The organism is Kitasatospora sp. NPDC049285 (genome assembly GCF_040678815.1).
Classification (GTDB): Bacteria; Actinomycetota; Actinomycetes; order Streptomycetales; family Streptomycetaceae; genus Kitasatospora.
In genome coordinates, this window is sequence record NZ_JBFAQR010000007.1 from 115,344 (window position 1) to 171,224 (window position 55,881).

Annotated in this window: 51 protein-coding genes (2 of these 51 running past the window's edge); 27 read left to right on the forward strand and 24 right to left on the reverse strand. The window is 74.0% G+C overall.

Annotation, left to right across the window (positions count from 1 at the left end; all coding sequences use genetic code 11):
- The 6 genes from AB0K51_RS07515 to AB0K51_RS07540 form a co-directional block, all read left to right on the forward strand.
- On the forward strand, positions 1-502 hold the 3' portion of the coding sequence (locus tag AB0K51_RS07515) for an APC family permease (protein ID WP_363451749.1). It extends 1,460 nt beyond the left edge of the window; only the last 502 of its 1,962 coding nucleotides appear in the window; its start codon lies beyond the left edge, outside the window; it ends in the stop codon at positions 500-502.
- Between the two features lie 152 nt (positions 503-654).
- Positions 655-4,467: a Pls/PosA family non-ribosomal peptide synthetase gene (locus AB0K51_RS07520; RefSeq protein ID WP_363451590.1), complete on the forward strand. Its 3,813-nt coding sequence runs from the start codon at positions 655-657 to the stop codon at positions 4,465-4,467.
- Between the two features lie 37 nt (positions 4,468-4,504).
- Positions 4,505-5,830, forward strand: a complete 1,326-nt coding sequence (locus AB0K51_RS07525; protein ID WP_363451592.1) for a M1 family metallopeptidase — start codon at positions 4,505-4,507, stop codon at positions 5,828-5,830.
- A gap of 77 nt (positions 5,831-5,907) precedes the next feature.
- Complete coding sequence (locus AB0K51_RS07530) at positions 5,908-6,171, forward strand: dsRBD fold-containing protein (RefSeq protein ID WP_363451594.1); 264 nt, start codon at positions 5,908-5,910, stop codon at positions 6,169-6,171.
- A gap of 52 nt (positions 6,172-6,223) precedes the next feature.
- Positions 6,224-7,630: a dihydrolipoyl dehydrogenase gene (gene lpdA / locus AB0K51_RS07535; RefSeq protein ID WP_363451596.1), complete on the forward strand. Its 1,407-nt coding sequence runs from the start codon at positions 6,224-6,226 to the stop codon at positions 7,628-7,630.
- Between the two features lie 111 nt (positions 7,631-7,741).
- Positions 7,742-9,085, forward strand: coding sequence for a DUF2252 domain-containing protein (locus AB0K51_RS07540; RefSeq protein WP_363451598.1), 1,344 nt, complete (start codon positions 7,742-7,744; stop codon positions 9,083-9,085).
- Between the two features lie 69 nt (positions 9,086-9,154).
- Here AB0K51_RS07540 and AB0K51_RS07545 read toward each other — a convergent pair whose 3' ends face one another.
- On the reverse strand, positions 9,155-11,644 hold the full coding sequence (locus AB0K51_RS07545; protein ID WP_363451600.1) for an AAA family ATPase: 2,490 nt from the start codon (positions 11,642-11,644) through the stop codon (positions 9,155-9,157).
- A gap of 252 nt (positions 11,645-11,896) precedes the next feature.
- On the opposite strand from AB0K51_RS07545, the gene AB0K51_RS07550 reads away from it, so the two are divergent.
- Both AB0K51_RS07550 and AB0K51_RS07555 read left to right on the forward strand, forming a co-directional pair.
- The gene (locus AB0K51_RS07550) at positions 11,897-12,829 is read left to right on the forward strand and encodes a polysaccharide deacetylase family protein (RefSeq protein WP_363451602.1); all 933 of its coding nucleotides are present in this window, start codon (positions 11,897-11,899) and stop codon (positions 12,827-12,829) included.
- Positions 12,830-12,860: 31 nt separating this feature from the next.
- Positions 12,861-13,895 (forward strand): GNAT family N-acetyltransferase, encoded by a 1,035-nt coding sequence (locus tag AB0K51_RS07555; protein ID WP_363451604.1) that lies wholly within the window; start codon positions 12,861-12,863, stop codon positions 13,893-13,895.
- A gap of 12 nt (positions 13,896-13,907) precedes the next feature.
- On the opposite strand, the gene AB0K51_RS07560 is transcribed toward AB0K51_RS07555, so the two are convergent.
- On the reverse strand, positions 13,908-14,330 hold the full coding sequence (locus AB0K51_RS07560; protein WP_363451607.1) for a YchJ family metal-binding protein: 423 nt from the start codon (positions 14,328-14,330) through the stop codon (positions 13,908-13,910).
- A 159-nt stretch (positions 14,331-14,489) separates the two neighbouring features.
- Between AB0K51_RS07560 and AB0K51_RS07565 the strand changes: the two genes are divergently transcribed.
- Positions 14,490-14,981 carry a hypothetical protein gene (locus tag AB0K51_RS07565; protein ID WP_363451609.1) on the forward strand — a complete coding sequence of 164 codons (492 nt, stop codon included), beginning with the start codon at positions 14,490-14,492 and terminating at the stop codon, positions 14,979-14,981.
- A gap of 7 nt (positions 14,982-14,988) precedes the next feature.
- On the opposite strand, the gene AB0K51_RS07570 is transcribed toward AB0K51_RS07565, so the two are convergent.
- Positions 14,989-15,387 carry a S4 domain-containing protein gene (locus tag AB0K51_RS07570; RefSeq protein ID WP_363451611.1) on the reverse strand — a complete coding sequence of 133 codons (399 nt, stop codon included), beginning with the start codon at positions 15,385-15,387 and terminating at the stop codon, positions 14,989-14,991.
- 104 nt (positions 15,388-15,491) lie between these two features.
- Here AB0K51_RS07570 and AB0K51_RS07575 point away from each other — a divergent pair, with 104 nt between their 5' ends.
- Both AB0K51_RS07575 and AB0K51_RS07580 read left to right on the forward strand, forming a co-directional pair.
- Complete coding sequence (locus AB0K51_RS07575; RefSeq protein WP_363451613.1) at positions 15,492-17,504, forward strand: NADPH-dependent 2,4-dienoyl-CoA reductase; 2,013 nt, start codon at positions 15,492-15,494, stop codon at positions 17,502-17,504.
- A gap of 199 nt (positions 17,505-17,703) precedes the next feature.
- Entirely contained in the window at positions 17,704-18,273 is a 570-nt protein-coding gene (locus tag AB0K51_RS07580) for a hypothetical protein (RefSeq protein WP_363451615.1), read from the forward strand.
- Between the two features lie 79 nt (positions 18,274-18,352).
- Here the strand turns inward: AB0K51_RS07580 and AB0K51_RS07585 are convergent, their stop codons facing one another.
- On the reverse strand, positions 18,353-19,228 hold the full coding sequence (locus AB0K51_RS07585) for a S1 family peptidase (RefSeq protein WP_363451617.1): 876 nt from the start codon (positions 19,226-19,228) through the stop codon (positions 18,353-18,355).
- A 210-nt stretch (positions 19,229-19,438) separates the two neighbouring features.
- Here AB0K51_RS07585 and AB0K51_RS07590 point away from each other — a divergent pair, with 210 nt between their 5' ends.
- From AB0K51_RS07590 to AB0K51_RS07615, 6 genes are all read left to right on the forward strand, one after another.
- Complete coding sequence (locus AB0K51_RS07590) at positions 19,439-19,966, forward strand: PadR family transcriptional regulator (protein WP_363451619.1); 528 nt, start codon at positions 19,439-19,441, stop codon at positions 19,964-19,966.
- Between the two features lie 85 nt (positions 19,967-20,051).
- Positions 20,052-21,152 carry an LLM class flavin-dependent oxidoreductase gene (locus tag AB0K51_RS07595; RefSeq protein WP_363451621.1) on the forward strand — a complete coding sequence of 367 codons (1,101 nt, stop codon included), beginning with the start codon at positions 20,052-20,054 and terminating at the stop codon, positions 21,150-21,152.
- A complete protein-coding gene (locus AB0K51_RS07600; protein WP_363451623.1) occupies positions 21,149-21,766 on the forward strand; it encodes an FMN reductase in 618 nt (205 codons plus the stop codon). Before AB0K51_RS07595 ends, AB0K51_RS07600 begins: the two co-directional genes overlap by 4 nt.
- 48 nt (positions 21,767-21,814) lie before the next feature.
- Entirely contained in the window at positions 21,815-22,120 is a 306-nt protein-coding gene (locus tag AB0K51_RS07605; protein ID WP_363451625.1) for a GNAT family N-acetyltransferase, read from the forward strand.
- 94 nt (positions 22,121-22,214) lie between these two features.
- Positions 22,215-23,021, forward strand: coding sequence for a DUF1028 domain-containing protein (locus tag AB0K51_RS07610; protein ID WP_363451627.1), 807 nt, complete (start codon positions 22,215-22,217; stop codon positions 23,019-23,021).
- Positions 23,022-23,135: 114 nt separating this feature from the next.
- Complete coding sequence (locus tag AB0K51_RS07615) at positions 23,136-23,741, forward strand: hypothetical protein (RefSeq protein ID WP_363451629.1); 606 nt, start codon at positions 23,136-23,138, stop codon at positions 23,739-23,741.
- Positions 23,742-23,757: 16 nt separating this feature from the next.
- Here AB0K51_RS07615 and AB0K51_RS07620 read toward each other — a convergent pair whose 3' ends face one another.
- Positions 23,758-24,981, reverse strand: a complete 1,224-nt coding sequence (locus tag AB0K51_RS07620; protein ID WP_363451631.1) for an aminotransferase class I/II-fold pyridoxal phosphate-dependent enzyme — start codon at positions 24,979-24,981, stop codon at positions 23,758-23,760.
- Between the two features lie 112 nt (positions 24,982-25,093).
- On the opposite strand from AB0K51_RS07620, the gene AB0K51_RS07625 reads away from it, so the two are divergent.
- The gene (locus tag AB0K51_RS07625) at positions 25,094-25,573 is read left to right on the forward strand and encodes an Lrp/AsnC family transcriptional regulator (protein ID WP_363451633.1); all 480 of its coding nucleotides are present in this window, start codon (positions 25,094-25,096) and stop codon (positions 25,571-25,573) included.
- Positions 25,574-25,611: 38 nt separating this feature from the next.
- Here AB0K51_RS07625 and AB0K51_RS07630 read toward each other — a convergent pair whose 3' ends face one another.
- The gene (locus AB0K51_RS07630) at positions 25,612-26,574 is read right to left on the reverse strand and encodes a helix-turn-helix domain-containing protein (protein WP_363451635.1); all 963 of its coding nucleotides are present in this window, start codon (positions 26,572-26,574) and stop codon (positions 25,612-25,614) included.
- 200 nt (positions 26,575-26,774) lie between these two features.
- Here AB0K51_RS07630 and AB0K51_RS07635 point away from each other — a divergent pair, with 200 nt between their 5' ends.
- On the forward strand, positions 26,775-27,209 hold the full coding sequence (locus AB0K51_RS07635; RefSeq protein WP_363451637.1) for an ATP-binding protein: 435 nt from the start codon (positions 26,775-26,777) through the stop codon (positions 27,207-27,209).
- Between the two features lie 143 nt (positions 27,210-27,352).
- Here AB0K51_RS07635 and AB0K51_RS07640 read toward each other — a convergent pair whose 3' ends face one another.
- A complete protein-coding gene (locus AB0K51_RS07640) occupies positions 27,353-28,516 on the reverse strand; it encodes an alpha-hydroxy-acid oxidizing protein (RefSeq protein WP_363451639.1) in 1,164 nt (387 codons plus the stop codon).
- A gap of 130 nt (positions 28,517-28,646) precedes the next feature.
- Between AB0K51_RS07640 and AB0K51_RS07645 the strand changes: the two genes are divergently transcribed.
- Positions 28,647-29,558: an AraC family transcriptional regulator gene (locus AB0K51_RS07645; protein ID WP_363451641.1), complete on the forward strand. Its 912-nt coding sequence runs from the start codon at positions 28,647-28,649 to the stop codon at positions 29,556-29,558.
- A 29-nt stretch (positions 29,559-29,587) separates the two neighbouring features.
- Here AB0K51_RS07645 and AB0K51_RS07650 read toward each other — a convergent pair whose 3' ends face one another.
- From AB0K51_RS07650 to AB0K51_RS07660, 3 genes are all read right to left on the reverse strand, one after another.
- Positions 29,588-29,995: an HIT family protein gene (locus tag AB0K51_RS07650; RefSeq protein WP_363451643.1), complete on the reverse strand. Its 408-nt coding sequence runs from the start codon at positions 29,993-29,995 to the stop codon at positions 29,588-29,590.
- A 28-nt stretch (positions 29,996-30,023) separates the two neighbouring features.
- Positions 30,024-31,214, reverse strand: coding sequence for a hypothetical protein (locus AB0K51_RS07655; protein WP_363451645.1), 1,191 nt, complete (start codon positions 31,212-31,214; stop codon positions 30,024-30,026).
- Between the two features lie 67 nt (positions 31,215-31,281).
- Positions 31,282-31,806, reverse strand: a complete 525-nt coding sequence (locus AB0K51_RS07660) for a SigE family RNA polymerase sigma factor (protein ID WP_363451647.1) — start codon at positions 31,804-31,806, stop codon at positions 31,282-31,284.
- A gap of 110 nt (positions 31,807-31,916) precedes the next feature.
- Between AB0K51_RS07660 and AB0K51_RS07665 the strand changes: the two genes are divergently transcribed.
- Together AB0K51_RS07665 and AB0K51_RS07670 are read left to right on the forward strand one after the other, a co-directional pair.
- Complete coding sequence (locus tag AB0K51_RS07665; RefSeq protein WP_363451649.1) at positions 31,917-33,974, forward strand: MDR family MFS transporter; 2,058 nt, start codon at positions 31,917-31,919, stop codon at positions 33,972-33,974.
- A gap of 12 nt (positions 33,975-33,986) precedes the next feature.
- Positions 33,987-34,979: a YdcF family protein gene (locus AB0K51_RS07670; protein WP_363451651.1), complete on the forward strand. Its 993-nt coding sequence runs from the start codon at positions 33,987-33,989 to the stop codon at positions 34,977-34,979.
- 101 nt (positions 34,980-35,080) lie between these two features.
- On the opposite strand, the gene AB0K51_RS07675 is transcribed toward AB0K51_RS07670, so the two are convergent.
- The 4 genes from AB0K51_RS07675 to AB0K51_RS07690 all read right to left on the reverse strand — a co-directional run bounded on the left by AB0K51_RS07675 (position 35,081) and on the right by AB0K51_RS07690 (position 38,762).
- Positions 35,081-36,034: an ROK family protein gene (locus tag AB0K51_RS07675; RefSeq protein WP_363451653.1), complete on the reverse strand. Its 954-nt coding sequence runs from the start codon at positions 36,032-36,034 to the stop codon at positions 35,081-35,083.
- A 92-nt stretch (positions 36,035-36,126) separates the two neighbouring features.
- Positions 36,127-36,849, reverse strand: a complete 723-nt coding sequence (locus tag AB0K51_RS07680) for a sulfite exporter TauE/SafE family protein (protein ID WP_363451655.1) — start codon at positions 36,847-36,849, stop codon at positions 36,127-36,129.
- A gap of 67 nt (positions 36,850-36,916) precedes the next feature.
- Positions 36,917-37,828 (reverse strand): 1-phosphofructokinase family hexose kinase, encoded by a 912-nt coding sequence (locus AB0K51_RS07685; RefSeq protein WP_363451657.1) that lies wholly within the window; start codon positions 37,826-37,828, stop codon positions 36,917-36,919.
- A gap of 79 nt (positions 37,829-37,907) precedes the next feature.
- The gene (locus AB0K51_RS07690; protein ID WP_363451659.1) at positions 37,908-38,762 is read right to left on the reverse strand and encodes a DNA-formamidopyrimidine glycosylase family protein; all 855 of its coding nucleotides are present in this window, start codon (positions 38,760-38,762) and stop codon (positions 37,908-37,910) included.
- A gap of 190 nt (positions 38,763-38,952) precedes the next feature.
- Between AB0K51_RS07690 and AB0K51_RS07695 the strand changes: the two genes are divergently transcribed.
- Entirely contained in the window at positions 38,953-39,801 is an 849-nt protein-coding gene (locus AB0K51_RS07695; protein ID WP_363451661.1) for a DMT family transporter, read from the forward strand.
- Between the two features lie 6 nt (positions 39,802-39,807).
- Here AB0K51_RS07695 and AB0K51_RS07700 read toward each other — a convergent pair whose 3' ends face one another.
- The 3 genes from AB0K51_RS07700 to AB0K51_RS07710 all read right to left on the reverse strand — a co-directional run bounded on the left by AB0K51_RS07700 (position 39,808) and on the right by AB0K51_RS07710 (position 43,170).
- On the reverse strand, positions 39,808-40,320 hold the full coding sequence (locus tag AB0K51_RS07700; protein WP_363451663.1) for a hypothetical protein: 513 nt from the start codon (positions 40,318-40,320) through the stop codon (positions 39,808-39,810).
- A 4-nt stretch (positions 40,321-40,324) separates the two neighbouring features.
- Positions 40,325-41,662 carry an AAA family ATPase gene (locus AB0K51_RS07705; protein ID WP_363451665.1) on the reverse strand — a complete coding sequence of 446 codons (1,338 nt, stop codon included), beginning with the start codon at positions 41,660-41,662 and terminating at the stop codon, positions 40,325-40,327.
- A 92-nt stretch (positions 41,663-41,754) separates the two neighbouring features.
- On the reverse strand, positions 41,755-43,170 hold the full coding sequence (locus AB0K51_RS07710) for a PLP-dependent aminotransferase family protein (RefSeq protein ID WP_363451667.1): 1,416 nt from the start codon (positions 43,168-43,170) through the stop codon (positions 41,755-41,757).
- A gap of 44 nt (positions 43,171-43,214) precedes the next feature.
- Here AB0K51_RS07710 and AB0K51_RS07715 point away from each other — a divergent pair, with 44 nt between their 5' ends.
- Positions 43,215-44,222 carry a DMT family transporter gene (locus tag AB0K51_RS07715; protein ID WP_363451669.1) on the forward strand — a complete coding sequence of 336 codons (1,008 nt, stop codon included), beginning with the start codon at positions 43,215-43,217 and terminating at the stop codon, positions 44,220-44,222.
- Here AB0K51_RS07715 and AB0K51_RS07720 read toward each other — a convergent pair.
- From AB0K51_RS07720 to AB0K51_RS07730, 3 genes are all read right to left on the reverse strand, one after another.
- On the reverse strand, positions 44,201-44,686 hold the full coding sequence (locus tag AB0K51_RS07720) for a hypothetical protein (protein ID WP_363451671.1): 486 nt from the start codon (positions 44,684-44,686) through the stop codon (positions 44,201-44,203). The genes AB0K51_RS07715 and AB0K51_RS07720 overlap by 22 nt on opposite strands.
- A 547-nt stretch (positions 44,687-45,233) precedes the next feature.
- Positions 45,234-46,325: a substrate-binding domain-containing protein gene (locus AB0K51_RS07725; RefSeq protein WP_363451673.1), complete on the reverse strand. Its 1,092-nt coding sequence runs from the start codon at positions 46,323-46,325 to the stop codon at positions 45,234-45,236.
- A gap of 162 nt (positions 46,326-46,487) precedes the next feature.
- On the reverse strand, positions 46,488-47,444 hold the full coding sequence (locus AB0K51_RS07730) for an EamA family transporter (RefSeq protein ID WP_363451675.1): 957 nt from the start codon (positions 47,442-47,444) through the stop codon (positions 46,488-46,490).
- A 274-nt stretch (positions 47,445-47,718) separates the two neighbouring features.
- Between AB0K51_RS07730 and AB0K51_RS07735 the strand changes: the two genes are divergently transcribed.
- Positions 47,719-49,170: a lipase maturation factor family protein gene (locus tag AB0K51_RS07735; RefSeq protein WP_363451677.1), complete on the forward strand. Its 1,452-nt coding sequence runs from the start codon at positions 47,719-47,721 to the stop codon at positions 49,168-49,170.
- A 253-nt stretch (positions 49,171-49,423) separates the two neighbouring features.
- Entirely contained in the window at positions 49,424-51,520 is a 2,097-nt protein-coding gene (locus AB0K51_RS07740; protein ID WP_363451679.1) for a hypothetical protein, read from the forward strand.
- A gap of 74 nt (positions 51,521-51,594) precedes the next feature.
- On the opposite strand, the gene AB0K51_RS07745 is transcribed toward AB0K51_RS07740, so the two are convergent.
- Positions 51,595-52,116, reverse strand: coding sequence for a MarR family transcriptional regulator (locus AB0K51_RS07745; RefSeq protein WP_363451751.1), 522 nt, complete (start codon positions 52,114-52,116; stop codon positions 51,595-51,597).
- Positions 52,117-52,147: 31 nt separating this feature from the next.
- Here AB0K51_RS07745 and AB0K51_RS07750 point away from each other — a divergent pair, with 31 nt between their 5' ends.
- Entirely contained in the window at positions 52,148-53,068 is a 921-nt protein-coding gene (locus AB0K51_RS07750) for an EamA family transporter (RefSeq protein WP_363451681.1), read from the forward strand.
- On the opposite strand, the gene AB0K51_RS07755 is transcribed toward AB0K51_RS07750, so the two are convergent.
- The 3 genes from AB0K51_RS07755 to AB0K51_RS07765 form a co-directional block, all read right to left on the reverse strand.
- A complete protein-coding gene (locus tag AB0K51_RS07755; protein WP_363451683.1) occupies positions 53,025-53,765 on the reverse strand; it encodes an SDR family oxidoreductase in 741 nt (246 codons plus the stop codon). The genes AB0K51_RS07750 and AB0K51_RS07755 overlap by 44 nt on opposite strands.
- 122 nt (positions 53,766-53,887) lie before the next feature.
- On the reverse strand, positions 53,888-54,349 hold the full coding sequence (locus tag AB0K51_RS07760; RefSeq protein ID WP_363451685.1) for a nucleoside deaminase: 462 nt from the start codon (positions 54,347-54,349) through the stop codon (positions 53,888-53,890).
- A gap of 488 nt (positions 54,350-54,837) precedes the next feature.
- A protein-coding gene (locus tag AB0K51_RS07765) for a DUF5937 family protein (protein WP_363451687.1) crosses the window boundary here: on the reverse strand, positions 54,838-55,881 show its 3' portion. Its footprint extends 42 nt past the window's final position; only the last 1,044 of its 1,086 coding nucleotides appear in the window; the start codon falls outside the window, past its right edge — the gene reads right to left on this strand; it ends in the stop codon at positions 54,838-54,840.

Below are 55,881 nucleotides of genomic sequence, written 5' to 3' on the forward strand. Positions count from 1 at the left end.
CGCCGCCGACGCCTCCCGGCCGGAGCGGGTGCACGCCGTGGTGCTGGTCTCGAAGCTGCACAGGCCGACCCTGCGCGCGCTCGGCTACGCGGAGGCGTTCCGCCCCGACACCCTGGAGGCGGTCACCGTCGCCGTCGAGCCGGACGCCACCGAGGACCTGCGCGGCCAGTGGGCGGCCGGCGGGATCGGCGTGCCGCTGAAGGTGCTGGACTCGCCGTTCCGCGAGATCACCAAGCCGGTGGTGGCGTACGTCCGCGAGCTGAGGGCCGGTCACCCGGGCGACGCCGTCGCGGTGTTCATCCCCGAGTACGTGGTCGGCCACTGGTGGGAGAACCTGCTGCACAATCAGTCCGCGCTGTGGCTGAAGAGCCGACTGCTGTTCACCCCCGGCGTGATGGTGATCAGCGTCCCCTGGCAGCTCACCTCCGCCCCCCGGGCGGACCGCCCGGCCCGCCGTGCGCCGGGCGCGGTGCGCCGCGGAGAGCCCACCCGCACCCGGTAGCCGGGCCTGCGTAGACGGCCGCCTGACACCCCGTCAGGCGGCCCCGTTCCCGGGATTCGAACGGGACACCGGTAGACTTGCCCAGGTTGTCTTGCTTTTCGACGCCTTCGGTGCACCGCCGGGGAACCCAGGACGAGGACCGTGTGGCTCTGATGACCGCTTCCGACACCGCGCTCTACCGTGCCCGCCCGGCGGCCGATCCGCGCACCCTGGTCGACGTCCTGGCCGCCACCGCGGCAGCCCATCCGCACGAGCCCGCCCTCGACGACGGCCACGTCACGCTGAGTTACGGCGAGCTGGCCGCCGAGGTCGAGCGGGTCCGCCGCCACCTGGCGCGGGCCGGTGTCGGCCTCGGCGACCGGGTCGGCATCCGGGTCCCGTCCGGCAGCAACGAGCTGTACGTCGCGATCCTGGCCACCCTCGCCGCGGGCGCCGCGTACGTGCCGGTCGACTTCGAGGACCCGGACGAGCGCGCCGAGCTGGTCTTCGGCGAGGCCGACGTCAACGCGGTGATCGGCGCCGAGTACCGGCTGGACCGGCTCAAGCCGTCCGGGAACGAGGCGCAGCGCCCCACCCCCGAGCACGACGCCTGGATCATCTTCACCTCCGGCTCGACCGGCAAGCCCAAGGGCGTCGCCGTCAGCCACCGCAGTGCCGCCGCCTTCGTGGACGCCGAGGCGGCGATGTTCCTCCAGGACGAGCCGATCGGGCCCGGCGACCGCGTGATGGCCGGCCTGTCGGTCGCCTTCGACGCCTCCTGCGAGGAGATGTGGCTGGCCTGGCGGCACGGCGCCTGCCTGGTGCCGGTGCCGCGCTCCCAGGTGCGCAGCGGCGCCGACCTCGGGCCGTGGCTGGCCGAGCAGGAGATCACCGTGATCTCCACCGTGCCGACGCTGGCCGCGCTGTGGCCCGCCGAGGCGCTGATCGAGGTCCGGCTGCTGATCTTCGGCGGCGAGGCCTGCCCGCCCGAACTCGCCGAGCGGCTGGTCACCGAGGGCCGCGAGGTGTGGAACACCTACGGCCCGACCGAGGCCACCGTGGTCGCCTGCGGCGCGCTGATGACCGGTCAGGCCCCGATCCGGATCGGCCTGCCGCTGGACGGCTGGGAGCTCGCCGTCGTCGACGAGGCCGGCGAACCCGTACCGATGGGCGCCAGCGGCCAGCTGGTGATCGGCGGCGTCGGCCTGGCCCGCTACCTCGACCCCGAGAAGGACGCCGAGAAGTACGCGCCGCTGCCCTCGCTGGGCTGGGAGCGCGCCTACCGCAGCGGCGACCTGGTGCGCGCCGACGCCGAGGGCCTGGTCTTCCTCGGCCGCGCCGACGAGCAGATCAAGCTCGGCGGCCGCCGGATCGAACTCGGCGAGGTCGACGCCGCCCTGCAGGCGCTGCCCGCCGTCTCCGGCGCGGCCGCCGCGGTGCGCACCGCGCGCAGCGGCAACCAGCTGCTGGTCGGCTACCTGGTGGTGCAGGACGGCTTCGACCGGGACGCCGCGGTGACCCGGCTGCGCGCCGAGCTGCCCGCCGCCCTGGTGCCGCTGCTGGCCACCGTCGACCACCTGCCGACCCGCACCTCCGGCAAGGTCGACCGCAACGCGCTGCCCTGGCCGCTGCCCGAACTCGAACAGTCCGGGCCCGCGCAGGACCTGTACGGCACCGAGGCGTGGCTGGCCGAGCAGTGGGCCGAGATCCTCGGCACCCAGGTGCGCACCGCCGACGACGACTTCTTCGCGATCGGCGGCGGCTCGCTGGCCGCCGCCCAGCTCACCACCCTGCTGCGCGGCCGCTACCCGGCCGTCTCGGTGCTCGACATCTACCAGCAGTCCACGCTGCGCAAGCTGGCCCGGCTGCTGGAGAACTCCGCGCAGGCCGACGGCACCAACCGCACCGTCGAGCCGACCCCGTGGACCGCGCAGCTGGTGCAGGTGCTGACCATGCTGCCGCTGGCCGCGCTGACCGGACTGCGCTGGAGCCTGGCGCTGGTGACCCTGGGCACCGTGCTCCACCTGATCGGCGACTACCCGTGGGCGCCCACCGCGCCCTGGTGGCTGATCGCGGTCGGCGCGGTGCTGCTGTACTCGGCGCCCGGCCGCCTCGCCATCGCGGCGGGCGGCGCCCGGCTGCTGCTGCGCGGCGTCGGCCCCGGCCGCTACCCGCGCGGCGGCAGCGTCCACCTGCGGCTGTGGGCCGCCGAACGGCTCGCCGAGGCGTCCGGCGCGACCGAGCTCTCCGGCTCCTGGCTGAACCGCTACGCCCGCGCGCTCGGTTGCCGGGTCGCCCCCGACGTCGACCTGCACGCGCTGCCGCCGGTCACCGGCCTGCTGCGGCTCGGCAAGGGCTGCGCGATCGAGAACGAGGTCGACCTGTCCGGCTACTGGCTGGACGGCGACCGGCTGGAGATCGGCGCGCTGCGGCTCGGCGCGGGCGCGGTGGTCGGCACCCGCTCCACGCTGCTGCCCGGCGCCAAGATCGGCAAGCGCGCCGAGATCGCCCCCGGCTCCGGCGTCACCGGCGCCGTCCCGACCGGCCAGCGCTGGGCCGGCGCGCCCGCCGCGAAGACCGGCAAGGCCGAGCGCGGCTGGCCCAAGCAGCGCCCGCCGCACACCCGCACCTGGTCCGCCGTCTACGGCCTGACCGGCTTCGGGCTCTCCGCACTGCCGCTGCTCGCCGCCCTGCCGGGCCTGCTGATCGCCGGTCAGTTCGTGCACCCGGGTGACGGCCTGTCAGCCGCGCTGCGCGGCGCGCTGATCGCCCTGGTGCCCGCCACCCTGTCGTACGGCCTGACCTACGCGGCGCTGGTGCTGGCCGGGGTGCGCGTGCTGTCGCGCGGGCTGCGCACCGGCTACCACCCGCTGCACGGCCGGGTCGGCTGGCAGGCCTGGACGGTCAGCCAGCTGATGGACCTGGCCCGCGACACGCTCTTCCCGCTGTACGCCGGACTGATCACCCCGGTGTGGCTGCGACTGCTCGGCATGCGGATCGGCAAGGGCGTCGAGGCCTCGACCGTGCTGGCGCTGCCCAGCCTGACCAAGGTCGGCGACGGCGCGTTCCTCGCCGACGACACCCTGATCGCCCCGTACGAGCTGGGCGGCGGCTGGCTGCGGATCGGCCGGGCGGAGATCGGCAAGCGGGCGTTCCTCGGCAACTCGGGCATGACCGCGCCCGGCCGGGCGGTGCCGGACCGCGGCCTGGTCGGCGTGCTCTCCGCGACGCCGAAGAAGGCCAAGCGCGGCAGCTCCTACCTGGGCATGCCGCCGGTGAAGCTGCCGCGGGCCGCCGACACCGCCGACCTGTCGCTGACCTACGACCCGCCGACCCGGCTGCTGTGGGCCCGCGGCCTGACCGAGCTGGGCCGCATCGTGCCGGTGCTGGCCTCCGCGGCGCTCGCCGTGCTCAGCACCGCCGCGCTCTGCGCGCTGGACGCCCCGTGGCTGTCCGGCCTGGTGGTGCTGGGCGCCGGACTCGCCGCCTGCCTGGTCTCTGCGGCCGCGAAGTGGCTGCTGGTGGGCAGGTTCCGGGCCGTCGAGCACCCGCTGTGGAGCAGCTTCGTGTGGCGCAACGAGCTGGCCGACACCTTCACCGAGGTGCTGGCCGTGCCGTGGCTGATCGGCCGCGCCGCGGGCACCCCGGTGATGAACCTGTGGCTGCGCTCGATCGGCGCCCGGATCGGCCGCGGCGTGTGGTGCGAGAGCTACTGGCTGCCCGAGGCGGACCTGGTCACCCTGGGCGACGGGGTCAGCGTCAACCGCGGCTGCGTGCTGCAGACCCACCTCTTCCACGACCGGATCATGCGACTCGATACTGTGGAGCTCCGCGCGGGCGCCACCCTCGGCCCGGGCGGGATCGTGCTGCCCGGAAGCACCGTCGGCGAGCGCTCCACCCTCGGGCCGGCCTCGCTGGTGATGCGCGCCGAGACGGTGCCCGCCGACAGCCGTTGGCTGGGCAACCCGATCGAAGCCTGGCAGTAACCCGTTGACCAACCCCGTGTCCGGAGAGATGCCACCGGTGAGCCCCAAGCACGACACCGCCGCCGACCCGTACTTCCCGGCCAGCGGTGACCCGCGCTACCGCGCGCACCGCTACGAGCTCGCCCTGGACTACCGGCCCGGCCCGAACCGGCTGGCCGGCGCCGCCCGGATCAACGCGATAGCCGGCGGCGCCGCGCTGCGCGAGTTCGCCCTCGACCTCGCCGACTTCAAGATCGGCAAGGTGCTGGTGGACGGCCGCGCCGCCCACTACGCGCACCGCGCCGGCAAGCTGCGGATCAAGCCCGCCAAGGCGCCCGCCGCCGGGGCGCTGTTCACCTGCGAGGTGCACTGGTCCGGCAACCCCCGGCCGGTGCGCAGCCCCTGGGGCGGGATCGGCTTCGAGGAGCTGGAGGACGGCGCGCTGGCCGCCTCCCAGCCGACCGGCGCGCCGTCCTGGTTCCCCTGCAACGACCGCCCCGCCGACAAGGCCGCCTACCAGCTGACCGTCACCACCGCGTCCCCGTACAGCGTGATCACCGGCGGGCGGCTGCTCAGCCGCACCACCCGCTCCTCCGCCACCACCTGGGTGTACGAGCAGCCCGCGCCGACCGCCAGCTACCTGGTCGGCCTGGCCGTCGCCCAGCTGCGCGAGGTCCGGCTCGCCGAGCCGGGGCCCGGCGTGGTGGCGCAGACCGGCTGGGTGCCGCAGCCGCTGGTGGCGAACTTCGAGCACGACTTCGCCCGGCAGCCGCAGATGATGCGGCTGTTCGAGGAGCTGTTCGGCCCGTACCCGTTCGGCGAGTACACGGTGGCCGTGGTCGACGAGGAGCTGGACGTCCCGGTCGAGGCGCAGGGCATGGCCACCTTCGGCCGCAACCACGTCGACGGCGGCCGCGGCTGGGAGCGGCTGGTCGCCCACGAACTCGCCCACCAGTGGTTCGGAAACAGCGTCACCATCGCGGACTGGCGGCACATCTGGCTGAACGAGGGCCTGGCCAAGTACGCGGAGTGGCTGTGGTCCGAGCACACCGGCGGCCCCGCCGCGCAGCACAAGGCCGCCGACGCCCACCTGCAACTGCGCAACCTGCCGCAGGACCTGCGGATCGGCGACCCCGGCAAGCGGCACATGTTCGACGACCGGGTGTACGAGCGCGGCGGCCTGGTGGTGCACGCGCTGCGGGTCGCCCTCGGCGAGGCCGCGTTCTTCCGGCTGCTGCGCGACTGGGCCACCGCCTACCGCCACGCCACCGTCACCACCGCCGACTTCACCGCGCACGCGGCCCGCTACACCGACCGCCCGCTCGGCCCGCTCTTCGACGCCTGGCTGAACCACGGCCTGCTGCCGCCGCTGCCCGGCATCTGACCCGCCGCTCCCGTTTGCCGCCCCCGCCCCCGCCGCTCCAGGCTGGGACGGGGGCCGCACACACCGGGAGGTGCACCATGCACAAGCAGTGGGACGTCCGGCTCAGCTTCGACGAGGACGGCACGCACACCAGCTGCCAGGCCAGCCTGATCGGCCAGGGCGCGCCGGGACTCGCCGGACACGGGCAGGCCGAACGCAGCACCCAGGACCGGCCGGTGTCGCGGATCGGCGAGGAGCTCGCCGCCGCCCGCGCGCTGGGCGCCCTCGCCGAGCAACTGCGCGACCAGGCGGCGGGGGAGGTGGACCGGGAGAGTCACCGGGTCGGGTACCTGATGTACTGACCCCATGGCCGCGAGGCCATCGCCGTCCACCCTCACCGAAGGATCGGGGAACATGAGCACGCACTACGACGTGGTCGTCCTGGGCGCCGGCCCCGGCGGCTACACCGCCGCCGTCCGCTCCGCCCAGCTCGGCCTGCGCACCGCCGTCATCGAGGCCAAGTACTGGGGCGGCGTCTGCCTCAACGTCGGCTGCATCCCCTCGAAGGCGCTGCTGCGCAACGCCGAGCTGGCCCACACCGTCCTCAAGGAGGCCGACGTCTACGGCCTGAAGGTCGACGGCAGCGTCAGCTTCGACTACGGCAAGGCGTTCTCCCGCAGCCGCACCGTCGCCGACGGCCGGGTCAAGGGCGTGCACTACCTGATGAAGAAGAACGGCATCACCGAGTACGACGGCCGGGGCACCTTCGTCGACGACCACACCCTGCAGGTCGCGCTCACCGCCGGCGGCTACGAGATGGTCACCTTCGACCACTGCATCATCGCCGCCGGCGCCACCACCCGGCTGCTGCCCGGCACCGGGCTCAGCGACCGGGTGGTCACCTACGAGGAGCAGATCCTCACCGAGCAGCTCCCCGGGTCGATCATCATCGCGGGCGCCGGCGCGATCGGCGTCGAGTTCGCGTACGTGCTGCACAACTACGGCGTGCAGGTCACCATCGTCGAGTTCCTGGACCGGATGGTGCCGCTGGAGGACGCCGAGGTCTCGGCCGAACTCGCCAAGCAGTACCGGAAGCTGGGCATCCAGGTGCTCACCTCCACCCGGGTCGACGCGATCGACGACTCCGACCCGAACAAGCCGGTCCGGGTCACCGTCACCCGCGACGGCAAGCAGGAGGTGCTGGAGGCCGACAAGGTGCTCCAGGCGATCGGCTTCGTCCCCCGGGTCCACGGCTACGGCCTGGAGACCACCGGTGTGAAGCTCACCGAGCGCGGTGCCATCGCGGTCGACGGCCGCGGCCGCACCAACGTCGAGCACATCTTCGCGATCGGCGACGTCACCGCCAAGCTGATGCTGGCGCACGCCGCCGAGGCGATGGCGGTGATCGCCGCCGAGACCATCGGCAAGGCCGAGACCATGGAGATCGACTTCGTCATGGTCCCGCGCGCCACCTACTGCCAGCCGCAGATCGCCAGCTTCGGCTACACCGAGGCGCAGGCCCGGGACCTCGGGTACGCGGTCAAGGTCGCCAAGTTCCCGTTCACCGCCAACGGCAAGGCGCACGGCCTCGGCCACACCGCCGGCTTCGTCAAGGTGATCTGCGACGAGACCCACGGCGAGTTGCTCGGCGCGCACCTGATCGGCCCCGAGGTGACCGAGCTGCTGCCCGAGCTGACGCTGGCTCAGCAATGGGACCTCACCGTGCACGAGGTCGGCCGCAACGTGCACGCCCACCCGACCCTGGGCGAGGCGGTCAAGGAAGCGATCCACGGCCTCGCCGGGCACATGATCAACATGTGATGCCCCCGTCCGGGTGAGCCGGGGCCGCCCCGGCGCCCTCCCGCGGTACGGGAGGGCGCCGGGGCGGTACCACTTCCGTCCCGACCACGTGGACGCGAGGAGCTTCGCCCGATGGACACCCCCTACCTGACGGTCGCCGAACGGACCGAGATCGGCCGCGAGGCGCGCCGCCGGGCGCCCCGCTCCACCATCGGACACTGGCGTCCCGCCGCGGACCGCGCCGACCCGGTGGCGATCCTCCAGGAGCAGGCCGTCGACCGGGTCCCCGAGCTGGTGCCGATCCGCTACGGCCGGATGGCGGCCTCCGCCTTCGCCTTCCTGCGCGGCGCCGCCGCCGTGATGGCCGCCGACCTGGCCACCGGCTCGGACACCGGACTCACCGTCCAGCTCTGCGGCGACGCCCACCTGGTCAACTTCGGCGTCTTCGGCTCCCCGGAACGCATCCAGCTGTTCGACCTGAACGACTTCGACGAGACGCTGCCGGGCCCGTTCGAGTGGGACGTCCAGCGCCTCGCCGCCAGCCTCGCCGTCGCGGCCCAGGAGAACGGCGAGACCCCGGAGGCCGGGCACCAGGTCGTGCTGGCCGCCGTCCGCGCCTACCGCGAGCACATCCGCGAACTCGCCGGACTCGGCGAACTCGCCGTCTGGTACCAGCGGATCGACGCCACGGACCTGCTCGGCCAGCTCAAGGGCAAGCGCCGCCGCCGGGTCGAGAGCGGCCTGGCCGCCGCCCGCCGCCGCGACAGCCTGCAGGCCGCCGGAAAGCTCACCGAGGTGGTGGCCGGCCGCCGCCGGATCATCGAGCAGCCCCCGCTGATCCAGCACTTCGGCGTCGACGACGACGAGGTCATCGGCATGCTGCGCGACTACCGCGCCACCCTGCCCGAGGAGCGCGGCAACCTGCTCGACCGGTACGAGTACCGCGACGCCGCGATGAAGGTGGTCGGCGTCGGCAGCGTCGGCACCCGGTGCTTCATCGTGCTGCTCCAGGGCCGCGACCACCACGACCCGCTGATGCTCCAGGTCAAGGAGGCCCAGCAGTCCGTCCTGGAGCCCTACCTGACGGCCAGCCAGTACCCGCACGCCGGGCAGCGGGTGGTCGCCGGCCAGCGCCTCACGCAGGCCGCCGGGGACATCTTCCTCGGCTGGATGACCGGCCCCGGCGGACGCCACTTCTACTGGCGCCAGCTGCGCGACATGAAGGGCTCCGCGGAGGTCGGCGCGATGACCTCCGGCGGCCTGCGCGCCTACGCCCGGCTCTGCGGCACCGCCCTCGCCCGCGCCCACGCCCGCTCCGGCGACCGCATCGCGATCGCCTCCTACCTCGGCCGCGGCGACACCTTCGACCGCTCCGTCGCCGCCTTCGCCCACCACTACGCCAAGCTCAACACCAAGGACCACGAGCGCCTGACCCAGGCCATCGCCACCGGCGAGGTGCAGGCGGAGAACGTCTAGCGCAACACCCGGCGGCCGGACTCCGGGTACTCGAGGAGCCGGCCGCCGTAGCGTCGTCGAGGCGGGGGGTCAGGAGGCGGGAGGGCGGCCGATCGAGCAGACCAGGTCGCCGTTCTCGGCGTCGGCGACGATCGTGTCGCCCGGCCGGAGGTCGCCGGAGAGCAGCATCGAGGCGAGGCGGTTGTCGAGCTGGGTCTGGATGGTGCGGCGCAGCGGGCGGGCGCCGAACTCGGGCTGGTAGCCGCGGTCCACCAGCCAGCTGCGGGCCGCGTCGGTGACCTCCAGCTCCATGCCCTGGGCCTTCACCCGGCGCTCGGAGTTGGCGAGCATCAGGTCGACGATCCGCAGCAGGTCGTCCTCGGCGAGCGCGTCGAAGACGATGATGTCGTCGATCCGGTTGAGGAACTCGGGCAGGAACCGCCCGCGCAGCTCCTCCATCAGCCGGTCGCGGATCTCCTCGGTCTCGCCCCGGTGCGAGAGGATCAGCTGCGAGCCGATGTTGGAGGTCATGATGACCACGGTGTTGCGGAAGTCCACCGTCCGCCCCTGAGCGTCCGTCAGCCGCCCGTCGTCCAGCACCTGCAGCAGCGCGTTGAAGACGTCGGGGTGTGCCTTCTCCACCTCGTCGAAGAGCAGCACGCTGTACGGGCGGCGCCGGACCGCCTCGGTGAGCTGGCCGGCCTCCTCGTAGCCGACGTACCCGGGCGGCGCGCCGACCAGGCGGGAGACGGTGTGCTTCTCCTGGAACTCGCTCATGTCGAAGCGCACCAGCCGGTCCTCGTCGCCGAAGATCAGCTCGGCGAGCGCCTTGGCCAGTTCGGTCTTGCCGACGCCGGTGGGGCCGAGGAAGAGGAAGGAGCCGACCGGGCGGTTCGGGTCGGCCATCCCGGCCCGGCTGCGGCGGACGGCCTCGGAGACCGCGACGACCGCCCGGTCCTGGCCGATCACCCGGGCGTGCAGCTCGTCCTCCAGCTTGAGCAGCCGGGCTTTCTCGTCCTCGGTCAGCTGGGACACCGGGATGCCGGTCCGCCGGGACAGCACGTCGGCGACGTCGTCCACGGTCACCTCGACCACGCCTTCGCGGCGCTCCTCGACCTCGGCGACCTGGGCCTCCAGGTCGGCGATCCGGGCCTTCAGCTCGGAGGCGCGGGCGAAGTCCTCGGCGGCCACGGCCTCGTCCTTCTCGCGGCGCAGCTTGGCGAGCTCGTCCTCGCGGGAGACCGCCTCGGTGGAGCGGCCGACGCCGCGCAGCCGGACCCGGGCGCCGGCCTGGTCGATCAGGTCGATCGCCTTGTCGGGCAGGAAGCGGTCGCTGACGTACCGGTCGGACAGATCGGCGGCGGCGCGCAGCGCCTCGTCGGTGAAGCGGACCTGGTGGTGGGCCTCGTAGGAGTCGCGCAGGCCCTCCAGGATCTGCACGGTCTCCTCGACCGAGGGCTCGGGGATCAGCACGGGCTGGAAGCGGCGCTCCAGGGCGGGGTCCTTCTCGATGTGCTTGCGGTACTCGTCGATGGTGGTGGCGCCGATGACGTGCAGCTCGCCGCGGGCGAGGGCGGGCTTGAGCATGTTGCCGGCGTCCATCGCACCCTCGCCGCCGGCGCCCGCGCCGACCACGGTGTGCAGCTCGTCGATGAACAGGACGGTCGAGTCGGCGGCCTCGCGGACCTCGTCGATGACCTTCTTCAGCCGCTCCTCGAACTCGCCGCGGTACTTGGAGCCGGCCACCAGGCCGGCCAGGTCGAGCGAGACCACCCGGCGGTCCTTGAGGGTGCCGGGGACGTCGCCGGAGACGATCCGCTGGGCCAGGCCCTCGACGATGGCGGTCTTGCCGACGCCGGGCTCGCCGATCAGCACCGGGTTGTTCTTGGAGCGGCGGGAGAGGATCTCCACGGTCTGCTCGATCTCCTCGGCCCGGCCGACCACCGGGTCGAGCCGGCCGAGCTTGGCGTCCTCGGTGAGGTCGCGGCCGTACTCGTCGAGGGTGGGCGTCCGGCTCTCCTCCTTGACGGGGGTGCGGTCGCCGCGGGCGGCGGCCTCCACGCCGCGCTGCAGCCGGGACGGGTCGCCGCCCTGGGCGGCGAGGGCGCGGCCGGCGGCCGAGTCGGAGTCGTCGAGCAGCGCGGCGAGGATGTGCTCGGGCCCGATGTAGGAGACCCCGGCGGCCTGGGAGCGGGCGTGCGCGCCGATCAGGACGCGTTTGGCGGCGGGGGTGAGGCCGGGCGCGACGGACGGGTCGGCGCCGCCGGCCGGCAGCGAGCGCTCGAGTGCGGCGGCCAGCTTGTCGGGATCGACGCCGGCCTGGGCGAGCAGGGTGCGGGCGGGGTCGGTCCGGGTGGCGGCCCACAGCAGGTGCGGGGTGTCCAGGTCGGTGCTGCCGTCCTCCTGGGCGCGCAGCTCGGCGCGGCCGATCAGGTCGCGGGCCGACTCGGTGAGCAGCCGGCCGATCGGGACGCGCTGCACGGCGGGCGGCGAGGCTGCGGCGTTGAGACCGAAGAAGCGGTTGAGCAGTTCGGAGAAGGCGTCGTCGGAGCCGAGTGAGCCGAAGCCGGGCATGGTCATCTGGGGGCACTCCCACGGGGGACGGGCGGCGGTCCCTTGAACTATGTCAATCCGTCATATCCACCGCAAAAGCTGACGATCCGGACAGGTGTCGAGGCGTCAGGCCGACGGATCCGCCCCCGCGTTCCCAGCTACCTTTCAGGAACTTGGGACAGGCATTACCTCCGCATGGGAATGTGATGGCGGAACTTCCACGGGCACCCCGGGCCGGCGCGGTCCGGGGTGCCCGTGCGCGCCGTCCGAGGGGGAGCCATGCCGACCACCGACCCGGCCGCGCGGCGGCGCGGGATCGACGCACTGCTGCGGCGATCCCCCCTCCAGCCGGTCTTCCGGGCCCGGGCGGCCCGCCGGCTGGCGGTGCTCGCGTACCACGGCATCGAGGACGAGGCCGCGTTCGCCGCCCAGATGGAGCGGCTGGCCCGCACCGCCCACCCGGTCGGCCTGGACGAGGTCGCCCGGGCCGCCGAGCACCGCCGCCCGCTGCCCGCCCGCAGCGTGCTGGTCACCTTCGACGACGGCGACCGCACCGTCCTCACCCGCGGCCTGCCGGTGCTGGCCCGGCTCGGCATCCCCGCCGCCGCGTACGTGATCACCGACCTGGTCGGCGGCGACCAGCCGTACTGGTGGACCGAGGCCGCCCACCTGGTCGCCCACGGCGGTCGCACCGCACCCCTGCACGGGCTCGGCCCGGGCGCCGCGGTGCGCCGGCTAAAGACCCTGCCCGACGCCGAACGGCTCGACGCGCTGGCCGAGTTGCGCGCGACCGCGCGCCGACCGGCGCCCCGGCAGCGGCAGTTGAGCCGGGAGGACCTGCACCGGCTGGCCGACGGCGGCGTGGCGATCGGCAACCACACCGCCGGGCACCCCTGCCTGGACCGCTGCGCCGATGCCGAGACCGCCCGCCAACTCACCTGCGCGCACGATACGTTGACCCGGTGGATGGGCCGGGCCCCGACCTCCTTCGCCTACCCCAACGGCAACCTCGACCCGCGGGCCGAACGGCTGCTGCGCGAACTCGGCTACCGCACCGGCTTCCTGTTCGACCACCGGCACGACGACCTGGCCCCCGCCGACCGCCTGCGGATCAGCCGGCTCCGGGTCAACTCGCACACCGGCCGCGACCGCTTCGACACCATCCTGTCCGGTCTGCACCCGGCCGTGCACCGGCTGCGCGGCGGGCGCTGAGCACCAGCCGTACCCGTCCCGGGGGAGAGCCGTGAACCCAGAGATCCACCGCACGCCCGAGCTCGACGCCCGCCTGGTCGACGACTGGCGGGAGCTGGCCGCCGCCGACCCGGCCGGGTCGTACTTCGTCACGCCCGACTGGCAGCTCGCCTGGTGGCGCACCCTGGGTGCCTCCCGCCCCGGCGAACTGGCCGTGTGGCGCGGCGCCGACGGCCGCGTCGAGGCGGTGCTGCCGCTGCTGACCGTCCGCCAACGCCTGCACCACCGGCTGCCGGTGGCCCTCCCGGTGCTCACCCTGCTCGGCACCGGCCCGGGCGCCGCCGACCACTGCGGGCCCGCCGTCCGCCCCGAACGGCGCGCCGAGGTCCGCGACTGGCTGGCCCGCCGCGCCCGCACCGCCACAATCTGGCTGCCGAACCTCGACCCCGCCCACACCGACCTGCTGCCGCCCGGCGCCCGCCCGGTCACCCGCAGCGCCTGCCCGCGCGCCGACCTCACCGCCGGGCCCGACGCGCTCGGCTCCCGCGACTTCCGCGCCGCCAACCGCCGCGCCCACCGCCGCCTCGCCGCCGCCGGGGTCACCTTCCACTGGCGCGCACCCGGCACCGCCGAACCCGCCCTGCTCGACGAGCTGCTGCGCCTGCACCGGCTGCGCCGTCAGGCCGTCGCGGGCGGCGCCAGCAGCTTCGACGCCGGCCGCCTCGCCCTGCACCGCGCCCTGGCCGGGAGCGCCACCCCCGACCGCGGCCCGGCCTTCCAACTCGCCTACCACCGGGACGAACTGATCGGCGTCCTGTACGGCTTCCGCTGGCAGGACGGCTTCGCGTACTACCAGATCGGCTGGGACCCGCAGTGGGCCGCGCACTCGCTCGGCACCGCGCTGATCGACGCCGCCCTGCGCAGCTGCGCCGCCCAGGGGCTGCACACCTTCGACTTCCTGCGCGGCGACGAGGAGTACAAGTACCGCTTCGGCGCCGCCGACCGCACCGACACCGGCTGGCTGCTGCCGCACGGCGCGACCGGCGCGCTGCTCGGCCTCAAGCACCGCCTGCCCAGGGGCGGGTGACGCCGCGTCGGCTCAGGCCCGCACGGCCCCGTCCAGGTACACCCACTCGCCCTGGTGCCGCACGAAGCGGCTGTTCTCGTGCAGCTCCCCGGCGTGGTGGCCCTCGCGGTAGTGCGCCCGGAACTCCACCGTCCCCTCCTGGTGGAACGGCCCGCCCTCGGAGGCGCCGAGGATCTCCAGCCGCTCCCAGCGCAGCGCCGGGTCGAAGTCGACGGAGGCCGGCCGGGTGTCCGGGTGCCAGCTGCGCAGCAGGTACGGCTCGTCGTGCACGGCGAAGGCGCTGAACCGCGAGCGCATCAACTGCTCGGCGCTGCCCGCGGCGGCCTCGCCGCGGTGCAGCCGCCCGCAGCACTCCCGGTACGGGGCGCCGCTGCCGCACGGGCAGTCGACGGGCGGCGGGACGGCGGCGGGGCGGGGGGTGCGACGGCGTGCCATGGCACCCATTATCGCCGCTCGCGCGCCCCCTCCGGCGCGGCGCGGGCGACGGGCACCGGGGCTCGGGGCACGATGGGCGGGTGCCACGCCGCGGGCCACGGGAGGTGACCACCGCGCGGGCACGGGACGTGACGGCCGGTCGGCGACGAAGGGACCGCGATGAGCGACCACCACCACAACGTGCTGCTGCTCGGGTTCACCGACCAGGCGGCCTGCCGCGAGGCGTACGAGGACGCCATGCACCTGCCCGGCCTGCGCCAGGTCGCGGTGCTGGAGCGCGACGGCGACGGCATCGTCGACATCCCGGAGAGCCACGTCCGCGGCGCCGGCGTCCCGACCGTCGGCTCCGGCCTGGTCGGCGGGCTGGTCGGGCTGCTCGGCGGCCCGATCGGCGTGCTGCTCGGCTTCGCGGCCGGCGCGGCGATCGGCAGCGCGGCCGAGCAGACCGAGATGACCGACGGCGGCGCCGGCCTGATCGTGCTCTCCTCCCGGGTGGAGAACGGTGCGGCGCTGCTGGTGCTCGACCTGGTGGAGCGCGCCCCCGAGCCGGCCCACGACCTGGCGGCCAAGTACGGCGCCGTGGTGGAGCGGATCTCCGCGGAGGACTTCGCCGAGGAGGTCCGTGAGGCCAAGGAGAAGGCGGGGTCCTGACTGCCCGTCAGGCGGACCCGGGTCGGCCCGCGCCGCGCCCGAACAGCCGGTCCGTCTCCCGCCGGTCCCGCTTGGTCGGGCGTCCGGCGCCGCGGTCGCGGACGACGATCCCGATCCGCTCCTCGCGGGGCGGCGGCGGGGGGCTGTGGTCGACGTAGCAGGTCTCGGCGACCGGCGCGCCGACCCGCTTGGCGATCACCCGCACCACCTGGACGACCCGCTCCCGCCCCTCCACCCGCACCCGCACGTCGTCGCCCGGCTTGACGTGCTGCGCGGGCTTGGCGCTCGCCCCGTTGAGCTTCACGTGCCCGGCCCGGCAGGCCGCGCCGGCCGCCGACCGGGTCTTGATCAGCCGCACCGCCCAGATCCAGGCGTCGATCCGTGCGGTGGCTTCCTCCGTACCCATGCCACGACTCTATCCGGCCGTCTCGCAGCCTCTTTGTGCAACTAGTTGCACAGTGGCTCCACCGCACCCTACCGTTGGGTAACAAATCCTGACCGGAGGCGTCGATGACTGCTGCGTACCCCCACCTGCTGAGCCCGCTGGACCTCGGGTTCACCACCCTGCCGAACCGGGTGGTGATGGGCTCGATGCACGTCGGGCTGGAGGAGGCCGAGCACGGCTTCGAGCGGATGGCGGCGTTCTACGCGGAGCGCGCCCGCGGCGGCGTCGGCCTGATCGTCACCGGCGGCATCGCGCCCAACGAGGCCGGCCGCCCGTGGTCCGGCGGCGCCAAGCTGACCACCGAGGAGGAGGCCGCCGAGCACCGGGTGGTCACCGAGGCGGTGCACGCCGCGGGCGGCCGGATCGCCCTGCAGATCCTGCACTTCGGCCGCTACGCCTACCACCCCGACCTGGTCGCCCCGTCCGCCCTGCAGGCCCCGATCAGCCCGTTCGTCCCGAACGAGCTGACGGAGGAGCAGATCGAGCAGACCGTCGAGGACTTCGCCCGGTGCGCCGAGCTGGCCCGCTCGGCCGGCTACGACGGCGTCGAGATCATGGGCTCCGAGGGCTACCTGATCAACGAGTTCATCGCCCGGCAGACCAACCACCGCACCGACGGCTGGGGCGGCTCCTACGAGAACCGGATGCGCTTCCCGCTGGAGATCGTCCGCCGGGTGCGCGAGCGGGTCGGCGCGGACTTCATCCTGATCTACCGGCTCTCCATGCTCGACCTGGTGCCCGGCGGCTCGACCTTCGCCGAGGTGGTGCAGCTGGCCAAGGAGATCGAGGCCGCCGGCGCCACCATCATCAACACCGGCATCGGCTGGCACGAGGCGCGCATCCCGACCATCGCCACCTCCGTGCCGCGCGGCGCCTTCACCTGGGTCACCAAGAAGCTGATGGGCCAGGTCTCCGTCCCGCTGGTCACCTCCAACCGGATCAACACCCCCGAGCTCGCCGAGGAGCTGCTCGCCTCCGGCCACGCCGACCTGGTCTCGCTGGCCCGCCCGATGCTCGCCGACCCGGCGTTCGTCGCCAAGGCCGCCGCCGGCACCCCCGAGGCGATCAACACCTGCATCGGCTGCAACCAGGCCTGCCTGGACCACACCTTCAGCGCCAAGATCACCTCCTGCCTGGTCAACCCGCGGGCCTGCCACGAGACCGACCTGGTCCTCACCCCCACCCGGCTGCGCAAGCGGATCGCCGTGGTCGGCGCCGGCCCGGCCGGCCTGGCGTTCTCCGTCTCGGCGGCCGAGCGCGGCCACCAGGTCACCCTGTTCGACGCCGGCAGCGAGATCGGCGGGCAGCTGAACGTGGCCCGCAAGGTCCCCGGCAAGCAGGAGTTCGACGAGACCCTGCGCTACTACCGTCACCAGCTGGAGCGGCACGGCGTCGAGGTGCGGCTGAACACCCTCGCCGAGGCCGACCGGCTCACCGGCTACGACGAGGTGGTGCTCGCCACCGGCGTCACCCCGCGCGTCCCCGAGCTGCCCGGCATCGACCACCCGAAGGTGCTCGGCTACCTCGACGTGCTGCGCGACGCCGCCCCGGTCGGCGAGCGGGTCGCGGTGATCGGCGCCGGCGGCATCGGCTTCGACGTCGCCGAGTACCTCACCGACCCCGGCACCGACGGCGACCGCGCCGCGTTCCTCGCCCAGTGGGGCGTCGACGCCACCCACTCCACCCCCGGCGGCCTCGCCGACCCGGCCCGCCCCGCCGCCACCCGCAGCGTCCACCTGCTGCAGCGCAAGACCGGCAAGGTCGGCGCCGGCCTCGGCAAGACCACCGGCTGGATCCACCGCACCGAACTGCGCCACCGCGGCGTGGTGATGGTCCCCGGCGTCGAGTACCACCGGATCGACGACGACGGCCTGCACCTGACCGTCGGCGGCGAGCAGCAGGTCCTCCCGGTCGACACCGTGGTGCTGTGCGCCGGCCAGGAGCCCCGCCGCGACCTGGTCGACGCCCTCCGTGCCCTCGGCATCGAACCCCACCTGATCGGCGGCGCCGACGTGGCCGCCGAGCTCGACGCCAAGCGGGCCATCGACCAGGGCACCCGCCTCGCGGCCGCCCTCTGACCCACCGTCACACCCGCACCCGCCGGAGTCAGGGAACCCCCTGGCCCCGGCGGGCGGGCCTCGCGATGCCGTGGATCGTGGGCGCGCCCGGGTGTCGGAGGGGATGGATAGTCTGATCACCCGTCAGTGGCAGCACCGTGTGGCTGCCGGTCAGGGGGGTCCCATGCGTGCTCGTACTCGTGTCCGTGTTCTGACGCCGGTGGCGACCGTCGTCACCGCTCTGCTGCTCGCCGCCTGTTCCAGCACCGGCACCCCGTCGACCGGTGGCGCCACCGCGAGCGGGAGTCCCCGGCCGACTGATGCCGCGTCGAGCGCCGCCGCGTCACCCGTCACCGCGCCGTCGTCCGCCCAGCCCACACCGATCGACACCCAGGTCGTCCTCTGGTGCGGAACCGGAGGGATCGCCAAGCTCGGAGCCGTGATCAATTCCGCCGCGCGGGTCGAGGCGCAGCATGCCGGAGGCAGCGGGGTGATCGACCTGAGCCAGGTGTCCAAGGACATCTACGCGGCCCGGCAGTACAGGCCCCTACCCGACCCGGAGACCCAGGCCGCCTGGACGACCGCCTTGCAGCACCTCGCCAACGGCCTGGACAGCGTCCTGAGCGTCTCCGACCTCAAGCCCCACCCGTCCATCGCTCCGGAGCTGGCCAAGGAGAAGGAGGCCCAGGGGTGGGAGGAGTACGCCACGGGCGTCGCCGGGCTGAAGGACGTCGACTCGCGGATCCTGGCCTTCGGCTGCCTGCGCGACGGCGACCCCTGGCACGTGTAGTTCGCGCGGAGTGCGGTCGGACGGCCGGCCAGGCGCCCGGGGGAGCCTGGCCGGCCGAGGTGGTCCGCAGTGCCGACCGCTAGTAGAGCGACACCCCGTACGCCGCGGCCGCGGCCGGGACGGGCTGGAAGAAGGTGGTGCCGCCGCTCGTGCAGTCGCCGCTGCCGCCGGAGGTGAGGCCCAGCGCCTTGCTGCCGTCGTACATCGGGCCGCCGGAGTCGCCGGACTCCGCGCAGACGTTGGTCTGGATCAGCCCGCGGACGGTGCTGCCGTCGGAGTAGTGGACCGTGGCGTTCAGCGCGGTGACCGTTCCGCCGTGGGTGCCGGAGGTGGAGCCGGTGCGCTTGACCGACTCGCCGACGTACGCGTTGGCCGCGGTGTAGCCGCCCGGGTGGCTGAGCGAGGTGTTGTCGTAGCGGACCAGCGCGTAGTCGGAGCCGGGGAAGGTCGCGCCGACCGTGGCGCCGATCAGGGTGGTGTGGCCGGAGTTGGTGTACCAGGTGTTGGCCACCTTGCCGCAGTGGCCGGCGGTGAGGAAGTAGTAGACGCCGCCCTTGACCACGTTGAAGCCGAGCGAGCAGCGGTACTGGCCGCCGTAGATGGCGGCGCCGGCCGAGACCAGCGGCTTGAGGACGCCGGGGGTGCGCTCGATCTTCAGCGAGGCGGCGTCCTGGCCGGCCTCCTTGGCGATCCTCGCGATGGCGGTGGGGGTGACGGTGCTGTCGGCGAGCACGACGACGCGTCCGGTGCTCCGGTCGGTGTGCCAGGCGATGCCGCCCACGCCGGCGCGGTCCACGGCGTCGCCGGCCCGGGCCAGCGCGGCGGCGTCGGGCGTCGGGGCGGCGGAGGCGGTCGGTACGGCGGCGGCGGTGGCGGCCGCGAGGACGGCGGCGACGGCGAGCAGCCGGGTACGGCCGCGACGTCCGACGGTGGGGGTGGTACGCGTGGTCCTCACAGTTCTCCTCCTCGGAGTGGGGAACCCATGGGGTGATGGGCCGTGAGGCGCGGGCAGGAGGCGACCGGGGCCGCCCCCCGGCCCGGCTCCTGATCTGATCCTGACAAGCGCTGTCTGTGAGTGTCCGTCAGCTGACGGACCGGCACAAGCCTCCGCGTCGCACTTCCGGGCGGCTGCGGCCCGAGCGGCCCGGGCCCGTACGATCACCGCATGTCGCTGCCGCACGCCATCCTGACCGCCCTGCTGGAGAAGCCGTCGTCGGGGCTGGAGCTGACGCGGCGCTTCGACCGGTCGATCGGGTTCTTCTGGCAGGCGACCCACCAGCAGATCTACCGGGAGCTGGGGCGGCTGGAGCGTGACGGGCTGGTGCGCTCCTCCGCGCCGGGCGCGGGGCGGGGGCAGCGCAAGGAGTACGAGGTGCTGCCCGCCGGCCGGACCGAGCTGGTCGAGTGGGCGCGGGAGGAGCAGGACCCGAAGCCGATCCGCGACCCGCTGCTGCTGCGGCTGCGCGCGGCGGCGGTGCTGGGCCTGGACGGGTTGGGGGAGGAGCTGGCCCGGCACCGGGAGCTGCACCGGGAGCAGCTGGCGCAGTACCTGGAGATCGAGCGCCGGGACTTCCCGCCCGAGCGGGCGGCGGAGGAGAACCGGCTGCAGCACCTGGTCCTGCAGGCGGGCATCCAGCTGGAGTCGTTCTGGCTGGCCTGGCTGGACGAGGCGCTCGAACAGGCCCGCAGCTGACCGCTGCGACCTCGGGGAATACCCCCGGTTGCCGTGCCGTTCGGGCAAGTGGTTGAATGTTGAATAACCGAAGGAGTTGAGAGCGGTGCAGTTCGGCATCTTCAGCGTCGGCGACGTGACCACCGACCCGACCACGGGGCGCACGCCCACCGAGCACGAGCGGATCCAGGCCATGGTGGCGATCGCGCTCAAGGCGGAGGAGGTCGGACTCGACGTCTTCGCCACCGGCGAGCACCACAACCCGCCGTTCGTGCCGTCCTCGCCGACCACCATGCTCGGCTACATCGCGGCCCGCACCGAGCGTCTGATCCTCTCCACGTCCACCACGCTGATCACCACCAACGACCCGGTGAAGATCGCCGAGGACTTCGCGATGCTCCAGCACCTGGCCGAGGGCCGGGTGGACGTCATGATGGGCCGCGGCAACACCGGGCCGGTCTACCCGTGGTTCGGCCAGGACATCCGCCAGGGCATCCCGCTGGCGATCGAGAACTACGCGCTGCTGCACCAGCTGTGGCGCGAGGAGAACGTCGACTGGCAGGGCCGCTTCCGCACCCCGCTGCAGTCCTTCACCTCGACCCCGCGCCCGCTCGACGACACCCCGCCGTTCGTCTGGCACGGCTCGATCCGCAGCCCGGAGATCGCCGAGCAGGCCGCGTACTACGGCGACGGCTTCTTCGCGAACAACATCTTCTGGCCCAAGGAGCACTTCCAGAAGCTGATCGACCTCTACCGCGAGCGCTTCGCCCACTACGGGCACGGCACCCCCGAGCAGGCGGTCGTAGGCCTCGGCGGGCAGGTCTTCATGCGGAAGAACTCGCAGGACGCGGTCCGCGAGTTCCGCCCGTACTTCGACAACGCCCCGGTGTACGGCCACGGCCCCTCGCTGGAGGAGTTCACCGAGCAGACCCCGCTGACCGTCGGCAGCCCGCAGGAGGTCATCGAGAAGACCCTGGCCTTCCGCGAGACCTTCGGCGACTACCAGCGCCAACTGTTCCTGATGGACCACGCCGGACTGCCGCTGAAGACCGTGCTGGAGCAGCTCGACCTGCTCGGCGAGGAGGTCGTCCCGGTGCTCCGCAAGGAGTTCGCCAAGGGCCGCCCGGCCGAGGTCCCGGACGGGCCCACCCACGCCGCCCGGGTCGCCGCGCAGCAGGCCGAGAAGACCGAGGAGGTCGCCAAGTGAGCACCCTGAAGCTGGCGGTGGTGGCGGCGGGCCTGAGCGTGCCGTCCTCCACCCGGCTGCTGGCCGACCGGCTCGCCGAGGCGACCGCCCGCGACCTGCGGGACGCCGGGCGGCAGGTGGAGGTCACCGTGGTCGAACTGCGCGAGCTGGCCCGGGAGATCGCCGACAACCTGGTCACCGGCTTCCCGCCGCCCGCGCTGCGCGAGGCCGTCCGGGCGGTCGAGGAGGCGGACGCCCTGATCGCCGTCACGCCGATCTTCTCCGCCTCCTACAGCGGCCTGTTCAAGTCCTTCGTCGACGTGCTCGACCGGGACGCCCTGACCGGCAAGCCGGTGTTGATCGCCGCCACCGGCGGCACCGCCCGGCACAGCCTCGCCCTGGAGCACGCGATGCGCCCGCTCTTCGCCTACCTGCGCGCCGTCGTGGCCCCCACCGCCGTCTTCGCCGCCTCCGAGGACTGGGGCGCGACCGGCGCCGACGGCTCGCTGGCCGGCCGGATCGCCCGCGCCGCCGGGGAGTTGGCCGAACTGCTGGCCGGACGCCCGGCCGCCGCCAAGGTGGTCGAGCAGGTCGTCCCGTTCGAGCAGCAGCTGGCGGCGCTGCGCCGGAGCTGACGGCACCTCAGCGCTGATCCGTCCGCATGACAGAGGAGAGGCACCCCGATGGAACCCGAGGTCCGCGACAACCCCGAGCAGTCCCGGTTCGAGATCCACACCGACGCGGGCCCGGCCGGGTTCGCCGAGTACCAGCGCGACGGCGGCCGGGTGAAGTTCGTCCACACGGTGATCGACCCGGCCTTCGAGGGCCAGGGCCTCGGCGGCAAGCTGGCCCGCGCGGCGCTGGACACCGTCCGTGAGCGCGGCGGGAGCGTGCTGCCGTACTGCCCCTTCATCCGCGGTTGGATCGGGAAGCACCCGGAGTACACCGACCTGGTGCCGGCGGACGAGCGCGCCAAGTTCGGACTGTGAAATAAGAAGTGACGGTGTGTCAGATCGGCAGGAGTCGGACATCTCCGGCCGCTGACATGGACGGACCGCGCCGGCCGGACTATCGTCGGCCGGCGTGACGTTCTCCATCGTGGCCCGTTCCGGCAACGCCTTCGGCGTGGCCGTGGCGAGCAAGTTCCTCGCCGTCGGGGCCCTGGTGCCCGCCGCCGAGGCGGGCGTCGGCGCGCTCGCCAGCCAGGCGTGGGCCAATGTCGCCTACCGCCCCCAGGGCATCGCGATGCTGCGCTCCGGTGTCGGCCCGGCCGCGACCGTCGCGGCGCTGCTCGCCGCGGACGACGGCCGGCGGCACCGCCAGCTCGGCGTGGTCGGCCCCGGCGGCGTCGCCGCCACGCACACCGGCGAGGAGTGCCTGCCCTGGGCGGGCGGCGTGGCGGGCGACGGCTACGCGATCCAGGGCAACATCCTGACCGGGCCCGAGGTGGTCCGCGACATGGAGGCCGTCTGGCTGGCCTCCGCCGAACTCCCCTTCGCCGACCGGCTGGTGGCCGCCCTCGGGGCCGGCGACTCGGCCGGCGGCGACGCCCGCGGTCGGCAGAGCGCCGCGCTGTACGTCATCGAACCCGGCCGCGGCGTCGGAGGCTGGGGCGACACCGCCTACGACCTGCGGGTCGACGACCACCCGGACCCGGTGGCCGAGCTGCGCCGCCTGCTGGCCGTCCACGAAGTCCTGCACGGCACCCCCGACCCGGCCGACCTGCTCCCGCTCCACGGCGAACTCGCCACCGAGGTCGGCGAGTTGCTCGCGGCCCTGGGCTACGACTCGCTCGACCGCTGGGCCGGCGTGGAGAACCTCGAAGGCCGCCTGGTGACCGGCAAGATCGACCCGCTGGTGCTCACCCACCTGCGGGCGATGGCCGCTTAGTCCGTCGTTGCCCTGCCGTTGGCCCGCCGCTCTCCTCCGGGATCTACCGTGACCCGGTCCCGGCGCGTGCCGGGCCGAGCGAGCGGACCGGGGGCGGCGAGGGTGCGGAGCAGGGTGCTGGTGGTCGGAGCGGGGTTCCTGCTGGCAGCGCTGGTGAGCGGCTGCGCGTCACCGGGGGAGACCACGGCGGCGGCGAGCCCCTCGTCGGACGTACCGGCGGCGTCGGGCTCCGTACCGGTGCCGTCGGCCGAGTCCTCGTTGCCGCCGGCCGCGCCGTTGGGCTCCGCCGTCGGCGTAGCGCCGCAGTCCGCCCCGCCGCAGTCCGCCCCGGCGTCGGCTAGGAAGCCCGCGCCGACGCCGAGCAGCCCGCCGTCCTTCGCGGAGCCGCACGTCTCCGCCATCCGGGCCGAGGGCCCCTGCCGGCTGAACGACCACACCTACGAGGCCGACTTCGTCATCACCCTGGCCGGCGGCCAGGGCTGGCAGATCAGGCCGCAGTCCACCCAGCAGGTGCGGCCCGACGGGACGTCGCTGACCTACCGGTACGGCCTGATCTTCCCGGACCTGCCGCCCGCGCCCGAGTCGCTGGTCGACGGCAGGGTCCGGGTGACCTACCCGCTGGGCGACGACGGCATGCAGGTCATCGCGCTGGCGGACGGGTCGGTGCACGCCGTCGTGGTGCCCGCCGACCTCAAGGCCACCGCGACCTGCGCCCCGTAGCCACCTTGACGGACCGTCAGCTCCAGCCCAGCGCCTGCGCGAGGTCGGCCTCCAGGTCCGCCGCGTCCTCCAGACCGACCGACAGGCGCAGCACCGCCGGGTGCGGCTTGTGGGCGGCGGCGACCGGACGGTGGGTGAGCGAGGCGGGGTGCTGGATCAGGGTGTCGACGCCGCCGAGGGAGACGGCGTGGGTGATCAGCCGGCAGCGTTCGGCGATCCGCGCGGCGTGCTCGAAGCCGCCGGCCGCCTCGAAGGCCAGGACCGTTCCGCCGCCCAGGAGTTGACGGCCCAGCAGTGGGGAGGGGCGGCGGCCGGGGTAGTGCACGGCGGCGACCTCGGGTCGCTCGGCCAGCCAGTCGGCGAGCCGGGCGGCGGTCGCGGAGGCGGCGCGGACCCGCAGCGGGAGGGTCTGCAGGCCGCGGTGGAGCAGGTAGCCGGCCAGCGGGTGCAGGATCGCGCCGGTGACGGCGCGGATCCGGCGCAGCCGGGCCGCCCACTCGGCGCTGCAGGCGACCGCGCCGGCCAGCACGTCGCCGTGCCCGCCGATCGCCTTGGTGGCGCTGTGCAGGACCAGCGCGGCGCCGAAGTCGGCGGGGCGCTGCAGGACCGGGGTGGCGAAGGTGTTGTCGACGACCAGCGCGGCCGGGCCGCACTGCGCGGCGACGGCGGCCAGGTCGACCAGGTCCAGGGTGGGGTTGCCGGGGGTCTCCACCAGCACCAGGCCGGTGTCCGGGCGGAGGGCCGCGGCGACGGTGTCGGCGGTGGCCCAGCTGACCTCGGTGCCGAGCAGGCCGGAGTCCAGCAGGTGGTCGGAGCCGCCGTACAGCGGGCGCACCGCGACCACGTGCCGCTTGCCCTCCGCGGCGGAGGCCAGCAGGCAGGCGGAGAGCGCCGCCATCCCGGAGGAGAAGGCCACCGCCTCGGCGCAGCCCTCGAGTTCGGCGAGCGCCTGCTCGAAGCGGGCGACGGTGGGGTTCCACAGCCGCTGGTAGACCAGTCCGCCCTCGCCGGGCGGCCGACCGCCCTCGGCCAGCGCCTGGTAGGCGTCGCCGCCGGCGGCGAGCGCGGGGACGGGGTAGGTGGTCGACAGGTCCAGCGGCGGGACGTGCGTGCCGAGGGCGGCGAGGTCCTCGCGGCCGGCGTGCACGGCCCGGGTGCCGATGCCGGGTGCGGCGTCGGGTCTGCGGGTGGCGGCGGGGGCGGGGAGGGTTTCGCCGAGGGTGAGCGAAGGTGCGTTCATGGCGGTGATCGTGAAGTTCGACGCGGCGAAAGGCCAGTGGGGCGGTCGAAGATTCGGTGCGGCCGGGGTACGGTCTTGCGGATGTTCGGCACGGGCCGCCACGCTGGTCGGCGTGCCGAACATTCCACGGGCCCGCACGGCGCTGGACGAGACCGACCGGGCGATCGTCCGGGCGCTGGTGGCGAACGCCCGGATGCCCAACAGCGCGCTGGCCGAGCAGCTCGGCATCGCCCCGTCGACCTGCCTGGCCCGGGTCCGGGCGCTGCGCGAGCGCGGGGTGATCAACGGCTACCACGCGGAGGTGGACCTGGCCGCGGCCGGACTGCCGCTGCAGGCGATGATCTCGGTGCGGCTGCGGTCGCACACCAGGGAGCAGAACGGCAGCTTCCGCGCCGCCGCGCCGCAGCTGCCCGGGGTGCTGGCGGTCTTCCACATGGCGGGCAGCGAGGACTACCTGCTGCACGTGGCGGTGGCCGACCCGGAGGCGCTGCGCTGCTTCGTGGTGGAGCACCTGACCACCCACCCGGCGGTGGCGCAGACCCGCACCAACCTGGTCTTCGAACGGATCGCGGGGACGTCGCCGATGCTCTGACGGGGCGCCGGGCAGCTGCTGGCGGGGCGCCGGCCGGACTACAGCCAGCCACGCCTGGCGGCCTGCAGCCCGGCCTGGAAGCGGGTCTGGGCGTTCAGCTCGTCGAGCAGGTGGGAGATCCGGCGGGTCATGGTGCGCTGGGTGATGCCGAGGCTGCGGACGATCGCGGCGTCCTTCATCCCGGCGGCCATCATGGTCAGCAACTCCCGGTCGCGGTCGTCGAGCCCGCCGCCCGGCCGGTCGGCGGCCAGCGGCGTGGCGCGCTCCCAGAGCAGGTCGAAGCAGGTCACCAGGGCGGTGAGCAGCGGCGAGTGGCGCACCCACAGCGCGGCGGTGGACTCGGTGGACTCGAAGCTCAGCGGGATCATCGCGCAACGGCGGTCGGCGACCAGCATCTTCATCCGCACCGAGGGCAGGCTGCGGGCCTGCTCGCCGGCCTGGATGCAGTGCAGCAGGAAATCCATCCGGGCGGCGCTCTCCAGCCCGGGCGCGTCGTACAGCGCCCGGTAGGCGACGCCGCGGGACAGCAGCTGGAGTTCGACCGGGTTGGCCACCGGGTCGTCGAAGTACGGCGGACAGTCGATGATCAACACCTCCTCCTGGGCGCCGAGTTGGAGCTGTTCGGCGCGGTGCCGCATGGCGTCCTGGCCCTCCACCAGCTCCACCAGCTCGGCGGACTTCGACGGGCCGAGCGCCTCGTACTGCCGCGCCAACTCCCTGACCCGGGTGCGCAGTCGGTCGAGCTCCTGCTGCCGCTGGGCGGCCAGCGCGTCGACCGCGACCTCCGGCGGGGCGGCGGTGTACCTGGTCGGGCTGCCGGCCAGCCGGGTCACCAGGCCGGAGGCGACCAGGCGGTGCAGGGCGGCGCGCAGCGCGGAGGGGAGGGCGTCCACCGCGTCGGCGAGCTGGGCGGCGGTCGACCGGGGCGCGGCCAGGACCCGGAGGTAGAGTGCGCTCTCCAGGGCGCCGAGCCCGACGGGCTCCAGCAGGTCGTCCGACATGCCGCCCAGGATAGGCGCGGGATGGCGACTTATGGCCATTGTCCACCATTCGCCGCCGCAGATCCGGCCATTCGGCCTTACGGTACTTGTCATCGGTAATCTGTCCGGTCCCCGGACGGGGCAGGCCCGAGCCCCTATGCGGCTGCACGACGGCGCCCCACCGCCGGCCCATGGCCGCCCCCGTTGTGAAGGGACCGACCATGGCTGTCGCGGACCCACCCCAGACCGTGCGGTACGGCCTGAGCCTGGCGACCGTGCCCGCATCCGTACCCGAGGCGCGTCGCCGGGTACGTACCGAACTCGCCGCGCAGGGCTTCGACGCGGAGCATCCGCTGACCGACACGGTGCTGCTGGTGGTCAGCGAGCTGGTGACCAACGCGGTGCGCCACGCGGCCCCCCGCTCGCCCCGGACGACCGTCGAACTCGTCTTCAGCGTCGACGAGTTGACCGTCAGCGTGCACGACAGGCATCCGCACTGCCCGCGCCGCCCCGAGGTCCCGCACCAGGACGGCAGCGGCGGCTGGGGACTCGGCCTGGTGCACGAGCTGGCCGCACTGGCCGGTGGCGGGACCGACACCCTCGCGGACGACGACGGCGGCGGGAAGACCATGGTGGTCCGGCTGCCGCTCGGCTGAGCGCGCGGTCGATGAGGGGCGGGGCCGGCGCCGCGTCCCGGCGGACACCGGTTGGGAAGACGATCGTCGGACGACCCCGCGGCACCACTCTGCTGCATGCACTCCGTTATTGCAAGTAACTCGCAATAAGCCCGGCGACCCGCTCAGCAGCGGCGCAGCGCCCCCGGCGCGCGCAGCGCGGCGATCGACGGGTAGCCGTCCACCGCCATCAGCAGGTCCGCCTCGGCCAGCAGCGAGCGCAGCACGTGCACCGCGCCGTCCTCGCCGCCCAGCGCCAGCCCGTAGACGTACGGCCGGCCCACGCCGACCGCAGTCGCGCCGAGGGCCAGGGCCTTCACCGCGTCCGCGCCCGAGCGCACGCCCGAGTCGAAGAGCACCGGCAGGCCGTCGGCCGCCGCCACCACCTCGGCCAGCGAGTCCAGCGCGGGCAGCCCGCCGTTCGCCTGCCGGCCGCCGTGGTTGGAGCAGTACACGCCGTCGATCCCGGCGTCCTTGGCGCGGCGGACGTCCTCCGGGTGGCACAGGCCCTTGAGGATCAGCGGCAGGTCGGTCAGCGACCGCAGCCAGGGCAGGTCGTCCCAGGTCAGCGGGTTGCCGAAGATCTGCACCCAGTCCATCACCGCACCGCGCGGGTCCCCGTCCGGGTCCTTCAGCCGGGCCCGGAACACCGGGTCGGAGGTGTAGTTCGCCAGGCAGTGGCCGCGCAGCTGCGGAAAGTTGCCGCTGCCCAGGTCGCGCGGGCGCCAGCCGGTCACCCAGGTGTCCAGGGTGACCACGATGCCCTTGAACCCGGCCTGCTCGGCCCGGTGCACAAGGCTCTCCGCCAGCGTCCGGTCGGTCGGCGTGTACAGCTGGAAGAAGCCCGGGGTGTCGCCCAGCTCGGCCGCCACCCGCTCCAGCGGGTCCACCGACAGCGTCGACGCCACCATCGGCACCCCCGTGCGGGCCGCCGCCCGGGCCGTCGCCAGGTCGCCGTGCCCGTCCGGCGCGCACAGGCCGACCACCCCGACCGGCGCCAGGAACAGCGGCGAGGGCAGCGTCAGCCCGAACAGCTCCACCGTCAGGTCCCGCTCCTTGGCGCCCACCAGCATCCGCGGCACCAGGCCCCACCGCGAGAACGCCGCCGCGTTGGCCCGCTGGGTGTGCTCGTCCCCCGCCCCGCCCGCCACGTACGACCACAGGCCCGGTGCCATCGCCTGCTCCGCCCGGCCCGCCAACTCCGGATACGCCATCGGGTACGTCGGCAGCACGCCGAACAGGCCCTCGAAGTAGATCTCGTTCTGGTAGTCGCCGAACTGCGGGGCCATGCGCGCTCCTCGGGGGGTGGGGGATGCCCACATTCCACCGGTCGGCGACGAGTGGTCAAGGGAGGGCCGTACCGCCCGCACTCCCGGCGGAAGATCCACCGGAGGTAGCCTGACTGCGGATGTGGTGACGATGCGAGGAACCGAACCCAAGGCGTCCGGGACGGCGATCCCCGAGGTCCCGTTCGCCGCGCCGCCCGGCGGCCCCGCCGGCGTGGAGGTGATGTCGCTCGCCGAACTGCGCGCCCGCCGCGCGAGCGCCCGGACCGCCGGCGACTTCCACCGCCCGCAGCGACCCGCCTTCCACCACCTGCTCACGCTGGAGCGCGGCGACCTCCGGCACACCGTCGACTTCACCGAGTACGCGCTGCGGCCCGGGAGTTGGCTGTGGGTCAGGCCCGGGCAGGTCCAGCAGTGGGGCCCGCTCGGGGACGCCGACGGGACGCTGGTGCTGTTCGAGCCCGGCTTCCCCGACCCGGCGACGGTGGCCTCCGCCCGGCTCGACGACCCCTTCGCCCCCGCCGTCCGGCAGCCCGCCGGCCCCGACCGGGAGGCCCTCGACCACGCGGTGCGGCACCTGCACCGCGAGTACGCCGACGCGGGCCGGCTCCCCGCCGACGTGCACCTCGCACTGGTCCGCCACCTGCTGGCCGCGCTGCTGCTGCGCCTCGCCCACCAGAGCGGCCCGCACGGCGGCGCGGGCGCCGAGGCCGGCGAGACCTACTGCCGGTTCCGGCAGGCCGTCGAACGCGACTTCACCCGCACCCGCCGGGTCGAGGACTACGCGCGGGCGCTCGGCTACTCCCCGCGCACGCTCTCCCGCGCCACCCTCGCCGCGACCGGTGTCGGCGCCAAGGAGTTCGTCGACCGCCGCGTCGTCCTCGAGGCCAAGCGCCTGCTCGCCCACAGCGACCGCTCCGCCGCCCGCATCGCCGACCACCTCGGCTTCGCCGACGCCGCCAACTTCGCCAAGTTCTTCCACCAGCGCACCGGCACCACCCCCATCGCGTTCCGCACCACCGTCCGCGGCGCGGAGGACAACTGACGGATCGTCAGGAGACCCGAGGTGCGCCGTCAGAGCGCCGCGCGGATCAGCTCCGCCGTCTGCGCCGCGTGGGCGGCGTCGCGGTAGCGGGTGCGGGGCCAGAAGAAGCCGCGCAGGCCGTCCTTGGGGTTGCGGGGGACGACGTGGGTGTGGAGGTGGGGGACGGACTGGCTGATGCGGTTGTTGGCGGCGACGAAGCTGCCCGCGGCGGACATGCCGCGCTCGACGGCGGCGGTCAGCAGGCGGACGCGCGAGTAGTAGGGGCCGGTCTCCTCCTCGGTGAGGTCGGTGAGGGTGGGCACGTGCCGGCGCGGGATCACCAGCACGTGGCCGGGGAAGAGCGGGCGGTGGTCGAGGAAGGCGAGGACGAGGTCGTCGGCGAAGACGGTGTCGACGGCGACCTCGCCCGCGGCGACCCGGCAGAACAGGCAGTCCATCGGGCCATCATCGCCCCGCCGCGGCCGGTCAGGCGTGCGACCAGGCCGGGGCGGTGACCACGGCGAGCAGCTGGGCGGAGGTGAGGGCGCCGGGCTCGGCCGAGTACGTGAAGCCGGGGCCGTAGGTCCACAGCTGGGCGGAGACCAGGGTGCCGTCGGGGAGCAGGGCCGCCGCGTGCCAGCTCCTGCCGGTGGCGCCGTCGGGGCCCAGGACCGTCCGCTCGCCGACCGCCGTCCTGGTGCCGTCCCCGGTGACCGCCAGGGTCGAGCCGTAGCCCAGCTGCTCGAAGGCGGTGCGCGGGTCGTCGGGGAAGCCGCGGTGCCAACCGTGCTCGACCGACACCACCAGCTGGCTGGTGCGCCCGGCCGCGGTCACCGCGCCGTGCACGCGGCCCGGCGTGTCCTGGACGCCCGTCCCGGCGTCGAAGGAGGCTCCGGCGGGCAGCGCGCCGCGGAGCGTCGCCAGCACCGCGGCCGGGGGCGCCGCCGCCGGCTGCGCGGACACCGCGGGCATCCCGACGAAGGCCGGCCGCCAGGCGTCCGAGGACACCACGTCGAGGAGCTGGGCCTCGGTCAGTGCAGGCTGCTCCCGAAGGGCCCGGGCCGGGGTGGTCTCGTCCACCCGGACCTGCCGCCCGTCGGGCGCCGTGTGGACCACCGTCCAGGAGCGGTCGTCGCCGGTCCAGCGGGGCTGCTTGACGAGGGTGAGGACACGCGAGCCGTCCGGCCGGGTCTCCCGGCGGCAGCTGGTGGTCGGCTCGGAGAGGCTGTCCGGGCACTGCACGCCCGTGGAGCCGTCGGTCAGCGGGACGGCCACCCGGTTGACGGTCAGCAGGACCGTCACCGGTCCCCGGCCGTCGTCGTAGTCGAGCCAGGCCAGCGGGTGGCCGCCGGGCAGCTGGTCGTCGGCGGTCTGGCCGTTCACGTCGGTGACCAGGCCGTCGGCGGGCAGCAGCGAGCGCAGCGTCACGGTCATGAACTGGGCGCTGACCGGCGGCGCGGCCGGTGCGGGCCGCGGGGCGGGGCGGTCCGGCAGCACGGCCAGGGCGAGTGCGGCGGCGGCGACCACGCCGACGGCCGAGGCGGCGGCGGTCCGGCGGCGGCGCACGCGGGTGCGGCCGCGGCGCTCGGCGGCCAGCGCGAACAGCTCGACGGCGGGCTCCGGGGCCAGGTCGGCGGAGGCCCGCAGGGCGCGGGCGAAGTCCTCTTCGGGAAGCATCGGGCAGACTCCAGGGGGCGGAGGGCGGAACGCTGGGAGGTGACGCCGGGTCAGCGGGCCGCGGGCGTCACGGGCGGGCGAGGTCGTCGAGCTGGTCGCCGAGGCTCGCGCGCAGCCGGGTCAGTGCGCGGGAGGCGCGGGAGCGGACGGCGCTGGGCGTCAGGCGCAGGGCGGCGGCGGTCTCCTCGACACCGAGGTCCTCCCAGTAGCGCAGGATGAGCACCGCCCGGTCCTGCTGAGGGAGTTCGCCGAGCGCGTGCAGCAGGGTGAGCCGCAGCGCCGGGTCCGCGCCGGGCGCGGGGCGGTCGGCGAAGGTGTCGGTCACGTGCTCGCCGCTGCTGCGCCGCCGGCGGTGCGTCAGGAAGGTGTTGACGAGCACGGTGCGGGCGTAGCCGGCCGGGTTGGCCATCCGGGAGACCCGCCGCCAGTTGCCGTACAGGCGGCTGAGGGCCTCCTGGGCGAGGTCCTCCGCGAGGTGGGCGTCGCCGCCGGTCAGCAGGTACGCCGTGCGGACCAGGTGGCGGGCGCGGGCGGCCGCGAAGTCCCGGAAGTCCAGGGGCTCGTCCGCCCCGGTGGTCGTCGTGCTGTCCATGCCCTTCTAACGCGGTCGGACGGTGTTCCTGTCGCACCGTCGGCTGATCATCCGTCAATCACACGGGGTGTCGGACCGGACGGAACCGGACAAGGTGTGACGATGCGCTCGTGACCACCACCAGCGAGCTCAGCCCGGCGGCGCCGCCCGTCCTCGACCGGCGGCAGCGCAACGTCGTGTTCGGCACCATCATGCTGGGCATGCTGCTGGCCGCCCTCGACCAGACCATCGTCGGCACCGCGCTGCCCACCATCGTGGCGGACCTCGGCGGCGCCGCGCACATGTCGTGGGTGGTGACGTCCTACCTGCTCGCGGAGACCGTCACGACCGCGCTGGTCGGCAAGTTCGGCGACCTGTTCGGCCGCAAGGTGGTCTTCCAGGTCTCGGCGATCGTCTTCATCACGGGCTCCTTCCTGTGCGGCCTGTCCACCAACATGACGCTGCTGATCGCCTGGCGGGCGGTCCAGGGCGTCGGCGCCGGCGGCCTGATGGTCACCTCGATGGCGCTGATCGCCGACGTCATCCCGCTGCGCGAGCGCGGCAAGTACCAGGGCGCGATCGGCGCGGTGTTCGGCGTCGCCACGGTGATCGGCCCGCTGCTCGGCGGACTCTTCACCGACCACCTGACCTGGCGCTGGGCCTTCTACGTCAACGTGCCGATCGCGATCCTGGTGGTGATCGCCGCCGCCCGGAACATCCCGGTGGTCCGCTCCGCCACCCGCCCGGTCATCGACTACCTGGGCATCGCACTGGTCGCGATCGGCGCCAGCTCACTGATCCTGGCCACCAGTTGGGGCGGCAACGAGTACGCCTGGGGCTCGCCGGTGATCATCGGCCTGTTCTGCGGCGGCGTGATCGCCCTCACCCTGTTCTGCCTGGTGGAGACCAAAGCCGCCGAACCCACCCTGCCGATGCGGCTGTTCCGCAACCCGGTCTTCACGGTCTGCTCGATCCTCAGCTTCATCGTCGGCTTCGCCATGCTCGGCGCGATGACCTTCCTGCCGACCTTCCTGCAGTACGTCGACGGCGACTCGGCGACGGTCTCCGGCGTGCGCACCCTGCCGATGGTGCTCGGCCTGCTGATCGCCTCGGTCTTCAGCGGCAACGTGGTCTCCAAGACCGGCCAGTACCGGATCTTCCCGATCGTCGGCTCGCTGGTCATGGCCGTCGGCCTGTACCTGCTCTCGCTGCTCGACGCGGAGACCAGCGCCTGGCTGGCCAGCCTCTACATGTTCGTGCTCGGCACCGGCATCGGCCTGTGCATGCAGGTGCTCACCATCGCCGTGCAGAACACCGTCGACTACGCCGACCTCGGCACCGCCACCTCCGGCGTCACCTTCTTCCGCACCCTCGGCTCCTCGTTCGGCACCGCCGTCTTCGGCACCATTTACGCCAACACCCTGAAGACCAACCTCGCCGAGGGCATCGCCAAGGCCGCCGCCGCCACCGGAGCCGACCCCCGGCAGATCGCCGGCGCCGCGCAGAACCCGCACGGCGTGCACGACCTTCCGGCCGACCAGTCCGGACCCGTCATCCAGGCGTACGCCGACTCGCTGCACACCGTCTTCCTGTGGACCGTCCCGGTCGCCGTCCTCGGCTTCGTGGTCGCGCTCTTCCTCAAGCAGGTCAAACTCCGCGACTCCGCCCGGGCCACCTCCACCGACATGGGCGAGGGCTTCGCCCAGCCGTCCTCCGGCGACTCCACCAAGCTGCTGGAACTCGCCGTCGCCAAACTCCTGCGCACCGCCGGCCTGGAGACCGCCCGACAGGTCGTCAACTCCTCAGGTACCCGCCTCGACATGGGCGGCGCCTGGGCCGTCATGCAGGTCGAGCTGTTCACCCGCACCGTCGGCCACGCCAGCCTGCACCTGATCGCCGCCCGCCGCCGGATCCCCCCGGAGGTCCTCGAACCGGTCTTCGACCGGATGGTCGCCGAAGGCTTCCTCCAGGCCGACAACGGCTTCTTCGACCACACCGAGGCCGGTGAACACGAGGCCGCCGTCATCACCCACGCCTGGGCCGACTGGCTGAACCACCGCCTCGAAGAGGACCGCGGCCGCCCCCGCAGCGCCGAACTGCGCGCCGCCGCCGACGCGATCGCCAAGCGGATGATCGCCGAGGACCTCGCCGAGGGACTCCCCGAAGCGGTCCGCAGCGGCACCCGCTGACTCCCCGCCGGGATGCTGCTCTACGCCCCCGCGGCGCTGTTCCTGCTGCTGTTCGGCATCGGCGTCCTGCGCGACCGGCGCCGCTTCGGCAACGCCGTCCAACTCGGCCTCGCCGTCACCTTCCTGGCCCTCGCGCTGCTGGTCACCCTCGGCCGGGCCGACTCGGTCGCCGCCGAGACCGTCCTGATCGCCGTCGTCCTCGCCCCCGCGGTCGGCTCCCTGGTCCTCGCCTTCCTGCTGATCGCCAACGGCCTCAAGATGCTCCGCACGGAGGGCCGCCGCCCCGCCAACCTGCTCGCCCTGCTCGCCGGAGCCGGCATCCTGCTGGTCTTCGGCCTGCTGCTGGCCGCCACCCGGACCTCCTCCCCGGAGGTGGCCACCCTCGCCCGCACCGTCTTCGTGGTCGCCTCCTACCTCTCCTTCCTCTTCGTCTGCTTCGTCGGCTACGCCTACCTCTACGGGCGCCTGACCCCGCGTCAGGACGTCGACTACGTGGTCGTCCTCGGCTCCGGCCTGCTCGACGGCGTGCGGGTCCCCCCGCTGCTCGCCAGCCGCCTCGAGCGCGGCCGCGCCCTGTACGACGCGCAGGCCCGGCGCGGCCGCGCCCCGCTCCTCATCACCTCCGGCGGCCAGGGGCCCGACGAACGGCGCCCCGAATCCCACGCGATGGCCGACTACCTCACCGACCGCGGCTTCCCCGCGGAGCGGCTCCTGCGCGAGGACCGCTCCCGCACCACCGAGGAGAACCTCCGCTACAGCCGCGAGCTGATGACCGCCGCGGACCCCGGCTACCGCTGCGTCATCGTCACCAACAACTTCCACGCCTTCCGCACCGCGATCCTCGCCCGCCGCGAGAACGTCAACGGCCAGGTCGCCGGCGCCCCGACCGCCGCCTACTTCTGGCCCACCGCCACCATCCGCGAGTTCGCCGCCGTCTTCGTCCAGTACGGCCGCACCAACTTCGCCGTCTGCACCCTCCTGATCGCCGCCTCCCTCCTGGCCTAGCCCCACCCGCCCACCGGGCGCTGCGGCTGCGCCGCCGGTGAGCCCGCAATGCTGTCCTGTTCGGAGGGTGGGTCCCGTCGTCGCCTCGCCCGCCCGGAGGGCTAGGTGGCTTCGGGGCCGGCCCGGAGGGCGGTGGCGGCGGCGCCGATGAGGCCGGCGTCGGGGCCGAAGTGGGCGGGGTGGAGGTGGAGGCCGCGGGTGAAGGGGAGGCCGGCGTAGTGGGTGAGGTGGCGGGCGAGGGGGTCGAAGAGGAGGGGGCCGGCCTGGGCGACGCCGCCGCCGATGACGACGGCCTGGATCTCGACCAGCGCGGCCGTCCCGGCGATCGCCGCCGCCAACGCCCGCGCCGCCAGGTCGAACGCGGCGAGCGCCGCACCGTCCCCCGCGTGGGCGGAGTCGGCGACGGTTCGGGCGGTCGCGCTGCAGGCGTCCGGCGGACGCCACCCCGCGGTGCGGGCGTGCCGGACGATCGCCGGCCCGCTGGCCAGGCCCTCCAGGCAGCCGCGTCCGCCGCACGGGCAGGGATCGCCGTCCCACTGCACCGAGACGTGCCCGATGTGCCCGGCGTTGCCGGTCGGACCGGGGTGCACCCGCCCGTCCAGGACCAGCCCGCCGCCGACTCCGGTGGAGACCACCATGCACAGCGCGTTGCGGTACTCCGCGGCGGCGCCGAGCCAGTGCTCGGCCTCGGCGACCGCCACCCCGTCGCCGAGCAGTCGCACCGGCAGCCCCGTCCGGTGGGCGATCCGCCCGGCCAGCGGGAAGTCGCGCCACGCCGGGATGTTGACCGGGCTGACCGTCCCCTGCACGGTGTCCACCGGACCGGCGCTGCCCACCCCCACGGCCCGCACCCGGACCCACTCCGGGTGTCCGGTCAGCTCGTCGAGCACCTCGGCGACCCCCGCGAACACCGCGGACGACTCGCCCTCCGCCGCGGTCGGGCGTTCGGCTCTGGCCAGCAGCTCGCCGCTCGCGGTGACGATCGCGGCGGCGGTCTTGGTGCCGCCGAGGTCGACGGCGGCCACCAGCCGCTCCGGGGGCGGGACGGCGTTCACGGTGCGCCTCCTGACATGTCCGATTCTGGTGCGACTTGTCGGACTGGCCACGCTACCCGAGGACCCGCACCCCGCGGCCGTCTGACGCGGGGTCAGAGCGCCGCCGTCAGTCCCTTGCCGAGCGTGACCAGCCCGCCGGCGAGGGCCAGCGTCAGCACCAGGGTCCGCGCCTGCCGCTCCGGCACCCGCCCGGCCAGCAGGAACCCGGCCGCCGTCCCCACCCCGACGGCCGCTCCGGCCAGCGACCACTGCGCCCCGGAGAGCGTCGGCAGCCCGCGCGCGGTCAGTGACACCGCGTTGACGACCACGCCGTAGAACTGCGCGTTGGGCCGGAACTCGCGCGCCGACCAGCCGCTGTTCACCGCGTACAGCGAGATCGCCGGGCCGCCCACCCCGGCCGCCGCGTTCAGCAGCCCGCTGGTGGCGCCCGCCGCGACCGCGCCCGGCACCCCGCGTAGGGCCGCCGCCCCGACCCCGCGGATGACCAGCGTCGCCGCGACGGTGACGGCCGCCCCGATCCCGATCAGCAGCGTCGGCTCCGGCACGGCCCTGGTCAGCCACGCCCCCGCCGGCACGGTGACGATCGCCGCCAGCACCAGCGGCACCATCCGCCGCGGCTGTACGCCGCGCCACTCCGAGGCCAGCCCGGCGAGGCTGATCATCCCGCTCGCGCAGTTGGCCAACCCGACCCCGTCCGCCGGACCGAGCACCAGCACCAGCACGGGCGCCGCGACCAGGGCGAACCCCATGCCGGAGAGCCGCTGGACGGCGGACGCGACCAGGACGAACAGCACGAGCAGACAACCGACGATCACAGCCGCACACCCTCGCACGCCTGAGGTCCGCGGCGCAGCGCCCCCGGGCGGCGCCGGCCGGCCCGGGTCACTGCACGGGGTGCGCGGTCAGGCTGTTGCGCAGGCGGTGGTAGGTCGGGACGTCGAAGCGGCCGGCCCGGGGAGCGGCGACCGTCGCGGCGGAGAGGGCCACCGCGTCGGGGAGGATCGCAGGCCAGCCGGCGTTCGCGGCGAGGCCGGCGGCGAGGGCGGCGACCACCGAGTCGCCGGCGCCGGTGGGATTGCCGACGACGGCGGTGGCCGGCGCGCAGCGCCAGGCGGCGCGGCCGTCGACGGCGAGCAGGCCCTCGGGCCCGAGGGAGGCGAGGACGGACTCGGCGCCGAGCCGGCGGAGGGCGTCCGCCGCGGCGCGCGGGTCGGCGAGGCCGGTGGCGGCGGTGAGTTCGGCGGCGTTGGGCTTGATCACGGTGGGGCGGGCGGGCAGCGCGGCGAGCAGTGCGGGGCCGTCCGCGTCCAGGACCACGGGGACGTCGAACTTCCGGCCGAGGTCGACGAGTCGGGCGTACGCGTCGGCGGGGAGCCCGGGCGGGAGGCTGCCGGAGAGGACCAGGACGGTGGCCTGCGGGAGGTGGCGTTCGATCTCGGCGCACAGGGCGGACCAGTCGGCGGGCCCGAGTTCGGGGCCGGGCTCGTTGAGCATGGTGGCGTCGGCGGCGTCCACCACGGCCACGGTGCGCCGGGTCTCACCGGATATCGGGACGACCGCGTGGTCGAGTCCGGCGGCGGCGAGGTCGGCACGGACGGCCTCGCCGGTGGGGCCGCCGAGCGGCAGGACGCAGCGGACGGGTCGGCCCAGCGTGGTGAGCACCCGCGCGACGTTGACGCCCTTGCCGCCGGCCTGGGCGGCGACCTCGGCGACCCGGTGGCTGGTGTGCGGGCGGAATCCCGGGACGGTGTAGGTGACGTCCAGCGCCGGGTTGGGAGTGACAGTGAGGATCACGGTGGACGGCCCCCCGAGGGTTGGTGATTGAATCTGCGCGATTGTACTGAACTTCAAGCAGCTTCGATCACCAGCGGGCCTATTTCAAGAGCCGGGACAGCCTCCGGTCGGCCAGTACCCGTCCGCCGGTCTGGCAGGTCGGGCAGTACTGCAGCGAGGAGTCCGCGAAGTTCACCGAGCGGACGGTGTCCCCGCAGACCGGGCAGGCCTCGCCCGCCCTGCCGTGCACCGCCAGATTGGCCTTCTTCTCCGACTTCAGCCCGCCGGGCGGCGCGGCCCGCAGCAGCTCCAGCGCGGCGGTCAGCTCGTGCCGGATCGCCGCGTGCAGCCGCCCGAGCTGCTCCTCGTCGAGCGAGGCGGCCAGCGCGTAGGGGGAGAGCTTCGCGGTGTGCAGGATCTCGTCGGAGTAGGCGTTGCCGATGCCGGCCAGCAGGGTCTGGTCGGTGAGGAAGGTCTTCAGCCGGCGGCTCGCGCCCGCGGCCATGGCGGCGAGCTGTTCGGGGGTGGCGGCGAGGGCGTCGACGCCGAGTCTGGCGATGCCGGGGACCTGCTGAGGGTCCGTCACCACGTGGGCGGCGAGCCGCTTGGTGGTGCCCTGCTCGGTCAGGTCGAAGCCGCTGCCGTCGTCCAGCACCAGGCGCAGCGCCAGCGGTCCGCGGCGGCTCGGCGGCTTGGCGGGGAACGAGGCGCGCTGGTGCACCCAGCCGGCCCGGGCCAGGTGCACCACCAGGTGCGGACCGCCGTCGGTGGCCAGGTCCAGGAACTTGCCGTGCCGCCCGACGCCGCTGACGGGCCGTCCGGCGAGCGCCTGGACCGGCGGGTCGAAGGTCTTCAGCACCTGGATCGACAGCACCTCGACGCGCTCCAGCGTGCGTCCGGCGCAGGCGGCGGTCATCCGCTCGGCGAGCGCCTGTACTTCGGGGAGTTCGGGCACCCGTCCAGTCTCGCCCGCGGGCGGGGCGCGGGCCACCCGGCGGACGGCGGGTCCCGGCAGGCGTGCCGTTCGTGGCGGAACGGTGTCCTGACGGCGTGTCGGATGTCGGGGGCCGGATGCTCGGCGTTCACCCGAGGGGGCTAAGTTGGCTATACATGTTTGCCGAGTGTCCCGGTTTCGAGGGGGAAGCGTGAGTCCTGTCGCCGTCCCGGTCGTGGTGCTGGCCGCGGCCCTGCTGCACGCCGTGTGGAACGCCCTGGTGCACGGGGTGCGCGACCGGCTGGCCGGCGTCGCCCTGATGAACGGCGTCTTCGTGGTCTGCGGGCTGGCGATGGCGCCGTTCTTCCCGCTGCCCGGGTCGGCCGTGCTCCCGTACATGCTGGGCTCGGCCGCCCTCCAGGTCGGCTACCAGCTGCTGCTGGCCCGGGCGTACGAGCTCGGCGACTTCGGGCAGATGTACCCGATCGCCCGCGGCACCTCCCCGGCGGTGGTCGCGCTGCTCGCCGTCACCGTCCTGCACCACACGATGCCGCCCGGCAAGCTCGTCGCCGTCGCCGTCATCTCGCTCGGCCTCGCCGGGCTCACCCTGGTCGGCGGCGTCCCCGGCCGCGCCCAGCTCCCGGCGCTGGCCGCCGCGTTCGGCAACGGCGTGCTGATCGCCGGATACACCGTGGTCGACGCCGGCGGGGTCCGGGCCGCCTCCAGCGCGGGCGGCTACATCTCCTGGATGTTCGTGGTCCAGGGCCTCGCCGTGCTCGCCGCGGTCACCGCCGTCCGCGGCCGCACCCTGCTGCCCGCGCTGCGCGAGGGCCGCGCCGTCGGCGTGGTCGGCGGCCTGATGTCGCTCACCGCCTACGGCCTGGTGGTCTGGGCGCAGACCGTCGGCGACCTCGCCACCATCGCCGCGCTGCGCGAGACCAGCATCGTGATCGCCGCCCTGATCGGCACCCTCGTCCTGCGCGAACGCCTCGGCACCCTCCGGCTCGCCGCCAGCGCCACCGTCCTGACCGGCATCGCCCTGCTGGAGCTGGCGCACTGAGGGCGGTCAGGGCCTGGGCAGTTCCGCCCATGTGCCCATCGTCGTCTCCAGGGTCCAGATCCTGACGTCGGCCTGTACCCGGGAGGCGAACAGGTCGCGTTCCGCCACGATGGCCAGGTCGCCGGTGCCGAGTTGCTGTCGCACCGCGTGCTCCAGCAGGTCCATACCGGTGCTGCCGCCGTCGCAGAGGGCGCGGAGGAAGGTCCGGTCCCAGGTCCGCTCGTGGAAGACCCAGGGGGCCTCACCGTCGGCGGTGCGGCGGAGGACGGTCATGAACTGCTTGGCCCGGTCGCGGCGCGCCGCTCCGTCCTTGATCTGGAAGATGTGGTTGCCCGTCTCGACCACGGTCGTCGTCGGCAGAACGAACCGCACTCCGGCCCCGTTTCGGGCAGTCATCTCCGCTACGACCGCGTCGTGGTGAGCATTGAGGTGCGGAACGTTCAGGATCTCCACGAACACCGAGGTGTCCAGGAAGTCGACGACGGGCAGTCGGAGGCCAGGCGCGCGCTTGGGAGTCACGGGCTCACAGGCTCCTCAGGAAATCCTTGACACCTTCGGACGGGACACGGGGCTGGAGGGCGTCCGGGAGCCGGTTCTTGGTCACGGCGTCGCCCAGGTCCCCGGCGGCCAGCAGGTCGATGTAGCCGGGTAGGTCTGTCAGTCGGGTGAGGACGCTCTCGCCGGACTCGGGATCGCGGGTACACACCACGACGCCCGAATGGTCCTGGGCATCAAGGGAGTTGAGCAACGCTGGACTGTGTGTGGTGAACAGCACGTCGATGCTGCGCTGCTTCGACTCCTCCTTCATCAGTTGCAGCACCCGGGCCGCCTGCGTCGGGTGCAGGCCGTTCTCGATCTCCTCGATCACCAGGTGCCGCTGCGCCGCCTCCGGGTCGTCCGTCGAGACGGGGGCACTGAGCAGGGCGGTGCCGAAGGCCAGGAAACGAAGCATGCCATCGCTGAGCAGCCGCGCGGGCACGTCGTGCTCGCTGCCGTGGTAGCCGGCCTCGCGGAGGACGAGCTGGACGTCGCCGAGGGTGGTGTCGACGCTGCTGATGCCGCGGACCGGGTATTCGGGCATTCCGGCCACCAACTCGGTGAGCCGGTCGAAGGCGGTCGGATCGGCCTGTCGCAGGTGGACCGCAACAGCGCTCAAGTTGTCGGCGCTGCGGCGGAGTTCCGTATCCCTGGCGTTGACGTAACGCCTCATCAGATGGGGGACCGGGTCGAGCAGGAACACCTCGCGCAGGACTGCCAGGACGTCCTGTGCCGACTGGTGAACGACCTTTGCCGCTTCGGTGGTCACCGGCAGCCGTACAGGGATCTGACTGGTCAGCAGCCGGTCGGATGTGAAGGGGATACCGGGGTCCAGGCCGTCGCCGCGTCTGCCGGCAAACCAACGGACGTTGAAATCGCTGCGACGGGGGTCGAGTGGGTCGCTCGTCAGCAGGGCCCGACCGGCGGCGAGTCGGCGGTTGCCGTAGCGCACGCCTTCGACTGCGACCAGTTCCTCCCGGACGATGCGGACCTCGGGGCGGACCGCGATCTCCACGTCCAAGTCGTAGACCGCCTGTCCGGCCCGGACCCGGCAGCCAAGCCGGAAGCCGTCCTGTCCCAGCGGGGCGCAACCTTCGGCGCCGCCGCGGATCGGTTCCTCGCCGCCGGCGCGGGGGGCATCCAGGACGTCACGCACGGGCTCTCCGGTGGCCAGGCGGGAGAGCACCAGGAGCGCGTCCAGGGCGTTGGACTTGCCGCTGCCGTTGCGTCCGATCAGCACGGTGAGGTCCTGGAGCGGCAACCGCTGATCGGTGAAGCTCTTGAAGGAGGTCAGCCGGACCTCCTCCAGGCGGGGAGTCTCCACCGCGCACCTCTTTCGTCCGTTCAACACCGAGCGACGTCCTCGGCCCAGCTAAGCAGTCGATCTTGCGCTCCGTCCAATACCGGGCCGCCGGGTCAGCTCAGGGACTCCACGGCGGTGGCGAGGCGGTGGGCGGCTTCGGTGAGTTGGGGGCGGGTCTCGGCGTAGCCGAGGCTGAGGCGGATGCGGGGGGTGGGCTCGGCGGTGAAGTAGGCCGGGCCGGGGGAGACGGCGAGGCCGTGGCGGAGCGCGGCGGCGGTGAGGGCGTGCGGGTCGAGGTGGGACGGGAGGGGGAGCCAGAGGTGGAAGCCGCCGTAGGGGAGGCGGGCCGGCAGCAGGCTCGGGGCCCGGTGTTCGAGCGCGGTGGCGAGCAGGTGCCGCCGGTCCGCCAACTCGCGTGCCACGAACCGCAGATGGCGCGGCCAGTCGGGCGAGGTGACCAGCTCGAGCGCGGCCTCCTGGAGCGGACGCGGGACGAAGAACGTGTCCACCGCCTGGACGGTGCGCAGCCGGGCGAGCGCGGGACCGCGGGCGGCCAGCGCGGCCACCCGCAGGCTCGGTGACGCGGGCTTGGTGAGCGAGCGGACGTGCACCACGACGCCGTCGGGGTCGTCCGCGGCCAGCGGCGGCGGCAGTTCGGGCGCGTCCGCGTGCACCAGCCGGCGGGCGTAGTCGTCCTCGACCACGAACGCCCCGGCCTGCTTGGCGGCGGCCAGCACCGCGCGCCGGCGCTCCGGCGGCAGGACGGTGCCGGTGGGGTTCTGGAACAGCGGCTGGCAGACGAAGAGGCGGGCCCCGCTGACCGCGAAGGCCTCGGCGAGGCGCTCGGGCCGCACGCCGTCCTCGTCGACCGGCACCGGGACCGGCCGCAGGCCCGCGGCGCGGGCGATCGCCAGCAGCCCGGGGTAGGTGGGGGACTCCACCAGGACCGGGGCGCCGGGCGGGGCGAGCGAGCGCAGCGCGGTGGACAGCGCGGACTGGCCGCCGGCCGCGATCAGCACCTCGGCCGCGGTGACGCCGCCGCCGATGTCACGGGCGAACCAGCCGCGCAGTTCCGGAAGCCCGTCCAGCGGCGGGCGGCCCCAGGCGCCGGGCCGGCGGGCGGCCCGGGCGAGGGCGGTGCCGAGCGCCTTCTCCGGCAGCAGCGAGGGGTGCAGGTAGCCGCTGTTGAGGTCGATCACCTCGGTCGGCGGCTGGGCCAGCGCAGCCAGTACCCCGGAGGCGTCCACCACCCGGGAGGGCGGGGCGCCGGCCTCCGCGCTGAGCGCCACCTCCTGCCAGGAGAAGTCGCCCTGCGGCGCGGGCGCCGGCCGCTGCTCGGCGCGGAAGACGCCGGTGCCCGGGCGGGAGACCAGCAGGCCCTCGGCGACCAGTTCGCGGATCGCCCGGGACACCGTCACCGGGCTCACCCGGTAGCGGTCCACCAGGTCCCTGCTACTCGGAATCCGGTCACCTGGCGAGTAGCGCACGACCAGCGCGCGGAGGGTTCCGGTCAGCTCCTGCACGCCCATTGACAGCCCTTTCGACAGACGGAGGGTAACTGTTATCGTCAGACATGTCAGCCCACAGTAGCGCTATCGCCCGTCAATCAGTAGCACTCACCGGCACCGCACAGGCCGCGCTCGGGGTGCTCTCCTTCTCGTTCTCCTTCCCCGCCACCGCCTGGGCCCTGCAGGGCTTCGGCCCGTGGACGGTCACCGGACTGCGCGGAGTGCTCGCCGCGCTGATCGCCGCGGTCTGCCTGGCCGCCTCCGGGGTCCGGATACCCCCGCGGGCCACCTGGCCCGGCCTCGCCGCCGTCGCCCTCGGGTGCGCCGTCGGCTTCCCGCTGCTCACCACCCTGGCCCTGAAGACCTCCTCCACCGCGCACTCCGCCGTGGTGATCGGGCTGCTCCCGCTGGGCACCGCCGCGGTCGGCGCGTGGCGCACCAAGGCCCGGATGTCGCGCGCCTTCTGGTGGGCGGCGCTGGCCGGCGCGGCGGTGGTGGTCGCCTTCACCGTCCAGCAGAGCAACGGCAACGGCCTCACCACCGCCGACCTGTACCTGTTCGGCGCGCTGGTGGTCTGCGCGATCGGCTACGCGGAGGGCGGGCGGCTGGCCCGGGTCATGCCCGGCTGGCAGGTGATCGCCTGGGGCGTGGTCGCCGCGCTGCCGATCACCGCCCTGACCGGCGGCCTCGCCCTCGCTGCCGAGCCCGTGCACTGGAACTGGCACGGCCTGGCCGGGCTCGGCTACCTGGCCGCGATCTCCCAGTTCGGCGGCTTCGTGGTCTGGTACCGCGGCATGGCTGCCATCGGCGTGCCCCGAGCCGCCCAACTCCAGCTCGCCCAGCCGCTGTTGACGCTCTGCTGGGCGGTCCTGATCCTCGACGAGACGCTGCCCGCCATCGCCGTCCCCACCGCCCTCGCCGTGGTGGCCTGCATCGCCGCCACTCAGCGCGCGGCCCGCGCCAAGGCTCCGGCCGGATCCGCGGTCCGCGCGTCGGGCCGGCAGCCCTCGTCAGCGGCGGCGGACCGGCCGGAGCTCCACGAGCACGCCGGTCAGACGCAGACCCGGCAGTAGAGGTGTTGCCGGGCGGTGCGGGCCCGCCGGGCCAGCAGCGCCAACTCCTTGATCAGCGGACGCAGCTCGTCGGGTTCGACGGGCTGCAGTTCCGCCGTCCGCGCCCAGCGCTCGGCCAGCTCCGGCAGGTCCGAGGCGCGGATCCCCGCCAGGGTCTCCCGGACGTCGTCGGCCAGCTCCATCACCCACGGGCCGGTCACCCACGGGTCGTCCTCCGCGAACGCCGCCGTGGCCCCCTCCGCCCACGGCTGCGGCCCGACCGGCCAGACCGGACGCGCCGCCACCAGCCCCGCCTCGAACGGCACCTCGCGCGCGGCGGCGACCAGCCGCCCGAGCACCACGATCGGGTCGATCCCCTTCGCCTCGACCAGGTCGAACGCCTTCGACGGCTGCTCGTCGCTCGTCAGCACCTTGACCACCGACGCCTCGTCCGTCGCCCGGAAGTAGTCCGTCAGCACACCCATTGGCTCATCCCCTCCGCCAAGCACACCAGGGCCACCAGTGGACCACGGACGGTCGACGCCCCGTCAGGTGGCCTCCGGTGCATCGCTGAGACGGGCCGGGGCGACGGAACGGCTCGGCGGCTCGGCGGCTCGACGGCGTGCGGGGGGTCGCCGAGCTGGAGGTGGGCCTCCGCGTCGAGTTCCCGGGCCATGGCCTCCATCGCGTCGTCGCCGAGCTCCTGGGCGGTCCGGACGAGCTCCCCGGCGACCTCCCGCGCCTCCTCCCAGCGCCCGCCGTGCGCAGGTCGAGGCCGAGCAGCCGGCTGGAGACGGCCTCGTTCGCCCGTTCCCCGGCCCAGGCGGCGACGGACTCGGCGGCCCGGCCCACGCGCCGGAGTGCGGAAGACCTCGATGCTCCGCCGGTAGGAGTCCAGGCTCGGCGCGGCCTCCTCCAGGGCCTGCCGGGGACGGCCTGCGGCCTGATGATGCGTCGAACGTCGTGGTCGGGCGTCCGGGGGAGCTCCACCGCGCGGCACCCCCGCACAAGGTGTCGCGCGGTGGGCTCCGGCTAGTAGGTGCCGGGGATGCCGGCCGCCTTGCAGGCCGCGGCGTACTGCGGGGTGCAGACGTCGGCGGCCTTGTAGAGGCCGCCCGCGATGACCGTGTCGGCCACCTTGGCCTTGGTGACCACGATGGGGGTGAGCAGCATCGAGGGGATCTCGTCGCCCTTGGAGGTGGTGATGGTGGAGGCGACGGAGGTGACGTCGAGTCCCTTCACCAGGTACACGGCGATGTTGGCGGCGGCGTCGGCCTCGGGGCGGTACGGCTTGTAGATGGTGTACGCCTGCTCGCCGGTGAGGATCCGTCGGACGGCCTCCAGCGAGGCGTCCTGGCCGCCGACCGGGACGTCGGTGCGGCCCGCCTTGTGCAGGGCGTCGATGATCGAGCCGGCCATGCCGTCGTTGGCGGAGTAGACGGCCTGGAAGCCGTTCTTGCCGAGCTTGGAGATGGCGTCGTTGACCTTCTCGGCGGCCACGTCGGGCTTCCACTCGCCGGACTGCTCGTAGGCGACCCGCTTGACCTTGCCGTCCAGCGCCTTGTGCGCGCCGGCCTTGAAGTCGGCGGCGTTGGGGTCGGTCTCGGCGCCGTTGATCATCACGACCTCGGCCCCGGCGGCCTTGTTGCCGAGCGCCTCGATCAGCGCCTGGCCCTGGAGCTCGCCGGTGCGCTGGTTGTCGAACGAGATGTAGGCGGCGACCTTGCCGGCGGCGAGGCGGTCGTAGGCGATCACCTTGGCGCCCTTCTTGGCGGCGGCCTCCACCCACGGTCCGGTGACGGCGGCGTTCACCGGGTCGAGCAGGATCACCTTGACGCCGCGCGACAGCAGGGCGTCGAACTGCTCCTTCTGGACCTTCTCGTCGCCGTCCGCATTGGCGTAGTCGAGGCTGCACCGGGTGCACAGTCCGGTCACCGCAGCCTCGATCATCGGCTTGTCGAACGCCTCGTACCGGGTGGAGGACGAGCGCTCGGGCAGCAGCAGACCGATCGCCTGGTTGGAGGCCGAGGACGACTTCGGCTGGTCGCTGCCGCAGGCGGCGAGCGACAGCGTCATCGAGACCGCGGCGGTGCCGATCACGAGCCGACGGGTCTTTGCGTTCATGGTGGGTGGTGCCTCCCTGACAGCGCCGCGTCCCTGCGGCGAGGTGAAGGGGAGTCAAGCGTCACCCTCAATGTGTCGTCAAGAAGTAAATCATCGCTTGGGACGAATCGACCAAGTCGTTACCTTCTTGAATGTAAGTTGCAGCCGTCCATCGGCCCCGGCTCAGCGCTCGTTGCGTGCCACCAGGAACACCCCGGCGACCACGATCGCGCCACCGAGCGCGATCGGCCAGGTCAGCGGCTCGGCCAGGACCAGCCAGCCGAGGAACACCGCGACCACCGGGTTCACGTAGGCGTAGGTGGCGACCAGCGGCAGCGGTGCGCGCTGCAGCAGCCAGGCGTAAGACGTGAACGCGACAATCGAGCCGAAGACGATCAGGTACGCCAGCGCGACCCAGGAGCGGGTGGAGACCGCCGCCGGGTCGAAGCCGCGCGGCTCGTGGCGCAGCAGCGCGACCACCAGCGCGCCGACCGCGCCGGCCAGCATCTCGTACACGCTGGCCACGAACGGGTCGGCGGGCATCGGCAGGCGGCCCGCCAGGAACGAACCGAACGCCCACACCACGGCCGCGCCCACCACGACCAGCAGGCCCGACAGTTCGACCTCGCCGCTCAGGCCGGGCGCGGTGAGCACCGCAAGCCCGACCAGGCCGACCAGCACCCCGGCCAGCGTGGCCCGCCCGGTGCGCTGCCCGGTCAGCCGGCGCAGCAGCACCACCCACAGCGGCACGCTGGCCACCAGCAGCGCGGCCAGCCCGGACGGCACCGAGCGTTCGGCCAGCACCACCAGCCCGTTGCCGCCGACCAGCAGCAGCACGCCGACCAGCACCGCCGAGCCGAGTTGACGCGGCGTCACCCGCAGGACGCCCCAACCGCGTCGGGCCACCAGCGCCGCCGCCAGCAGGACGCCCGCGGCCGCGAACCGCATCGCCCCGGACAGCAGTGGCGGCAGGGTCTCCACCGTCACCCGGATCGCCAGGTAGGTCGAGCCCCACACCACGTACACGATGCCGAGCGCCGCCCAGACCGCACCGCCGAGACCCGGGCGGGCGTCGGCGGGAGTGACGACGGAGGGCGGGGTACCGGGGTCGGTCGCCGACCGCGGGGACGGGGCGGACATGTGCGTCTCCTTGCGTTGGTGCTGACAGGGTGTTCGGCGGAATGACACCACATTCCGCCGCCCGGCGACAGGGAGTCCGTCCCGCGGACCGGTGGGCGGCGGCTCCGCAGTCCGCGCCGGGGCCGCCCACCCCGCGCCGGAGCCCCGCGCGCCGCGCCGGACAGGGCCGACCGGATGAACCGGCGCACCACCGCGGCCCGCGGCCGGGCGGCCCGGGTGCGCCGGATGGTAGGCATGGGGGCGGATTCGAGCAGCCGACCCGAGGAGCGGCCGGATGTCGTGGTTCGCCGCCCCCGAGTACCGGCTCGCCCGCGAGCTGTTCCAGCGCCTGCTCGCCCTCGTCTACCTGTGCGGATTCCTCGGCGCCGCCCGGCAGTTCCGCGCCCTGCTCGGCGCCGACGGGATGCTGCCGATCCCGCGCTACCTGGCCCGCACCCCGTTCCGCCGCGCCCCGAGCCTGTTCCAGTGGCACTACAGCGACCGCCTCTACGCCACCGTCGCCTGGACCGGCGCCGCGCTGTCCGCCGCCCTGCTGGCCGGCGCGGCGAACCACCTGCCGCTCGGCGCCGCGATGGCGCTCTGGGCGCTGCTCTGGGCGCTCTACCTCTCACTCGTCAACGTCGGCCAGACCTGGTACGCCTTCGGCTGGGAGTCCCTGCTGCTGGAGGCCGGCGCGCTGGCCGTCCTGCTCGGCAACTCCCGCACCGCCCCGCCGGTCCTGGCGATGTGGCTGCTGCGCTGGCTGCTGTTCCGGGTCGAGTTCGGCGCCGGACTGATCAAGTGGCGCGGCGACCCCTGCTGGCGGCGGCTCACCTGCCTCTACTACCACCACGAGACCCAGCCGATGCCCGGACCGCTCAGCTGGTTCTTCCACCACCTGCCCCGCCCGTTGCACAAGGTCGAGGCCGCCGCCAACCACTTCGTCCAACTCGTCGTCCCGTTCGGCCTGTTCCTCCCGCAGCCGTACGCCACCACCGCGGCCCTGCTGATGATCGCCACCCAGCTGTGGCTGGTCGCCTCCGGCAACTTCGCCTGGCTGAACTGGCTCACCATCGCCCTGGCCCTCGCCGTCCTCGACACCCGCACCCTGCGCCGGGTGCTCCCGGTCGCCGCCGACCCCCACTACCCGCCGCAACCCGCGTGGTACCAGGCCCTGGTGGCCGCCTACACGCTGCTCGTACTGGTCCTCTCCTACCGCCCCGCCCGGAACCTGCTCTCCAGCCAACAGTTGATGAACTACTCGTTCGACCGCCTCCACCTGGTCAACACCTACGGGGCCTTCGGCTCGGTCAACCGGATCCGCCACGAGGTGGTCATCGAAGGCACCGCCGAACCCGCCGGGCGCGGCGGCTGGCAGGAGTACGGCTTCCACGGCAAACCCGGCGAACCGCGCCGCGCCCCGCGCCAGTTCGCCCCCTACCACCTGCGTCTGGACTGGCTGATGTGGTTCGCCGCGATCTCCCCGAGCTACGCCCGCAGCTGGTTCGCCGCGCTGCTCGCCCGGCTGCTCGTCAACGACCCCGCCACCCTGCGGCTGCTGCGCCACAACCCGTTCCCCGACCGGCCGCCGGCCCTGGTCCGGGCCCGGCTCTACCGCTACCGCTTCACCGACGGACCGGAACTCCGCGACACCGGCGCCTGGTGGCGACGCGAGTACCTGCGCGAGTACCTGCCCGCCGTCGGCCTCCCCGAAGTCCGCCACCTCGCCCCCGGAGCCCACCGGTGACCCGCCCCAACTCCCGTACCCCGTCCGCCGACCATTCACCCGACCGCGTACTGTCAGTGCCGCCGCCTACCGTGCGGACCGGGCCGACCGGCCCGCGCCCGCCGCCACCGGTCCCACTCGGCCCGGCAATTCACGGGGGTCCGGTGCGTGCGTGCCTCGAACGCGCACCCGTATTCTGGCCTCCCGCGAGCACCAGCGCCGCGCCCACCCCACCCGCCCCGAACCCCGCCAACCGCCACGAACCGGACATCACATGACAGTGCGCTACCTGAACGACGCCGACGACTCCGCGTCCGACACCGCGTCCGACCCCGCGGCCGCGACGGACGGCGAGACCCGCCAGAGCACCCGTGAGGAGCTCGGCCGGTTCGCCGACCAGGGCGGCTTCACCCTCACTCCCGAGGCCAACCCCTGGCTGGAGGCCGCCGATACCCTCGGCGGGCCCGAGGACGCCCGGGCCGCCTCCACGGTCCTCGCCGAACTGCGCAGTCGCGACACCCGCGCCGTCGGCCAGGCCGCCAACGCCATCGCCGCCAAGGCCGGACTCCAGATCCCCGACACCCTCGGCGGCCTCACCACCCTGCTCGACCTGCTCCAGCGGGTCCACGCCACCTCCGCCGCCCTGCGCGCCGAGGTCTACGAGCAGGACCTCGCCGCGCTCGCCGCCGCCACCGGCAACGGCGCCTACCGCAAGTCCCAGGACGTCAAGCTCTCCTGGAACCGCCGCCGGGTCCTGCGCTCGCAGGCCCGCACCCTCACCACCACCGGTGCCCGCACCGGCCGCGCCGACCTGCACAACGCGCTGCTCGCGGCCGCCGCGGCCCACCGCGACTGGACGGCGCTCACCCCCGCCGGCACCACCGCCAAGCCCGCCGTCCCGGTCGACGGCGCCCTGCTCACCGAGACCGCCACCGTCGTCGAGTCCCTCGCCGACGCCGTCCGCTCGCTCGCCCGCCTCCTGCCCGAGCGCGCCCTCGACTCCCTCCCGCTCACCGAACTCGCCGACCTGGTCGACCGGCTGGCCGCGGACGAGGGCACCCTCTACCGCCTCTCCGCCCTCCGCCAGCTCCGCACCGAGCTCGCCGACCAGGGCCTCACCGAGCTCCTGGCCGAACTGACGGAACGTCAGGCCGACCGCGAGGCGGCCCTCGCCGCGTACGACCGCCACCACGCAGCCCGCACCGCGCTGGCCGCAGGCCCGCGACAGGCCGCAGACGAGGCGACCGAGACTGAGGACGACTCCGAGGCCACGGTCATCGACCTGGACGAGGTGGAGTCCGAGGAGGCCTCCGTCGAGGTCGAGGCTGAGGCTGAGACGGTTGCTGAGGTCGAGGCTGCCGTTGAGGAGGCCGAGGCCGAGGCTGAGGTCGAGACGGTTGCTGAGGTCGAGGCTGCCGTTGAGGAGGCCGAGGCTGAGGTCGAGACGGTTGCTGAGGTCGAGGCTGCCGTTGAGGAGGCCGAGGTCGAGACGGCCGCTGAGGTGTCTGTCGCCGAGGAGGCCGTGGTCGAGGTCGAGGTCGAGGCCGAGGCTGAGGGCGCCGAGACCGTGGCCGATCCCGAGCCGGAGGCCGAACCGGTCGCCGAGGTGCCTGTGGTCGAGGAGGAGGTGGAGGCTGCCGCCGAGGAGGCGGTGGTCGAGGCCGAGGCCGAGATCGAGGTTGCGGAGCCCGTGGTCGACGCCGAGCCGCAGGCCGTCGTTGTGGCGGAGGCCCCGGAGGCGCTCGCAGAGGCCGAGGCCGAGGCCGCTGCCGAGCCGGTGGCCGAGCCCGTCGCTGCCGCCGTGCCGTGGGCTGAGGTCGCGGCCGCGGAGGTCGCTGCCGCCGAGGTCGAGGCGGAGCCCGTCGTCGAGGCCCCGGTTGTCGAGGCCGTGGACGAGCCCGTCGTCGAGCCCGAGCCGGCCGCTGAGGCCGAGGCCCTGGTCGTCGAGGCCGAGGCCGAGGCCGAGCCCGTGGCCCCGGTTGCCGAGCCCGTCGTCGAGCCCGAGCCCGTGGCCGAGGCCCCGGTTGTCGAGGTCGTGAAGGAGCCCGTCGCCGCGGTCGAGCCGGTCGCCGCGGTCGAGGCCCCGGTCGCGGAGCCTCTCGCCGAGCCCGTTGCGGAGCCCGTCGCGGAGCCTCTCGCCGAGCCCGTCGCCGACTCCCGTCCGTCGAAGCCCGAGCTTGTCGCGGGGAAGCCGATCACCGGGTACTCCGCTGAGGAGCTGGTCTCGCTGGTGGCGTGGCTGGACTCGGACGGTGAGAAGCGCAGTGACGACGAGTTGCTGCGGGCGGCGATGAAGGAGCTCGGGTTCGCCCGGCTCGGGCCGCGGATCAAGGAGGCGCTGGGGGCCGCCGTGGCCACCGTGCGCGCCTGACGGTCGGTCGACCACCGTACGGGCAGCGCCCGTCGTTCCCGGACATCGCGCCGGGGCGGCGGGCGCTGTGCGTTTCAGGAGTCCGCGGGTCGCGGGGGTTCGAGGCGGTTCAGCCAGGTGGTGAGGAGGGATTCGAGCTCCGCGGCCTCGGTGGGGGAGAGGGTGGCGAGCAGGCGGTGCTCGTTGCGGATGTGGTCGGTGAAGGCCTGGTCGATGACGGAGCGTCCGGCCTCGGTGAGGGCGACGACGCGGCCGCGCCGGTCGGTGGCGGCGGGGCGGCGGGTGACCAGCCCGGCCCGTTCGAGGCGGTCGATGCGCTTGGTGATGGCGCCGGTGGTGACCATGGTGTGCGCCGCGAGTTCCCCGGGGGCCCGTTCGTAGGGGGCGCCGGCCCGGCGCAGGGTGGCCAGGACGTCGAACTCGCCCTCGCCGAGGCCGTACCGGGCGTAGACCGTGGTGAGTTCGCCGGTGAGCAGGGTGGCGACCCGGTGCAGGCGGCCGATCACGCCCTGGGGGGCGAGGTCCAGGTCGGGGCGTTCGCGCCGCCAGGCGGCCTGGATGCGGGCGACGTGGTCCATGGGCTCCATGGCACCCATCATATCTTCCATGGAAGCTATAATGTTTTCCATGGAAGCTACTTTCCGATGGGTCGCGGTGGCGGCGCTGGCCCCGGTCGCCTGGGGGGCCAACTACTACATCACGCACCGGTACCTGCCCGCCGACGCCCCGCTCTGGGGCGCCACCCTGCGCGCCCTGCCCGCCGGACTGCTGCTGCTCGCGCTCGCCCGCCGGTTGCCGCGCGGTGCCTGGTGGTGGCGCTCGGCGGTGCTGGGCGTGTTGAACTGCGCGGCGTTCTTCGTGCTGGTCTACCTGGCCGCGCAGTGGCTGCCCAGCGGCACCGCCGCGATGATCATGGCGCTCTCGCCGCTGGCGATGATGCTCAGCGCCCGCCTGCTGCTCGCCGAACGCCCGCACCCCGCCCGGCTGTTGGGCGGGGCGGTGGGCGTCGGCGGGGTGGCCGTGATGCTCGCGGACGGCGTCGGCGCGGGCGGCTTGCCCGGCGTCCTCGCCTCGACGGGAGCGCTGCTGGCCGCCTCGACCGGCTACGCGCTGGCCAAGCGGTGGTCCGACGGCACGCCCGTACTCGCCTCCACCGCTTGGCAGTTGACCATCGGTGGCGTTTTCCTGCTGCCGCTGGCGGGGGCGGTGGAGGGTCCGCCCCCGCGCGTGGACACCGTCGCGCTGCTGGCCTTCGGCTTCACCGCGCTGATCGCCACCGCGCTCGCCTTCCTGGCCTGGTTCGCGGGTCTGCGTCACCTGCCCGCCGGCACCGTCGGCCTGATCGGTCTGCTCAACCCGGTCACCGGCGTCCTGCTCGGCACGCTACTCGCGGCCGAACCGCTGGGACCGGCCCAACTGCTGGGCATGGCAATGGTGTTGGGTGGCATCGCGGTGGGCGTGCGGGCCGCGGGCGGTGGGCGCGGGCCGGTCGGGGAGCAGCCCGTCACGCGCCGAACCCTCCGTCGACGGCGATCGTCGCTCCGGTGAGGTAGCCGCCGTCCGGGCCGGCCAGGTGGGCGACGGTGGCGGCGATCTCGGCGGCCTCCGCGTACCGGCCGAGGGCGGTGAAGCCGGCGATCGCCGCCGCGTTCGGCCCGTCCGCCGGGTTGGCGTCGGTGTCGGTGGGGCCCGGCACCACCACGTTGACGGTGATCCCGCGGGGGCCGAGCTCGCGGGCCAGCCCCTTGGTCATGCCGGTCAACGCGGCCTTGCTCATCGCGTACAGCGCCAGCCCGGGGAAGACCGCCCGGTCGGCCACGTTGCTGCCGATGCTGATGATCCGTCCGCCGCCGTCCATGTGCCGCACCGCCGCCTGCGCCGCCACGAACGCCGCCCGCACGTTCACCGCCAGCGTCCGGTCCAGCTCCGCCAGGCCGACCTGCTCCAGTGGACCGGTCGGGAAGACCCCGGCATTGTTGACCAGCACGTCCAGTCGGCCGAGCGTCCTCGCGGCCTCGTCCACGGCGGCGGTCAGCTCCGCGGGCACCGCACTGTCGGCCCGGACGGCGACCGCCCGCCGACCGCCGTCCCGGATCCGCTCCGCCAACGCGGCAGCCTGCTCGGCCGAGTCCCGGTAGGTCAGCGCGACGTCCGCGCCCTCCGCGGCCAGCCGCAGCGCGATGGCGGCGCCGATGCCGCGGCTCGCACCGGTGATCAGGGCCACGCGTCCTTCGAGTCGATTCATGCCGTCGAGCCTCGCCGCGGCCCGGCAGCGGCGCTGGCGGTAATCCGACCTGGCGCTCGGCGCCCGCTACCGGCCGCTCGCGCGCACCCGGGCTCGGTGCGTCGCCGCACCGCGTCTGCCGGCTACGCCCCGATGTCCTCGTACCAGAGGTCGGGCCGGGCAGCGATGAACTCCCGCATCAGCGCCGTGCATTCGGCGTCGTCCAGCAGGGTGATGCCGACGCCGTGCGCGGCCAGCCACCCGTGGCCGCCGGTGAAGGTCGCGGACTCACCGACCACCACGTGCCCGATGCCGAACTGCCGGACCAGGCCGGAGCAGTACCAGCACGGCGAGAGCGTGGTGACCATGACCGTGTCCCGGTACCCGCGTAGCCGCCCGGCGGCGCGGAACGCGGCGGTCTCGGCATGCATCGACGGATCGCCGTCCTGGACCCGGCGGTTGTGACCCCGCCCCAGCAGCCGCCCGTCCCGATGGAAGAGCGCCGCCCCGATCGGGATCCCACCCTCCGCGAGCCCGGTCCGGGCCTCCGCCACCGCGACGGCCAGCCACTCCCTCGCCTGCTCCACCGTCACCTGAGGATCCATCAGGCCTCCGCCCGTTCCGCTCCGCTCCGCCGCGACGGCGCTTCCGCCGCCGATCATGCCCAGTCGCCGAGCCCGACAGCCCTGGAACGGGCCGGACTTCAGCCGACCAGGGGATCAAAAACGCCCGGAGCCGCCGCCCGTACCGGGGCTTGTTTCCCGTTCCTTCCGTGCCGGCATGCGGCGCTCGCTTTCCACTTGACTCCGTGTCGGCTCGCTCGCCGCAGGCGCTTCCGGCTCGGCGCTGTCGCGAGCCGACCGGTGCCTGAGCTTGTTTCCCATCCTCCCCGTGCCCCGCCCCTCCGCCGCAGGTGGGTTCAGCGCAGGACGGCGGCCGAGCAGGTCCGCCAGCCTGCGGCGCTCGCTTTTCACTTGACTCCGTGTCATCTCGCTCGCCGCAGGCGCTTCCGGCTCGGCGCTGTCGCGAGCCGGCCGGTGCCTGAGCTTGTTTCCCATCCTCCCCGTGCCCGCCCCGTCCGCCGCAGGCGGGTTCAGCGTAGGACGGCGGCGAGGAGGTCCGCGCCGAGAGTGGTGGTTGTGGTGAGGTCGAGGGTGTAGTGGACGTAGCGGCCGCGGCGTTCGGTGGTGAGGAGGCCGGCGCGGCGGAGGGTGGCGACGTGGCGGGAGACTTCGGGGTCGGTGAGTTCCCAGGCGCGGGCGAGTTCGCCGGTGGTGTGCGGGCCGCGGGCCAGGGTGCGGACCAGGCGGAGCCGTACGGGGTGGGCGAGGGCGTCGAGGCGGAGGCGGACGGTCTCCAGCGAGACGGGCTCGGGGTGGTCGGCGCGGGCGACGGGGTACTGCACGACGGGCTGCCAGTCGGGCGCGTAGACGGCGACCAGGTGGGGGTGGCCGAAGACGGTGGGCAGGAAGGTGACCCCGCCGGGGCCGGCTTCGGTGGCGTTGTCCTGGAGCTTGTCGAGGACGAGCGAGCAGCCGTCCGCGCCGACGGCGATCGCGCTGGAGGCGGCGGCCATGGCCGCCCCCAGCCCCTGACGTCGCATCAGCTCGGTCTTGTCCCGCACGTCCTGCGCGAGTTGCGCGGCCGACCCGGGCCACGCGGCGTCGAAGAACGCCTCGGCGCACTGCTCCAGAGTCTCCCGAATCCGCGCCCGGACCGCCCCCGGGTCCGCCAACAGCCGTTCGGCGAAGGCTTCCTGGAGCGCGCCGCGAGCCTGCGCACGGTCCAGCGCGTCGGCCCGGGCGACGGGGTCGTGCAGCGGGGAGCGGCCGCCGAAGTGCAGTCGGTTGCTGCCGCAGGTGGTGACCAGGGCGGAGTGCGCGTAGCGGTCGTCGTCGATCAGGTCGACCTCGTCGAGCTCCTCGGCGAGGGTGGCGCGCGGCCTGGCCGGGACCAGGAAGTCGGCCCGCGAGGAACGCCACAGGAACTCCGCCTCGTGCAGCCGCTCGGCGAGTTCGGGGCGCAGCGCGGTGCGCACCCCGGCCGCCCAGCCGGCCAGCTGCGGGTGGTGGTCGGGAGCGGCCAGGACGTGCAGCATCGCGGCGAGTTCGGCGAGTGGCGAGACGGCGAAGCGGAT

What these genes read in the sequence shown, in the direction of transcription:
- AB0K51_RS07575 (WP_363451613.1), top strand. Translation starts at nt 15,492, where the DNA reads ATGACTGCTGCGTACCCCCACCTGCTGAGCCCGCTGGACCTCGGGTTC.
- AB0K51_RS07520 (WP_363451590.1), top strand. Translation starts at nt 655, where the DNA reads ATGACCGCTTCCGACACCGCGCTCTACCGTGCCCGCCCGGCGGCCGAT.
- AB0K51_RS07620 (WP_363451631.1), bottom strand. Translation starts at nt 24,981, where the DNA reads ATGAACGCACCTTCGCTCACCCTCGGCGAAACCCTCCCCGCCCCCGCC.
- AB0K51_RS07635 (WP_363451637.1), top strand. Translation starts at nt 26,775, where the DNA reads ATGGCTGTCGCGGACCCACCCCAGACCGTGCGGTACGGCCTGAGCCTG.
- AB0K51_RS07725 (WP_363451673.1), bottom strand. Translation starts at nt 46,325, where the DNA reads ATGAACGCAAAGACCCGTCGGCTCGTGATCGGCACCGCCGCGGTCTCG.
- lpdA (WP_363451596.1), top strand. Translation starts at nt 6,224, where the DNA reads ATGAGCACGCACTACGACGTGGTCGTCCTGGGCGCCGGCCCCGGCGGC.
- AB0K51_RS07605 (WP_363451625.1), top strand. Translation starts at nt 21,815, where the DNA reads ATGGAACCCGAGGTCCGCGACAACCCCGAGCAGTCCCGGTTCGAGATC.
- AB0K51_RS07730 (WP_363451675.1), bottom strand. Translation starts at nt 47,444, where the DNA reads ATGTCCGCCCCGTCCCCGCGGTCGGCGACCGACCCCGGTACCCCGCCC.
- AB0K51_RS07565 (WP_363451609.1), top strand. Translation starts at nt 14,490, where the DNA reads ATGAGCGACCACCACCACAACGTGCTGCTGCTCGGGTTCACCGACCAG.
- AB0K51_RS07660 (WP_363451647.1), bottom strand. Translation starts at nt 31,806, where the DNA reads ATGGACAGCACGACGACCACCGGGGCGGACGAGCCCCTGGACTTCCGG.
- AB0K51_RS07760 (WP_363451685.1), bottom strand. Translation starts at nt 54,349, where the DNA reads ATGGATCCTCAGGTGACGGTGGAGCAGGCGAGGGAGTGGCTGGCCGTC.
- AB0K51_RS07590 (WP_363451619.1), top strand. Translation starts at nt 19,439, where the DNA reads ATGTCGCTGCCGCACGCCATCCTGACCGCCCTGCTGGAGAAGCCGTCG.
- AB0K51_RS07570 (WP_363451611.1), bottom strand. Translation starts at nt 15,387, where the DNA reads ATGGGTACGGAGGAAGCCACCGCACGGATCGACGCCTGGATCTGGGCG.
- AB0K51_RS07530 (WP_363451594.1), top strand. Translation starts at nt 5,908, where the DNA reads ATGCACAAGCAGTGGGACGTCCGGCTCAGCTTCGACGAGGACGGCACG.
- AB0K51_RS07715 (WP_363451669.1), top strand. Translation starts at nt 43,215, where the DNA reads ATGTCAGCCCACAGTAGCGCTATCGCCCGTCAATCAGTAGCACTCACC.
- AB0K51_RS07650 (WP_363451643.1), bottom strand. Translation starts at nt 29,995, where the DNA reads ATGGACTGCCTGTTCTGCCGGGTCGCCGCGGGCGAGGTCGCCGTCGAC.
- AB0K51_RS07740 (WP_363451679.1), top strand. Translation starts at nt 49,424, where the DNA reads ATGACAGTGCGCTACCTGAACGACGCCGACGACTCCGCGTCCGACACC.
- AB0K51_RS07645 (WP_363451641.1), top strand. Translation starts at nt 28,647, where the DNA reads ATGCGAGGAACCGAACCCAAGGCGTCCGGGACGGCGATCCCCGAGGTC.
- AB0K51_RS07710 (WP_363451667.1), bottom strand. Translation starts at nt 43,170, where the DNA reads ATGGGCGTGCAGGAGCTGACCGGAACCCTCCGCGCGCTGGTCGTGCGC.
- AB0K51_RS07560 (WP_363451607.1), bottom strand. Translation starts at nt 14,330, where the DNA reads ATGGCACGCCGTCGCACCCCCCGCCCCGCCGCCGTCCCGCCGCCCGTC.
- AB0K51_RS07640 (WP_363451639.1), bottom strand. Translation starts at nt 28,516, where the DNA reads ATGGCCCCGCAGTTCGGCGACTACCAGAACGAGATCTACTTCGAGGGC.
- AB0K51_RS07755 (WP_363451683.1), bottom strand. Translation starts at nt 53,765, where the DNA reads ATGAATCGACTCGAAGGACGCGTGGCCCTGATCACCGGTGCGAGCCGC.
- AB0K51_RS07545 (WP_363451600.1), bottom strand. Translation starts at nt 11,644, where the DNA reads ATGACCATGCCCGGCTTCGGCTCACTCGGCTCCGACGACGCCTTCTCC.
- AB0K51_RS07720 (WP_363451671.1), bottom strand. Translation starts at nt 44,686, where the DNA reads ATGGGTGTGCTGACGGACTACTTCCGGGCGACGGACGAGGCGTCGGTG.
- AB0K51_RS07750 (WP_363451681.1), top strand. Translation starts at nt 52,148, where the DNA reads ATGGAAGCTACTTTCCGATGGGTCGCGGTGGCGGCGCTGGCCCCGGTC.
- AB0K51_RS07630 (WP_363451635.1), bottom strand. Translation starts at nt 26,574, where the DNA reads ATGTCGGACGACCTGCTGGAGCCCGTCGGGCTCGGCGCCCTGGAGAGC.
- AB0K51_RS07550 (WP_363451602.1), top strand. Translation starts at nt 11,897, where the DNA reads ATGCCGACCACCGACCCGGCCGCGCGGCGGCGCGGGATCGACGCACTG.
- AB0K51_RS07655 (WP_363451645.1), bottom strand. Translation starts at nt 31,214, where the DNA reads ATGCTTCCCGAAGAGGACTTCGCCCGCGCCCTGCGGGCCTCCGCCGAC.
- AB0K51_RS07540 (WP_363451598.1), top strand. Translation starts at nt 7,742, where the DNA reads ATGGACACCCCCTACCTGACGGTCGCCGAACGGACCGAGATCGGCCGC.
- AB0K51_RS07670 (WP_363451651.1), top strand. Translation starts at nt 33,987, where the DNA reads ATGCTGCTCTACGCCCCCGCGGCGCTGTTCCTGCTGCTGTTCGGCATC.
- AB0K51_RS07745 (WP_363451751.1), bottom strand. Translation starts at nt 52,116, where the DNA reads ATGGGTGCCATGGAGCCCATGGACCACGTCGCCCGCATCCAGGCCGCC.
- AB0K51_RS07735 (WP_363451677.1), top strand. Translation starts at nt 47,719, where the DNA reads ATGTCGTGGTTCGCCGCCCCCGAGTACCGGCTCGCCCGCGAGCTGTTC.